Source organism: Paracoccus mangrovi (genome assembly GCF_042648425.1).
Classification (GTDB): domain Bacteria; phylum Pseudomonadota; class Alphaproteobacteria; order Rhodobacterales; family Rhodobacteraceae; genus Paracoccus; species Paracoccus mangrovi.
This window is the reverse complement of sequence record NZ_JBHRXJ010000001.1, coordinates 167197-224602: the sequence shown is the minus strand read 5'-3', so window position 1 is coordinate 224602 and position 57406 is coordinate 167197. Positions and strand designations below refer to the sequence as shown.

The following is a 57406-nucleotide window of genomic DNA, read 5'->3' as shown; positions in this document are numbered from 1 at the left end:
GCGCCGGGGCCGCGCAGCGGCTGGCCGACACAGCGCCATTTCAGCCCCATGATCCAAAGACAGATGCGACAGACGCCCTGGACCCAGGGGCCGGTGACAGGGCGGCGCGGCCCGGCGATCAGCCGCTCGGCCAGCCGCAACGGAACGATAAGAACCACCCCCAATGCCAGAACCGCGACGATCCCACCGCCGCGCAGCGCGATCAGCAACCAGCCCAGCGGACCGGGGCGGGGGATCGCGGGGGGCGGGGTGTCGTCGTCGCGCCACGTCGCGCGGGCGCCACCGCTCATTCAGGCAGCCGGGTCTGATAGAATTTGAGATGCTTTTCCGACATGTTCTTGGTGTCCAGAAGCAGGAAAACATCGGTCGTGTTAAAGGCGTGATCCAGCCAGGCGCCATCGCCGACCGTGCCGCCCACCCGCAGATAAGCCTTGATCAACGGCGGCATGGCCGTCATGGCGGCGCGGCGATCCATCTGGTCGGGCGCCACCAGGTCCATGGGGTGATAGCCACTTTCCAGCGCCCGCGCGCGCAGCGCGTCAGGGGCCAGATGGTTGCGGTGCAACCAGCTCAGCGGCTGGGCCAGCTGTGCGGTATCGGTGCCGTGAAACGAGGCGACGCCGAACAAAAGCTCGATATCGCGCGACAGGACGTAATCGGCCAGCGCGCTCCAGATCAGATAGAGCCCAAGCCCGCCGCGAAAGGCCGGATCGACACAGGACCGGCCCAGTTCCAGAAGCGACCGCCCCGATGCGCGCAGCGGCGCAAGGTCATATTCGGTATCGCAATAAAAGCGCCCGAAACTGGCCGCCCGGTCCCCCGGCAACAGCCGATAGGCGCCCACGACATGATCGAGCGACTCGCGCGAGCGGCGGTTGTCGACCAGCACCAGATGATCGACGACCTTGTCGAATTCATCGCGCTCAAGCCGGTTCACATGATCGACCAACGGGCCGTCACCGCCCAGTTCCTCGACAAAGACGCGATATCTCAGGCGCTGCGCCGCCAGAAGATCGGCCTCATCCGTGGCCAGCCGGGTTTCGAAATAGGAAGCCTCGGGCGTCATCGTCCGGTAGAAACCCCGCCTGTTTGTCTATCGTCTGTGTCTAGGCGGGCTGTCGTGACAATGCAACCTGATCGGGCAAATGGATCGCTTGGCCGCATCCCGCAACCGGCGTGCCGGCACGGATCCGAAGGCAAAAGATTGACTCGCGTAAAAGTTGAAATAAAATATCCGCACCGACCTAGCAGGAGTTGTCATTGACCAGTTCCAGATTGACGCGGCGACCATCGAGCACCTGCTTTCCGGCATGGGTGAAATTGATGGTGATCCGGTCGCCGATGCGTGACTGGACCTGTCCGGTGCCCCATTCGGGTGCGCCGGGATGTCGCACAATCATGCCAGGTTCAAGGATTTCATTCATTTTACGCCCTTTCATACGGCACAAGGCAGGCTAGCTTTCCATGGACGATCTGACAATCTATCGCACCGCTTCGTCACCCGATCCGATCACGCCCGAAAACCTTGCCGCCCTTGTGACGTCGCGGCTGTGCCATGATCTGGTTTCGCCCTTGGGGGCGATCGGCAACGGGCTTGAACTGTTGGAACTTTCTGGTGATTTTCCCGGAATCGGCAAAAGCGGCGAGATGCTTTTGATCGCGGAAAGCGTTGCGGCGGCGCGGGCGCGGGTGCGCTGGTTCCGCATGGCCTTTGGCCAGGCTGCCCCCGACCAGCGGCTGAGCCTGGCCGAGCTGGGCGCGCTTTTGGCCGATGTCGAGAAAAGCGGCCGCATCCGTCTGCGGCTTGAGGCCGAGGGCGATCTGCCGCGCATCGAGGCGCGGCTGATCCTTTTGGGGCTGATGTGTCTTGAAACCGCGCTGCCCTGGGGGGGCGAGGTGCTGGTCTGTCGCGGGGCTAGTGGCTGGCGGCTCGTGGCGCAGGCCAGCCGGACCAAGCCCGACCCGGCGCTTTGGGGCTGGCTCGACATGGCGCATGCGGCCCAGTTGCCGGCGCCCAACTCATCCGATGTGCATTTCCCGCTTCTGGCCGGTTTTGCCCGTGCCGCCGGGCGCAGCATCGGCTGGGAGCTGGACGAAAGCGGGGGCGAAATCTCGTTCTGATGCCGGGCGCGGGTGGGCGGCCCGGCGGGCCTAGAACTTGCGCAGGGCGCGCTCGAGCTGGCGCCGCCAGGTCGGGGGCGGCTCGCCGGGCAGTTCCTCGAACAGCGTCATCAACAGCTCTGCGGCCTCGTCGTCGTCATGATCCAGCAGCGCCATCCCCGCCTCAAAGCGCAGATGCGGCGCCGCGCTTTGCGCAAGCCGCCGCAATTCCTCGATGGCCGGGCGCGGGTGCCGCGCAAGCGCCGCGCGTGCCAGATTCAGCCGATAGCTGCCGGCGCGGCGGCGGTTCGCGCGATGCATCTCGCGGATGGCGGCGGGGTCCAGCCGGTCCTCGACCACCATTTCGGCGATGCCGCCAATGCCGCCGGCCACGCCGATGACGCTGGTCGCGGGATGCCCGCCATAGGGCAGGGCGAGCCGCAGCAGATTGGGAAATGCCTCTGTGATCATGTCGGCATGGATGCGGTCGACCCGGATCGCGGGGTCATAAAGCACAAGGCCCGCGAGGCCCGGATCGCCGCGCGTCTCGGGGCGGGGCATGGGCTGGCCAATGGCCTCGAACTTGCGCCGGCGCCCGGGATCGAAGGGGGCGACGGCCGGGTCGATGCAATATTGCGGCGATACCGCAAGGACCCGCCGCGCATGGCAATCCGCCGAATATAGCAGCACCGCATAGCCGCCCATGGAAAACCCCGTCGCCACCACCTCGGGCCAGGCGCGGGTGTGGTGGCGCAGCGCCTCGGACAGCGCCTGACTGCGGTCCGAGATGTACCAGTCCCGCCGCGCCGTCTGCACGATCAGCGCGTCTATGCCCAGCCGTTGGGCATAGCGCGGAAAGCTGGCCGGCATGAATTCGTCCGCGTCCTTGCGGCCATGTTCGAACCCGACCGCCAGCCGCCGCCCGTCGCCCCGGCCGCGAAACAGCGTGAGGCGATAGCGCTCGTCCTCGTACAGCCGTTCGGGCGACATCAGGGGCGGATCGTACCGTCGCCGGTGACCAGATATTTGAAGCTGGTCAGCTGTTCGGCGCCCACCGGGCCACGGGCATGCATCTTGCCGGTGGCGATGCCGATTTCCGCGCCCATGCCAAACTCGCCGCCATCGGCGAACTGGGTCGAGGCGTTCCGCATCAGGATCGCGCTGTCGAGTTCGTTGAAGAACCGGGCCGCGGTGGCGTCGTTTTCGGTCAGGATCGCCTCGGTATGGCCCGAGCCGTGGCGGCGGATATGTTCGATGGCGCCGCCGACCCCGTCGACCAGCTTTGCGGCGATGATCCTGTCCAGAAATTCCTGTCCGAAATCGCTCGATTCCGCCAGCGTCGCGCCGGGAATTTCGGCCAGATCGCCCTCGGCGCGGATCTCGATGCCGGCATCCATGAGATCCTGAATCAGCACCGCGCCATGCTTGTCGTAAAAGGCGCGGTCGATCAGCAGGCATTCGGCGGCGCCGCAGATGCCGGTGCGCCGGGCCTTGGCGTTCACCACCACGCGGCGGGCCTTGTCCAGATCGGCATCGCCATCGGCATAAACGTGGCAGATGCCTTCGAGATGGGCAAAGACGGGCACCCGGGCCTCGCGCTGGACCAGCCCGACAAGGCCCTTGCCGCCGCGCGGAATGATGACATCGACCAGCCCCTGCGCGCGCAGCAGCGCCGCCACGGCGGCACGGTCGCGCGTCGGCACCAGCTGGACCGAGGCTTCGGGCAGGCCCGCCTGAACCAGCCCCTTGACCAGCGCCCGGTGGATCGCCGCCGAGCTGTGCAGGCTTTCCGAGCCGCCGCGCAGGATCACCGCATTGCCGGCCTTGATCGCAAGGGCTGCGGCATCGGCGGTGACATTGGGGCGGCTTTCATAGATCACCCCGATCACGCCCAGAGGCGTCGCCACCCGGCGGATGTTCAACCCGTTCGGCCGGTCCCATTCGGCCAGAACCCGGCCCACCGGATCGGGCTGTTCGGCGACTGTGCGCAGGCCGTCGGCCATGGCGCGGACGCGGGCGCCATCCAGCCGCAGCCGGTCCAGCATCGCCGGCGAAAGTCCCTTTTGCACGCCAAAGGCCATGTCTTCGGCATTGGCGGCCAGAATGTCGTCGGTGGTGGCCAAAAGCGCCTCGGCCGCGCCGATCAGGGCGGCGTGCTTGCGCTCGGCGCTGGCCTGAGCCAGCGAAACGGTCGCCTCGCGCGCCTTGGCGCCCAGGCTCGCGATCAGCGCGTCGGCATCGTTCTGGGTCAGGTCTTTCATCTTGGATCCCCCTGCTTGGCCTTTCAGATAGGGCAGACAGGCGCCGAAAACCAGAGCAAAGCCACCGGCGCGCCGGTTCGCGCCGATCCGCCGCAGCGTGTCAGCCGCATTCGGAATAGCCGCAATTCGGACAGGTCTGACAGCCCTCGACCATCATCAGGCCGTATTGGCCGCAGGACGGGCAGGCCGGCCCCCGGGGGCGTTCCCGCGCGCGGGCGTCGTCGTCGTCCGCGCCGTTCTGGCCCGCGCTCTTATGGGCCAGAAGCGCCCGCGCCTGCGGGTCGGATTTCAGCCCCATGCCCTCGCCCTGCAAAAAGCCGGTGGCGACCATGTGGCGTTCGATCACGCCGCCGATGGCCGCCAGGATCGAGGGCACATAGCGCCCCTCGATCCACGCCCCGCCGCGCGGGTCGAAGACGGCCTTCAGCTCTTCGACCACGAAGCTCACATCGCCGCCGCGCCGGAAGACGGCCGAAATCATCCGCGTCAGCGCCACGGTCCAGGCGAAATGTTCCATGTTCTTCGAGTTGATGAACACCTCGAAGGGGCGGCGCTGACCGGCCTGAACGATGTCGTTGATGGTGATATAGATCGCATGCTCGCTGCCCGGGAATTTCAGCTTGTAGGTCGCACCCTCAAGCGCGCCGGGGCGGTCCAGCGGTTCGTTCAGATAGACCACCTCGCCACCCTGATCGGGCGTGTGATCGGGCGCATGATCGGGATCGGGGTCCGGCTTGCGCGCGGCCCCGGCCGTGTCGGCGACAGAAAGCACGCTGCCGGTCACGTCATTGGGACGATAGGTGGTGCAGCCCTTGCAGCCCAGATCCCAGGCGGCCAGATAGACATCCTTGAAGTCCTGAAAGCCGATATCTTCCGGCATGTTGATGGTCTTCGAGATCGAGCTGTCGACCCATTCCTGGGCGGCGGCCTGCATGGCAACGTGTTCCATCGGCGCCAGCATCTGCGCATCGACGAAATGATCGGGCAGGGGGGCATCGCCATGCCGCGCGCGCCAGATCGCGACGGCGTAATCGACCACCTCTTCCTCGCGCCGGGTGCCGTCCTTTTCCAGCACCTTGCGGGTATAGGATCGGGCAAAGACCGGCTCGATCCCGGAACTGACATTGCCGGCGTAAAGGCTGATGGTGCCGGTGGGGGCGATACTGGTCAAAAGCGCGTTTCGGATGCCGTGTTCGGCCACCGCCGCGCGCACATCGCCGTCCATCCGCGCCATGAAGCCCGAGGCCAGAAAGGCGTCGGCGTCAAACAACGGGAACGGCCCCTTTTCGCGGGCCAGATCCGCGCTGGCCAGATAGGCGGCGCGGGCGATGGCATGCATCCAGACCCGGGTCTGTTCGACCGCATCGGGCGCGCCATAACGCAGGCCCAGCATCAAAAGCGCATCGGCAAGCCCGGTCACGCCCAGCCCGATGCGGCGCTTGGCCTGCGCTTCAAGCGCCTGCTGGGTCAGGGGAAAACGCGAGGCGTCGACGACATTGTCCATCATGTGCACCGCGACGCGCACCAGATCGTCCAGCGCCGCCATGTCCAGGCGCGCCCCGGGCGTGAACGGCGCCTCGACCAGCCGGGCAAGGTTCACGCTGCCCAGAAGGCAGGCGCCATAGGGCGGCAAGGGCTGTTCGCCGCAAGGGTTGGTCGCGGCGATGGTTTCCGCATAGCGCAGATTGTTCATCCGGTTGATGCGGTCGATAAAGATCACGCCCGGCTCGGCATAGTCATAGGTCGCGCGCATGATCCGGTTCCACAGATCGCGGGCGGGCAGGCTGCGATAGACCCTGCCACCGAATTGCAGATCCCAAGACGCGTCCTCGCGCACCGCCTGCATGAAGGCATCCGTGACCAGCACCGACAGGTTGAACATGCGCAGTCGCGCGCTGTCCTGTTTGGCGGCGATGAAATCCTCGATATCGGGGTGGTCGCAGCGCATGGTGGCCATCATCGCGCCGCGCCGGGCGCCCGCCGACATGATCGTGCGGCACATCGCGTCCCAGACATCCATGAAGGACAAGGGCCCCGAGGCATCGGCCGCCACCCCATGGACCGGCGCGCCGCGCGGGCGGATGGTGCTGAAATCGTAGCCGATGCCGCCGCCCTGCTGCATGGTCAGCGCGGCCTCTTTCAGGGCCTGGAAAATGCCCTCCATGCTGTCGGGGATGGTGCCCATGACGAAACAGTTGAAGAGTGTGACCTCGCGTCCCGTGCCGGCGCCGGCAAGGATGCGGCCGGCGGGCAGGAACCGGAAATCCTCAAGCGCAGCGTAAAAGCGGTCCTCCCACAGGGCCGGATCGGCCTCGGTCCGGGCGAGGTCGCGGGCGACGCGGCGCCAGCTGTCTTCGACCGACAGGTCGACGGGGGTGCCATCGGCCTGTTTCAGCCGGTACTTGCTGTCCCAGATCTGTTCGGCAATGGGGGCGGCAAAGCGGGTCATGATGCATCCTCGGGCGTGGTCCCTGACCGAGGATAACAGATAATCATCCGATCCGGCGACGTGAAGCCCGCGCGGCAAGCCGGTCGCGGAGCAGGAGGGCCGCGGCCGCCAGAATGATCGCGATCTCGGCCAGAACGCTCCAATGCGTGAGAAAGCTCAGCACCCAATGCGAGCGCGTCGCCGGCACGGTCACAAGCGTGATCAGCCGGTCCGAAAACGGCCAGAGCCAGAGGATGCCGCCATTGAACGTATCCAGTACCAGATGCAGCATCACCGCGCCCAGAAAGGCCGCCGCCGGCGCCAGCCAGCGCCGGGCGGTGACCGCGATCAGCGGCAGGACCAGCGCCGCGATCCCGGCCCAGATCATCGGGATATGCGGCCAGAAGCGGTGGTGATGGGTCTGGCCCTGATCGACGAGATGGAACCAGAACATGTCGAAATCCGGTGCCACGCTGCCGATCAGGGCGGCGATCAGCACCGCGCGGTCGCGGCCGCCCGCCGCGCGCCCGAAAAGATAGCCCGAGGGCAGATGCGCAAGGATCATGGCCCGTTCACCTTGCCGTTCACCTGCGCGTCACTGGCCGGTCAGCTCGTCGATGACGTTTTGCCACAAGGCCGCCGGCTGGGCGCCGCTGACCACATGGCTGTCGGCGACGATGAAGGTCGGGACCGAATTGATGCCCCGTTCGCGAGCGTGGATTTCGCGGCGCAGGATTTCATCGCGATCGGCATCCGAGGCCAGAAGGCGGCGGATCATTTCGCCGTCCATCCCGGCCTTTTCGCCGATGGCGACCAGAGTGTCGGGGTTTGCGATATTCTGCCCCTCGCGCCAGAAGGCCCGCATGAGGCCGGACATGACCGGGGTCTGCGCACCCTCGAGCCCGGCCCAGTACAGCAGGCGGTGGGCATTCAGCGTATTGGGCATGCGCTCGATCAGCGAGGGGTTGATCCACAGGCCCAGCCGCTCGGACGCCGCCATCACCGGCTTCATGGCGGCGATGATGCCGGCCTCGTCCTTGAATTTCATCTTCATATAGGCGGGATAGGGCATCCCGGCCGGCGGCATCTGCGGATCAAGGCGGAAGGGTTGCCAGGTGATCTGGAACGGATGGCCGGGGCGGCTTTCCAGCGCGCGGTCCAGCTCGGCCTTGCCGATCATGCACCAGGGACAGACCGGATCTGCAAAGATGTCGAGGCGGATCTGTCCGGCATCCTGAAGGGCGGGCTGATCGGCGGAAACGCCTGTGGGCTGGGTGGTCATCGTGGCGGTCCTTGCGGGTGGGATCGGCAGGGCCTGCGGCCCCTTTCGCCGGTATCATGGCATTATCACGGGGCGGGGTCGAGGCCGGTGCCGAAGCGCGACCGCCATTCCCGTTGCAACGCGTCGGAGGCTGGGCCATCGGTGGAAAGCGCCATGCGCAGGCCCGGCATGCTGCCCCGGTTGGCACCGCAGATCGCGCGCAGCCTGTCCCGCCCCGCCGCGATGATCCCGGCCCCCTGGGCGCGCCGCCAGAAGCGGGATCCGTGCCGGCCCCACCCCGGCGGCGGGGATCAGTGCGGTCGCGCCGAAGGCCAGAACCGGCGGCAGGCCGGTCGGGCATGACGTGGGGTGCTTGCAACAGGATGCGGGTCAGGTTCTTGGCAGCGTTCCGTCGTGGTTCCGGCCGGTTCCGGACGAAACCGAAGCTGGGGGCTTTGCGCCCCCGTCGCGCGGCGCGCGCGACTCCCCCGCAGGATATTTGGGCATGAAAGAGAGCCGAAAGGGCGCGTCATGCGACCTTGGGGCAGGGATGGGTTCGCGTAAAAGTACAACGGCCCGCCGTGAGGCGGGCCGTTGCGAAATTCCATCAGATACGCGGATCAGAGCAGTTTCAGATCCGAGGCCGAAGCGCGGCCATCGCGGCCGGACTGCAGTTCGTATTCGATTTTCTGGTTGTCGTTCAGGCCGGTCAGGCCGGCACGCTCAACTGCCGAAATATGGACGAACACGTCCTTGCCGCCGTCATCGGGGGCAATGAAGCCATAGCCTTTGGTGGCGTTAAACCATTTCACGGTGCCGGTAGCCATTACCGTCTCTCCTTCAAGTCATTCCGGGGCGAGATTGCCCAGGCCGTGCAGCCCTGTTTCCGTTCAAGTCCGGCTGCCCCGTGAAGGGAGCGGTAGAAAGTCGTGCTCACGCCACGTGGAAAATGAATGATTCGTCCGAAAACGCAAGCGGGAATGCGCCAATCAGCTTGACGCAAGGTCAAGATGATTGGCTTTTCGGCGAATTATTGCTGGTCGTTTCGCGTCAGGCGGGGTCAGACGAGGTCGGGCGGGGTCGCTTCGGCGCGAAGTTCGTCGATGGCCTGGGCGAGAGGGCGGCTTTCGCTGCCCTGCCGGTCGAGGCGGCGGATCGAGACCGAGCGTTCCTCGACCTCTTTCATGCCGATGGCCATGATGACGGGCACCTTGCCGACCGAATGTTCCCGGACCTTGTAGTTGATCTTTTCGTTGCGGGTATCGGCCTCGGCGCGCAGGCCGGCGGCGCGCAGGGTTGCCACGATTTCATGGACATAGTCATCGGCGCCCGAGACGATCGAGGCGACCACGATCTGGCGCGGCGCGAGCCAGAGCGGCATCTTGCCGGCATAGTTTTCGATCAGGATGCCGATGAAGCGCTCGAAGCTGCCCAGCACCGCGCGGTGCAGCATCACCGGCATGTGCTTGTGCCCGTCCTCGCCGACATATTCGGCATCGAGGCGCTGGGGCAGGTTGAAATCGCACTGGAAGGTGCCGCATTGCCATTCGCGGCCGATGGCGTCGGTCAGCTTGAAGTCGAGTTTCGGGCCATAGAAGGCGCCGTCGCCGGGATTGACCTCATAGGGCAGGCCGAGATGTTCGATGGCCTTCGCCAGCGCCGATTCGGCCTTGTCCCAGATTTCGTCCGAGCCGACGCGCACGTCGGGGCGTGTCGACAGCTTGATGTCGAATTTCTCGAATCCCAGATCCTTGTAGACCGAGGACAGCAGGCCGATGAAGCCTGCGCATTCGGCCTCGATCTGGTCCTCGGTGCAGAAGATATGGGCATCGTCCTGGACGAAGCCGCGCACGCGCATCAGCCCGTGCATCGAGCCCGAGGGTTCATAGCGGTGGCAGGAGCCGAATTCGGCCAGCCGCAGCGGCAGGTCGCGATAGGATTTGATGCCCTGGTTGTAGACCTGAACGTGGCAGGGGCAGTTCATCGGTTTCAGCGCGTTGATGCGCTTTTCCTTGGCGCCTTCCTCGTCGACCTCGACGATGAACATGTTCTCGCGGTAAGCTTCCCAATGGCCGGATTTTTCCCAGAGCACCCGGTCAACCACTTGCGGCGTCTTGATTTCCTTGTAATCGGCGCGGACGAGGCGGCGGCGCATATAGGCCTCGAGCTCGCGATAGATCGACCAGCCGTTCGGGTGCCAGAAGACCATGCCGGGGGCTTCTTCCTGAAAGTGGAACAGCTCCATCTCGCGGCCAAGCTTGCGGTGGTCGCGTTTCGCGGCCTCTTCCAGCATGGTCAGATGGGCTTTCAGGTCATCGCGATTGCGGAAGGCCACGCCATAGATGCGTTGCAGCATCGGGCGCGAGGCATCGCCCAGCCAATAGGCGCCGGCGACATGGGTCAGCTTGAAGGCGTCGGCGGGGACCTGTCCGGTGTTTTGCAGATGCGGGCCGCGGCAGAGATCCTGCCAGTCGCCATGCCAGTACATGCGGATCGGCTCGTCCCCCGGGATGCGGTCGAGAAGTTCCAGCTTGAAGGGTTCGTTCGCGGCCTCGTAATGGGCGCGGGCGCGGGCGCGGTCCCAGACCTCGGCGCGGACCGGATCGCGGGCGGCGATGATCTGTTTCATGCGTTGTTCGATGGCGCCGAGGTCTTCGGGGGTGAAGGGTTCAGCGCGGTCGAAATCGTAAAACCAGCCATAATCGCGCACCGGGCCGATCGTGACCTTGACGTCGGGCCACAGCTCCTGGACCGCGCGGGCCATGATATGGGCGAGGTCGTGGCGGATCAGTTCCAGCGCCGGTTCGCTGTCCTTGATCGTGTTGATGGCGATCCGGCCCGAGGTGTCGATCGGCCATTGCAGGTCGATATGCGCGCCGTCAAAGCTGGCCGAGATGGCGGCTTTCGCAAGGCTGGGGGCGATGGAGGCCGCGACCTCGGCGGCGGTGATGCCGGCGGGATAGTCGCGCGAATTGCCATCGGGGAATGTGAGGGAGATCTGGGACATATGGTCCTCCTCGTCGGTTTGGCGCCCACGGAACGCCCGGTTGCGGGTTATGTGGCGGCGGGTGTCGCGCGATTGCCGGACAATGTCAATGCGGTTAGGGATGAGGGGGGCTTTGCGCCCCCGCCGCGCGATGCGCGACTCCCCCGCAGGATATTTGGGACATGGATGAATGACGGAATTTCTGGAAGGGCCGCAGGGGCGGCGCATCGCCTATAACCGCGTCGAGGGTGCGGGGCCGGGAGTGCTGTTTCTGGGCGGGTTCAAGTCGGACATGCAGGGCACCAAGGCGGTGTTTCTGGAGGAATGGGCGCGGGCGACGGGGCGGAATTTCCTGCGCTTCGACTATTCGGGGCATGGCGAATCCGACGGCCCCTTTGAAGAGGGCGCCATCGGCGACTGGTTGGCGGATGCGCAGGCGGTGCTTTCGGCGCTGACCGAGGGGCCGCAGATCCTGGTCGGGTCGTCCATGGGCGGCTGGATCAGCCTGTTGCTGGCCCGCGCCATGCCCGAGCGGGTGGCCGGGCTGGTCACCATCGCCGCCGCGCCCGATTTCACCGAGCGCGGGTTCTGGGCCGAGTTTTCCGATCTTGAGCGTGCCAAACTTTTGCGTGAAGGGCGGATCCTGCGGCCCAGCGATTATGGCGAGCCTTATGTGATCACGCGCCGCCTGATCGAGGAGGGGCGCGCGCATCTGGTCATGGAGGCGCCCTTGCCGCTGTCCTTTCCGGTGCGCTTTTTGCAAGGCACGGCGGACCGGGATGTGCCCGCGTCATGGGCGACGGATCTTCTGGGGCATGCGCAGGGGTTGGATATGCGGCTTTTGCTGGTCAAGGGCGCCGATCACCGCTTTTCGACGCCCGAATGCCTTGGGCTCATCGGTGAGGCCGTCGAGGAGCTGTTGGAGCGGATCTGAGATTGGCCGCCAGCCGGACCGTGGCGGAACGATGGCAGGACAAAGGGCGCGGTCCATCCGGCCCGCGCCCTTGTCGTTTCCGTTCCGGTCGTTTCCGGTCAGACCGCGATGCGGCTATCCTCGCCGGGGTTCGGAGAGGGCGAGGTATCGACCGCGCGCGGCCCCTTGCGGCGGCGGCGGACCGGGCTGGCGGGGTTCGCGGCCTCGTCGATGAAGTCCAGAACCAGCGGGCGGATGTTGAGCCGCCAGCTTTTGCCCGCGAAGATGCCGTAATGGCCGGCGCCGGGTTCGAGGTGCTGGGTCTTTTTGCCATGTGGCACGCCGGTGCACAGATCCAGCGCCGCGACGCATTGGCCGGGGGCCGAGATGTCGTCATTGGCGCCTTCGACCGTCATCACCGCGACATTGGTGATCTTGCCGATATCGACCGACTTGCCGTTCACGGTGAAGCGGTTTCGCGCGATGTCGCGTTCCTTGAAGATGCGCTCGACCGTCGAGAGGTAGAATTCGGCGGTCATGTCCATGACGGCCAGGTATTCGTCATAGAAACGGTTGTGCTTGTCGCCTTCGGAGCCTTCGCCGCGGGCCTCGGCGAAGATCTTGTCGAGAAACGCCTTGGCATGGGTGTCCGCATTCATCGCGATGAACGAGGACAGTTGCGCAAGCCCCGGATAGACCATGCGGCCGGCGCCGCGATATTTGAAGCCGACCTGCTGGATCATCAGGTAATCCAGTTCGCCCATGGTCAGGCGGTTGCCGAAATCGGTGACCTCGGTCGCGGCGGCATCGGGGTCGATGGGACCGCCGATCAGGATCAGCGAACGCGGCTGGGCCTCGGGGGTTTCCTCGGCCAGAAGGGCGGTCGCGGCCAACGTCAGCGGCGCCGGCTGGCAGACCGCGATCACATTGGTGTCGGGACCCAGATGGCGGATGAAATCGACCAGATACTGGGTGTAATCCTCGACGTCGAACTTGCCGCAGCTGACGGGAATGTCACGGGCATTGTGCCAATCCGTCACATAAACTTCGCAATCGGGAAGCAATGAGGTCACAGTCGTTCGCAACAGGGTGGCATAATGGCCCGACATCGGCGCAACCAGAAGCACCTTGCGCGGCATGGGATCGCGGCGGGCGACGCGGAAATGCACCAGATCGCCGAAGGGGCGCTTCATCTCGGGTTCGACATAGACGATATGGTCCTGTCCGTCCTCGGAGACGATGGGCGGAATTTCCCAGTCCGGCTTGATGACCATGCGGGCATAGCTGCGTTCCGTCACGCGGCCCCATGCCGACATCAGCTTGAACATCGGATTCGGCGCCAGCGCGAATGCCGGCGAGGACGCGATGGCGCGTGCGGTGGCGCCCATCCACTCGCTGGTGTTACGCACCGTCTCCATTGCATCATAGGAGATGATGCCCTTCAGGCCTTTATACGTTGCCATCGCGATCCAATCTTGAATTGGGCTTGCCGGAGCAGGACACGGCTTTACCTGTGAGATGTGCTGAGCATAATGATTTTACGGTATGGAGAGGATTGTCAATTATGGCTGGCAAAGACGACAAAGGCCGGGAACCACCTGTTGCTGAAACTCCTGCCGGGGCTGGCCGGCGCCGGGCGGGCGCAAAACCCGCGCCGGGCGCTGCGGCGGACAAGGCGGCCCCCCGGCGCGCCGCATCGGATGGCGCTAATACGGCAGGGGAAAAAACCGCCCCGAAAACCCGCGTGAAAGCCGCCGCCAAGGCGGATGGCAAAGCCGCGACCCCGGCCAAGGCCGCGACCAAGACCGCCGCCAAGGCCCCGGCGGCGCAGGCCAAGGCCGCCAAGGCGGGGCCGACATCGCGCGCCGCCGCCGCGCGCGCCCGCACCGCCAGCCGCAGCGACACCCGGACGGGAACCCATCGCAAGACCGCCAAGCCCGCCGTGGAAAAGGCCGCCGAGGCGAGCGCCGGAATGGTTGCCGCCGATGACGCCTTGCGTCCCGCCGGGGCGCCCGCATCGGCCGGCATCAATGCCAAACCTGCGCAAAAACAGGTGGATACCCATGCGACCGCCCCTGAGCCGCAATCCCCGCCCCTTGCGCAGGACCCGAAACTGACCCCCCGCACCGCCGCCTTTGTCGAGGCGGCCTTTGGCACGGGAAGCCATCTGCCCGAACAGCTGGCCCAGAATATCGAGCGGATCGAATCGCTGACCCAGCGCTTGATCAGCGCGCTGTCGCAGCGGCCCCAGCACAGCCCGGGGGTCGAGGCGCCGGGAACTGAGCTTTTCACCACCGCCACCGCCGCCTGGATGAAGCTTTTGGCCGAACAGCCCGAGCGGGTGATCGGCCAGCAGGTCAGCTTTTGGGGCGAGACGCTGCGTCACTTTGCCGAGGCCCAGGCCGCGTTCGCGCGCGGCACGCTGAAGGCGCCGCCGGACGAGTCGCCGCGCGACCGCCGCTTTGCCAACCCGCTTTGGGAATCGCATCCCTTTTTCAACTTCATCCGCCGCCAGTATCAGATCAATTCCCAGGCGCTCGAGGACGCGGCCGGGGCGCTGGACGTGCCGGACATGAGCGACCGCCGCCGCATCACCTGGTTCACCCGCCAGATGATCGACATGATGGCGCCGACGAATTTTCTGGCCACCAATCCCGACGCCCTGGAAAAGGCGATCGCGACCGAGGGCGAAAGCCTGGTCAAGGGGCTGGAAAACCTGGTGCGCGATGTCGAACACAGCGGTGGCGAGCTGATCGTCTCGCTTGCCGATCGCGATGCGTTCCGCGTGGGCGAGAATATCGGCACCACCGAGGGCACGGTCGTCGCCCGCACCCGGCTTTACGAGCTGATCCAGTACAAGCCCACGACCGATTCGGTCCATCAGATCCCGCTGGTGATCTTTCCGCCATGGATCAACAAGTTCTACATCCTTGACCTCAAGCCGCAGAACAGCCTGATCAAATGGATCGTCGATCAGGGCTATACGCTGTTCGTCGTTGCCTGGAAAAACCCCGATCAAAGCTATGCCGATACCGGCATGGCCGAATATGTCCAATCCTATGTCGAGGTGATGGACCGGGTGCTGGACCTGACCGATCAGGAAAAGCTGAACGTGGTCGGCTATTGCATCGCGGGCACCACGCTGGCGCTGACGCTGTCGCTGCTCAAGCAGCGCGGCGACGACCGGGTCAATTCGGCCACCTTCTTCACCACGCTGACCGATTTCTCGGATCAGGGGGAGTTCACCGCCTATCTACAGGACGATTTCGTCTCGGGGATCGAGCAGGAGGTCGACCGGACCGGGCTTTTGAGCGCGCGGCTGATGACGCGCACCTTCAGCTTTCTGCGCGCCAACGACCTGATCTGGGCGCCGGCGATCCGCAGCTATATGCTGGGCGAGGCGCCGCCGGCCTTCGATCTGCTGTTCTGGAACGGCGACGGCACGAATCTGCCCGGGCGGATGGCGGTCGAATATCTGCGCGGCCTGTGCCAGCAGAACGCCTTTGTGAAGGACGAGGGGTTCGAGCTGCTGGGCAAGCGCCTGCGCGTCGGGGATGTCGACGTGCCGATCTGCGCCATCGCCTGCGAGACCGATCACATCGCGCCGGCGCGCGACAGCTGGCGCGGCGTCGCCCGGATGGCGTCGCGTGACAAGACCTTCATCCTGTCGGAATCGGGCCATATCGCCGGCATCATCAACCCGCCCAGCAAAAAGAAATACGGCCATTACACGTCCGATGTCGGCTTTGCCGATGGCTGGGAGGCATGGCGCGAAAAGGCCAGCCATCACGCCGGCAGCTGGTGGGGCCGCTGGGGCGACTGGCTGGCCGAACGCTCGGGCCGCATGGTCCATGCGCGCGACCCCGGCAATGGTCTGGGCGCCGCGCCGGGCGAATATGTACACGAGCGGAACGCGTAAAAATTCTGCACCGCAGCAAAAATCGCTTGCAATGCTGCGGTGCAGAAAGTATATCGGGGACAGTTCAAGTTAACCGGTGCTCAAGCTCGACATGCTTCGCGCCCAATCATTGGAGAGAGCAAATGGCTAAGACCCCCGACTTCACCAAAGCAATCCAGGACGTTCTGGCGAAATTCCCGGTCGACACCTCGTCGTTCCAGGACGCCTTCAAATCGCAGACCGCCCTGGGCGAAAAAATGGCCAAGGTGACCCTGGCCGCTGCCGAGCGTTCGACCGAAATCACCGCTCAGTGGGCCAAAGACACCATCGCCCGCATGGGTGAGCTGACCGCCTCGAAAGAAGAGCCGACCGAATACGCCAAAGCCGTCAGCGATTTCACCACCGCTGCTGCCGAAGCCGCCGCCGAGCACATGGCCGCTTTTGCCGAAGTCGCCAAGAAAGTTCAGATGGACACCGTCGACCTGATGCTGACCGCTGGCAAGGATCTGGCTTCGGACGCGCAGAAAGTCGCGGAAAAAGCCACCCGCGACACCCAGGCCGCGGTGAAGAAAGCTGCCGCCGCCGCGACCGCGGCCCCGGCCAAAGTCTGATCCCGGATCGGATGGAATACGGAAAAGGGGGCGGGTGACCGTCCCCTTTTTCTTTTGTCCTTTGCTGCGGCGCAGCATGGCCGGCTTGTGGTATTTGCGGCGCTTGAGCGGCGATTTTCTTTGCATTTCCGCGGGGCTTTTCCCATCATGCTGCAAATGCATCGCCGGAGGAGCCATGGCCGAGGCCGAAAATACGTCGCCGCTTCTGATCAAGCGTTATGCCAGCCGCCGTCTTTATAACACCGAAACCAGCGATTACGTGACGCTTGACGATATTGCCGGTTTCATCCGCGCCGGCCGTCAGGTGCGTATCGTCGATCTGAAGACGGGCGATGACCTGACGCGGCAATATCTCTTGCAGATCATCGCCGAACACGAGGGCCGGGGCGAAAGCATCCTGCCGATCGAGGTTCTGGTCGATCTGGTGCGCAGCTATACCACGCAGGCGCAATCGGTCGTGCCGCAATTCCTGGCCGCCAGCTTCGAGATGCTGCGCGAGGGGCAATCCAAGATGATGGAGAACCTGTCGACATTCCCCAACCCGATGTCCTCGATGCCCGGTTTCGAGGCTTTGCAGCGTCAGCAACAGGCCTTTCTGCGCGCGATGTATTCGGGCTGGCCCGGCAGCAGCGGCCCGGAAATGGACGAGGATGAAAGCGGCGCGGCCCGGCCCGACACGGGCGCCAAGTCCGAGCCCGAGGACATGACCGAGATCCGCCGCCAGCTGGCCGAACTGCAAAAGCGCATCTCCAAGCTTTGACGCATCTGCGCCTTGCGCAGCGCGGTTTGTCGCGATAGACGATCCGCCACGGACAGTTGGCCGAGTGGTCGAAGGCGCACGCCTGGAAAGTGTGTAGGCGGGGAACCGTCTCGAGGGTTCGAATCCCTCACTGTCCGCCACTTGCATATGGCAATCCCGAATTGAGGTCCCGCGCGGGGCCTTTTTCATTTGTCTCCGGCCCTTTCCGGCAACGGCGCGCGCGTCCGGCCGCTTGCCGGTGCGATGGGATGATCCGGCCCGGATATTGCGGCATGTTCGCGTGGCGGGCCCAAAAGGCGGGCAAAGGTGAAAACCTGTTCATGCCCCCGATGCGCCGCGCCGCGCCGGCCTTGTTCGCGATCTGTTGTGCGAACTGACTGAACGGACAGGACTTCCGGGCTTTGCGCGCTGGGCCGAGTGTGAAATACTTTCCCGAACCACTCCAAGGAAGTCCGATCCAAGGAAGCCTATTCATGTGCCAGATCTTCGCCGGTCAGGATCCAGCCCGCTACAGCTCGACCACCCGCCGCCTGCGGCTGAACGGGCAAAGCACCAGCATCCGGCTGGAAAATGCCTTCTGGAACATCCTCGACCGGATTGCTGACGCGGACGGCGTCTCGACACCGGCCTTTATTTCCAAACTGCATTCCGAAGTCCTGCAAACGCAGGGTGAGCCGGTCAATTTCACCTCGCTTCTGCGCACCGCCTGCCTGATCTTCGAGGCGCAGAACGAGCCGCAGACCCATCACGACGACGTGCTTCCCGTCGCGGCCGAATAGCCTGCCGCCGACAAGAAACGCATGTAGTAAGACCCTACTACCCGGGGCGGTCCGGATGCCGCCATCCTGAAGCGACAATAAAACTGACGTTTCAGGAGATGCCCTTGGCCAAAGCCATCCACAGCATGATTCGCGTTCTCGACGAGAACCGCTCTGTTGATTTCTATCGCCGGGCCTTTGGCCTTGAGATCGCAAGCCGGCTGGATTTCGACGATTTCACGCTGATCTATCTCAGCAATCCCGAAAGCGGCTTCGAGCTTGAGCTGACCGTGAACAAGGGCCGTACCGAGCCCTATCAGCTGGGCGACGGATATGGCCATCTTGCCGTTTCGGTCGCCGATCTCGATGGCGAGCATGCGCGCTTCCAGGCCGAGGGGTTCAATCCCCGCAGGCTGGTGGATTTCGCCCCCGGCGGGACGGTTCTGGCGCGGTTTTTCTTTGTGGCCGACCCGGACGGATACCAGATCGAGGTCCTGCAACGGGGCGGACGCTATCAATAAAACCCAAATCAAGGTGACCTGAATCGCCATCTGTTTCTGAAGGGAGGAGACCTATGAACCAGAGAGCAAGCATGCGGGGCCTGACCCGCCGTCAGCTTCTGTCGCGCGCCAGCGCGGCAGGGGCGACCTTCGTGGTCGGGGCCGGCTTTATTGCCGCGACCGATGCCGCATGGGCGGCCGAGACCAGCCATATCGACGCGCCAGCCTTTGCCACGCTGGTGCAGATGGCGCGCGACATCTATCCCCATGACCGCATCCCGGACGAAAACTATGTCATCGCCGTCAAGGGCTATGACACGGCCGAGGCCGCGCCCGAGATCATGGCCGGCATTGCCGCCCTTGACGCGGCAGCCCAGGGCAGGGGGTTCGCCTCATATCTTGGCGCCGGCTGGGAACGCGACCGCGTCGATATCCTGCGCGGGATCGAGGACAGCCCCTTCTTTCAAAAGATCCGCGGCGGTCTTGTGACCGGGCTTTACAACCAAAAGGCGGTCTGGCCGATCTTTGGCTATGAAGGCGAAAGCTATTCCAAGGGTGGCTATATCGACCGCGGTTTCAACGACATCAACTGGCTCTGAGGCCATAGGAGAGGAGGATAGACTATGGCTGCACCTTTTGATCTGAATGACGCGAGCGTGGTCGTCATCGTCGGGACCGGCGCCGGGGGCGGCGTGCTGGCCAATGAGCTTGCGCAGCGCGGCGTCAGCGTCGTCGCGCTTGAGGCGGGGGGGCGCTATCTGCCCGAGGATTACATCAACGACGAATGGGACAGTTTCGGCCAACTGGCCTGGACCGACCCGCGCACGACCAGCGGCGACTGGCGTGTGGCGCGGGACTTTCCGACGCTGCCTGCCTGGATCGTCAAGGCGGTGGGCGGCACCACCACGCATTGGGCCGGCGCCTCGCTGCGGTTTCAGGAACATGAATGGAAGGCGCGCACGACCTATGGGTCGGTGCAGGGGGCCAATCTTCTGGACTGGCCGATCGACGCGGCCGAAATGGCGCCATGGTATGACAAGGCCGAAACCAAGCTTGGCGTGACCCGCACGGGCGGGCGCGAGGGGCTGCCGGGGAACAGCAATTACCTCGTCTTTGAAAAGGGCGCCAAGGCGCTTGGCTACAAAGAGGTCAGCACCGGCCGGATGGCGATCAATTCGGCCGATTACGACGACCGGATGGCCTGTCAGCAGACCGGTTTTTGCTTTCAGGGCTGCAAATGGGGCGCGAAATGGTCCGCGGCCTATACCGACATTCCGCGCGGCGAGGCGACGGGCAATCTTGAGGTGCGCTCGAACGCCCATGCGGCGCGCATTCTGCATGATGACAGCGGCAAGGTGACCGGCGTCGAATATTTCGACAAGGACGGCAACTTGCAGATGCAAAAGGCGCGTATCGTCTGTGTCGCGGGCAATTCCTATGAATCGCCGCGCCTCTTGCTAAACTCGGCCTCGGCGATGTTCCCCGACGGGCTGGCCAACAGTTCGGGACAGGTCGGGCGCAACTATATGCGGCACATGACCGGATCGGTTTATGGGATCTTTGACAAGCCGGTGCGAATGTGGCGCGGCACGGTGATGGCGGGCATCATCCAGGACGAGGCCCGTCACGACCCGTCGCGCGGCTTTGTCGGCGGATATGAGATGGAGACCCTGTCCTTGGGCATCCCCTTCATGGCGGCCTTCATGGATCCGGGCGGCTGGGGGCGCGAGTTCACCACCGCGCTCGACGCCTATGAAAACATGGCCGGGATGTGGCTTGTGGGCGAGGACATGCCCCAGGAAACCAACCGCGTCACCTTGAACCACGAGGTCAAGGATCGGTGGGGCCTGCCGGTGGCGAATGTGAATTTCGACGATCACCCCAATGACATCGCCATGCGCAAACACGCCTATCAGCAAGGCATCGCCATCTATGAGGCGGTGGGGGCGACGCGCGTCCTGCCGACGCCGCCCTATCCCTCAACCCACAATATGGGCACCAACCGGATGTCGGAAAACCCGCGTGACGGGGTGGTGAACAAGTGGGGGCAAAGCCATGATATTGCCAATCTTTTCGTGTCAGATGGCAGTCAGTTCACCAGTGGCGCGGCGGAAAACCCGACGCTGACCATCGTGGCGCTGGCGATCCGGCAGGCCGATCACATTGCCGGCGAGATGTCGCGCGGCAATCTCTAGCGCTGGCGCATGACATGATGGCCTGTCCGGGCAACCGGGCAGGCCGGTATCCTGACAGCATTTCATGACCTAAACATTTGCATTTCAATTTGTTAAATCTGATTATTCAGGTATTTTCTGAATGCGACCCCTGTGGTTGGCCTGTCCGCTTTGGCCGCCATGCACGCAAAACGCTTGGCCTCGTCCCGCCATGGCATACCCGTCGCGGATGGCGTGCCTGCCCGTTGCGCGTGCATGGCGGCGCAATTCCGCCGGCGCGCAGCCACCAGATGACGGGCCGAACCCTGCATATGCTGGGCCAAATGCCCTTGTGGCGGGGCGTCGCTCACGCGGAAGTCATCTGAACACTTGCGTCCAGCAACCATCGCGCAATATTTGCCCTGCACTTTGATGCTGATTCTGCTTTGCGGCATCAAAACCTGGGAAGCCGCCGGTCTGCCAGCCGGGGCGTAAAATCGGAGCGTATGAGTGCCAAAACGGCTTCTTGCGCAATTGACCATGTCCGGCACGGCTGCCACCCGCCGCCCGGTGGAGTTCATCTGAAATGTCGAATTCGGACTCACCCCTTTTGTCGGGGGCGGATAACGACATATCGCTTTCCGAGGACAGCACCCATGAGGTCAAGCAGGGCCTTGCGGCGCTGACTCTGGGCGCGATCGGCGTTGTTTATGGCGATATCGGCACCAGCCCGCTTTATGCCATGCGCGAGGCGCTGCGCCCGGTTTCGGGCGACGGGCTGGAACGGGCCGAGGTGCTGGGGGTCGTGTCGATCCTGATCTGGACGGTCATCATGATCGTCACCATCAAATATGTCATCTTCTTGCTGCGCGCCGACAACCATGGCGAGGGCGGGATTCTGGCGCTTTACACGCTGGCGCGTCAGGCGATGGGGCGGCGGTCCTTTTGGGTGCTGGGGCTCGGCATTGCCGGCGCCGCGCTGTTCATGGGGGATGCGCTGATCACCCCGGCGGTGTCGGTCCTGTCGGCGGTCGAGGGGATCGAACTGGTCACCCCGCGCTTCAAACCCTATGTGCTGCCGATCACCATCGGCATCCTTTTGGCGCTGTTTCTGGTTCAACGCCACGGCACCCAGGCCATCGCGGTCGCCTTTGGGCCGATCATGGCGCTTTGGTTTCTGACCATGGGCGCGACCGGCGCGGTCCAGCTTTTGCGCGATCCGGGCGTTCTGGCCGCCTTCAACCCGGTTTACGGCATCAGCTTTCTGGCCAGCCACGGGGTTGCGGCCTTTTTCGTCATGGGCGCCATCTTTCTGGCCGTGACCGGGGCCGAGGCGCTTTATGCCGATCTGGGCCATTTCGGCCGTGCGCCGATCCGTGTGGCATGGTTCGCGCTGGTTTTTCCGGCGCTGATCCTGAACTATCTGGGACAGGGGGTGCTGGTGCTGCATGACCCGGCCGCGCTGGTGAACCCGTTCTTTCATCTGGTGCCGGCCTGGGCGCTGCCGGGGCTGGTCGCGCTGGCGACGCTGGCCACCGTCATCGCCAGTCAGGCCGTCATCACCGGCGCCTATTCGATGACCCGCGCCGCGATCCAGCTTGGCCTGTTGCCGCGCCTGTCGATCATCCACACCTCGTCATCCCATAGCGGCCAGATCTATATCCCGGCGGTGAACTGGATGCTGCTGGCAGGTGTGCTGGCCTTTGTGATGAGCTTTCGCACCTCGGAATCGCTGGCCTCGGCTTACGGGATCGCGGTGACGGGGGCGATGCTGGTCGATGCCTGTCTGGCCATCATCTATGCCCATAAGGGCTGGCGCTGGCCGCTGGGGGTCACGCTTTTGGTCGCGCTGCCGTTCCTGACGATGGAGGGCACGTTCTTTCTGTCGAACATGACCAAGTTCTTCGACGGCGGTTTCGTTCCGGTGCTGGTGTCGCTGAGCCTTGCGATCATCATGTTCACATGGTGGCGCGGCACCCAGCACGCGGTCGAGGCCGCGCATCGCCAGATGATCGCGCTGGACGGTTTCGCCGAATCCAAGGTCACCAGCTCGACCTATGCGGTGCCGGGCACGGCCTTCTTTCTGAGTTCGGACCCCGCGGCGGTGCCGCAGGCCTTGCTGCACAACCTCAAGCATAACCGCGTGCTGCATGCCAAGAACGTGGTGCTCACGCTTGAGACGATGCGCGTGCCCCGTGTCCGCCCCGAGGATCGCATCGAATACAAGCCCATCAATGACCGCTTCGCCCGGCTGACCGTGCGCTTTGGTTTCATGGAGACGCCGAATGTCAGCCGCGCCATCGTTCTGGCGCGCAAATCCGGCCTGACCTTCGATGTCATGACGACCTCGTTCTTTCTGGGCCGGCGCAAGCTGGTTCTGGGCACGCGCAACGGTGTCGCGCGGCTTCTGGACCGGCTTTACATCGCGCTGAACCGCTTTGCCGCCGATCCGAGCGAGTTCTATCACCTGCCGCGCGACCGCGTGGTCGAGATCGGGGCCCGTATCTCGCTTTAGCGAAATCTGCGCGGGCGGTGATGCAAAACCATCACCGCCCGCGCGGCATTGCGCATCGCCGCATCCTATTGTGCCGGCCAAGGGTCCAGCACAGGAAAGGGTTTGGCAATGGCGCAGCAGGGAATCGCGGTGATCGGGGCGGGGATGATCGGGGGGGCGCATGCCGCCGCCTATCGCCAGTTCGCGCATCGCCTTGGCGGCGCGGTTCTGCACAGCGTCTGTGACATGAACCCTGCGCAGGCGCGCGATCTGGCCGAGAAATATGGCTTTCAGCGGGTCACCGACGATTGGCGTCAGGTAATCGCCGATCCCGAAATCCATATCCTGTCCGTCTGTCTGCCGAATTTCCTGCATACCGAGGTGACGCTGGCGGCGCTTGCGGCCGGCAAGCATGTGCTCTGTGAAAAGCCGCTGGCGCTGTCGGCGGATCAGGCGCGCCCGGTGCGCGATGCGGCGGACAAGGCCGCCTGCGTGTCGGGGACGGTCTTCAATTATCGCCGCATCCCGGCGCTGGCCGAGATCAGGTCGCGCATGGATGCGGGCGATCTGGGCCGGCCGGTGCAGATTTCGGTCCTGTTTCAATGCGATTACGCCGCCGATCCGATGCTGCCGCATTCATGGCGCTATGAATTCGACAGGGCGGGGCCGGGGGCCTTGTTGGATCTGGGCACCCATGCCGTCGACATGCTGCGCTTTATGTTCGGCGATGTGGCCGAGGTGGTGGGCGCGGTCTCGACCATCTCGATCCCGGCGCGGCATCTGCCCATGGGGGCGGTGACCGGCCACGGCCATGTCGCGCTGTCCGATCAGACGGCTGTCGTGGACAATGACGATGTGATGTCGGGGCTGGTGCGGTTCGCGAATGGCGCGCAAGGTTTCGTCTCGGCCAGCCGGGTCGCGGTCGGGGCCGGGAACCGGCTGGCGGTCGAATTGCACGGCACCAAGGGTACGGCGCGGTTTTCCACCGAGACCCCGTCATTTTACGAATTGGCCCTGTTCGCGCCCGGCCAGCCCTCGAATTTTACGCGCTATCCGAACCGCCCGTCATCGCCGGCGGTCGGCGCGCTGGCGCCGGTGCCGCATGATCTGGTGTCGGTCGGCTATGCCGAGGTGTTCGGTTATATGATCCATGACTTTCTGGCCGCCATCGCCGCCGGGCGGGCGCTGGAAAACGGCTCGATCGAGGACGGCTATCGCGCGGCCCAGGTGCTGGATGCGATCCAGCGGGCCAGCGTGGTCAATGCACCCGTTCCCGTCGCCTGGCAGGATTGACGGGGCCATAAAAACGGAATCGGAAAAAAGGGCGCCGCGCGGCGCCCTTTTGCGGTTCGGACGCGGCGCGGATCAGACCGCCACCCGGGCCTTGCGCGCGACCGATTCCACACAGGCATTGGCCAGCCGCAGCGCCGCCACCCCGTCCGCGCCGGTGACCGAAGGCGCGCGCCCTTCGGCGATACAGGCCACGAATTCGGCGATCTCGGCTGCGTATGAGGCGGTATAGCGCGTCATGAAGAAATTCATCAGCGGCGCCGTATGATATCCATCCGCTAGCCCGATGCTGAGCTGGTTTTCCAGATGGTTGCCGACGCTGGCCACGCCAAGCGCGCCATGCACCTCGATCCGCTGGTCATAGCCATAGCTGGCGCGGCGCGAATTGGTGATCACGGCCTGTTTGCCGCTGGCGGTTTCCAGAATGACGGTGACGCTGTCATGGTCGCCGATCTCGCGCAGCGCCGGTTCCACCAGCACCGAGGCATGGGCCGAGACCGCGACCGGCTCTTCGCCCAGAAGAAAGCGCGCCATATCCAGATCGTGGATCGTCATGTCACGAAAGATCCCGCCCGAACGCGCGGCATAGCCGATATCGGGCGCGCCCGGATCGCGCGAGGTGATGGTGACCATTTCGACCGCGCCGATCCGGCCCTGGTCGATGGCGCGGCGGGCGGCGGCGAAATTCGGATCGAACCGGCGGTTGAAGCCCAGCATCAGCTTGATCCCGGCATCGCCTGCGATGGCCACCACCTGTCGGGCGCGGTCGATGTCCAGATCGACGGGCTTTTCGCAAAAGACATGCTTGCCGGCGCGGGCGAAGGTCTCGATCAGATCGGCATGGGTGTCGGTGGGCGTACAGATCAGCACGCCGTCGATGCCGGGGGCGGCCGCGATATCCGCCGGGGCCATCACGGCCGCGCCGCTGCGCGCGGCCAGCGCCTCGGCGGCCTTGGGCTGGGCGTCGGTCACCGCGACCAGCGTGGCGCCGGGATGGGCGGCGATCGCGCCGGCATGGACATTGGCGATCCGCCCGGCGCCGATCAGGGCAAGTTTGACAGTCATTTCAGGCTCCTTTCACGCTGGCCCAGCCGCCGCTCGCGGCCGAGGCAAAGACCGCATCGCAGACGGCCGCATTGGCGCGGGCATCGGCAAGGTCGAAATAGGGCGCCTCCGCGTCGCCGCGGATCACGCGCGAGAAATTCGTCACCTCTTCCTCGTATTGATCCAGCGCCGGGAATTCCAAGGTGGTGATCCGGGAATTGGCGTGATCGGCGGATGTGTCGATCAGGATCAGGTTCGGCTGGCTGCGCGAGGGCACATAGGCCTGGGGCAGGGTGATGAAGCCGCGTTCGCAGACGATCTGGATCGACTGCGACGACGCCTGGGCCAGCGATACCATGAAGCTGGCTTGCCGGCCGGCGCCGAAATCCATGATGACGGATGTGAACATGTCGATGCCGGCGCCGTTGCGGTCCATCACCGCCAGCACCCGTTGCGGTTCGCCGTCAAAGACATAGCGCGCGGCCATCGCGGTATAGCAGCCCAGATCGTAATAGGCGCCGCCGCCCCATTCCGGCCTTTGCCGGAAATCGCCGTCATTGGTCATCATAAAGGACAAAAGCGACGAAAACGTCATCGGCGCGCCGTAATGCCCCTGGCGCAGGATTTCGCGCAGGCGGATCCAGCGCGGCTGCTGACGGACCATGAAAGCCTCGGATATCCGCAGCGCGGGGTCGATGCCGTCAAGCGCCGTGTAATCGGCGGCCCGCATCGCGCCGGGCTTTTCGATCAGCACATGCTTGCCGGCATCGGCCGCGCGGCGCGCCCATTCGACATGCAGGTGATTGGGCAGCGCGATATAGACCGCCTCGACCTGCGGATCGGCCAGGACCGCGTCATAGCTGTCATAGGCGCGGGCGATGCCGTGGCGGTCGGCCATGTCCTGCGCGCGCGTCAGGTCGCGCGCCCCGATGGCCTGTGCGGTGGCATGGCGGCTTTTCATCATGCCCGGGATGACCGCGCCATCGGCGATCCGGGCCGCGCCCAGAATGCCCCACCTGACCTGACTGAATTCCTGCATGCGCTTTCTCCGATCCCATTGGCCGCCCGGCAAGGGGCGTGGGGCATGTCTGCCATGGGCGGAAGGCGGTCACAGGCCGTTTGCTGATGGAAAACCATCACCCCGGGCGGGCGCGGGGCGTTATCAGATCTCGGGGGTTTCGGGGATGTTTTCGGGGCCGTAGAGCACCGCCTGCAAGGGTTTGGTGTCGTAATGCGGCCCGTCCGGGCCCAGATCGGCAAAGTCCAGATGTTGCAGGATATGATTGACCGCCAGCCGCGCCTGCAATTCGGGGCATTGGTCGATGGTCAAGGACATGATCCCTTCGCGCAGCAGGGCGGCGCTGAAACGGGTCAGCTCATGGCCGATGAATACCGGCCGCTCTGGCAGGATATCGGCGCGGATCGCCGCCGCCACGCCCAGATTGCCGGCGCCGACATTATAGACGGCGACGATATCGCGATTGCTGGCGAAAAGCTGGCGCAGCCGGCTTTCCGAACGGTCGCGGTCGTCACGCCCCTCGACCACGGCACCGATGGAAAACCCGTCCTGAGCGGTCAGACAGGCCTCAAGCCCGCGGATGCGGTCGTCATGGGATTGCAGGCCACGGGTGTTGCACAGCACCGCGACCGGGCCGGGGCGGCGGGACATCCGGGCGATGAAATACCCGGCCGAGCGCCCGGACTGGAAATGATCGGGTCCGGCATAGGCGATCCGCGCCGATTGCGGCACGTCGGAAATCAGCGTGACCACCGGAATGCCGCGCGCCTCAAGCGCCGCCACCGCCTGCCGGGTCAGGGGATCGTCGGGCATATAGACGATCACCGCGTCGCAGCCGGTCCGGCCAAGCGCCTGGGCGATGGTCTCGGGACGCTCGTCGCGCAGGATCGTGCGATGGATGGTGATCGACGGATCCAGAAGCGTCGTCAGCTGCTGAAATTCGTGCCGCATCCGCGCGATCAGCGGCAGTTCCGGGCGCGCCAGCACGACCTCGATGCGGATCATGCGGTGATGGCGCTGGGGCAGAATGCGCCGCAGCCCCAGCTCGCGCGCGGCGCGCAACACCTTGCGGCTGATCTCTTGCGAGACATTGCCGCGCTCGTTGATGACCCGGTCCACCGTGGCCGGGCCGACGCCCGCGCGTTCGGCCACATCCTTCAGCGTGACTTTGCCCGACATCTTTCGCCCCCCGATTCCGCCGCACGACTCCGGTCCTCATGTCCGGCGCCCAATTCCGCCCCCCAAAACGCTGGCCACGAAAACGCTAGCCACGATAGGCAGGCCCCTGATCGAAAGCAATCATCGCGGGCGCTGCCCGCGGCGCCCACCCGGGCTAGATCGGATGGCGGATCGGATCGGGCCATCAAAGGGGGATCATGCGATGAAAATCGGGTTCGTGTCGGACAGCCTTGGCGGGCTGACATTCGACGAAATGCTGGATCAGGCTGCCCGGCTGGGTGTCGAGGGGGTCGAGGTGAATACCTGCGGCTGGTCCACGGGGCCGCATTTCGACATGGCGGCGATGAAATCCAGCGCCTCGGCGCGGCGCGCCTTTGCCGGGGCCGTTGCCGCGCGCGGGCTTGAGATCATCGCGCTGAACGCCAATGGCAACCCCACCCACCCGACCGAGCCGCAGCAGGCCGAGGGGCTGCGCGACACCATCCGCATCGCGGGCGAGCTGGGGCTGAAAACCGTCTGCACCATGTCCGGCCTGCCGGCGGGGCGGCCGGGCGACCTGATGCCCAATTGGGTCGTTTCCAGCTGGCCGCCCGAAACCCGCGCCATTCTGGATTATCAATGGAACGAGGTGCTGATCCCGTTCTGGGCCGGAATCGCGGATCTTGCGCGGGCCTCGGGTGTCGAACGCATCGCGTTGGAGCTGCATGGCAATCAATGCGTCTATAATGTGCCGACGCTGATGCGGTTGCGCGCCGCCATCGGGCCGATGATCGGGGCCAATCTGGACCCCAGCCACCTGTTCTGGATGGGGGCCGATCCGCTGATGGCGGCCGATGCGCTGGCGGGTGCGGTCCATCACGTCCATGCCAAGGACACGCTTTTGAACACGCCGGTTCAGGCTACGACCGGCCTTTTGGAAAATGGCGGGCTGACCGATATTCCGGCCCGGGCCTGGTCCTATATCACGCTGGGGATCGGGCATGACGAAACCTGGTGGCGACAGTTCTGTTACCGGCTCAAGATGGGCGGCTATGACGGCTGGCTGTCGATCGAGCACGAGGACATCGTGTTGAATTCGCTTGAGGGGCTGGAACGCTCGGTCCGGCTTTTGCAGCAGGTGGCGCCGGTCGCACCCTCGGATTTCAGATTGCAGGCGATCTGAACGCGGGCTGATGGAATCCGATCACCGCGCGTCTGTGCCCGGCCCCCCGATGCCGGGCATGCTGGCCAGGTTCCGGTCACCCAGGGGGCGGTCGTGCCGGACGACCAAAAAAGGGAGGAAAGACCATGTCATTCGTGAAAACCTGTCTGAAATCGCTGCCGCTGGCGGCCGCGCTGGCCCTGTCCGCCGGCGGCGTTCTGGCCGCCGATATCGCGGTCATCGCCGGATCGGCCAATGATGAATTCTTCAACCGGATCAAGAAGGGCGTCGATCAGGCGACGCTGGTGATCGAGGCGAATGGCGGCAAGGTGAATTACCTGCCGACCCAGAATTACGACAATTTCGGTCCCGATCTGGTCGGGCTGATCAATACCGCCGTCGGGCTGGGCGTCGACGGCATCGCCACCCCGATCTGGGTCCCCGAGGCCCAGATCCCCGCCCTGCAACAGGCCGCGTCCCAGGGCATCAAGATCATGATCTATAATTCCGGGTCCGAACATCAGGATGCGGTTCAGGGCATCAACTATTTCGGCGCCGATGATCGGGTGGCCGGGGTCGCGGGCGGCGAATACATGGCAAAGAACGGCGCCAAAAAGATCCTGTGCCACATCCATGTGCCCGGCGCGGTCAATCTGGAAAGCCGCTGCGACGGCGTGACCGAGGGGGCCAAGGCCAATGGCGCCGAGGTCCTGCGCCTGCCGACGCCCGCCAATATCGATTCCGACGCCACCGCCACATCCGAGGCGATCAAGGCCGAACTGCTCAAGGATCCGTCCATCGACGCGGTGATCACCGGGGCGGCATGGGCATCAGATGCGGCGGCCATCGCGGTCCAGCAGGCCGGGCGGCCGGTGATGCTGGGAACATTCGACCTTAGCCCGTCGGTGCTGTCGCGGATCAAGGATGGCAGCCAGAAGATGGCCATCGACCAACAGCCCTATCTGCAATCCTTTCTGGCCGCGACCATGCTGGCCGCAGAGATCGACTTTGGCACCCGGCTGGCGACCGAACCGGTCCTGACCGGCCCGGCCATCGTCGATGCCAGCAATGTCGAGGTGACGATGCAGGGTGTCGAAAAGGGCGCACGCTAGCGCCTCCCGATACGGCCTCCGATCCGCGCGGATGGTGCGGATCGGTCCCCGGACCACCCATCGGTGACGGGCGGAACCAGCAAAACAAGAAACAGGGATCTTGTGATGAACAATCTTTCTTTCGGCAACCTTTTGCGCCGCCCCGAGGCGGGGGCGCTTCTGGGCCTGCTGGCTGTCCTGGTCTTTTTCGTCATTTTTGGCGGGATCGATTTTCTGAAACCGGCGGGCACGGCCAGCTGGCTGAACGTGGCCGCCAATCTGGGGATCGTCGCGCTGCCCATCGGGCTTTTGATGATCGCGGGGGAACTCGACATCTCGATCGGGGCGATGATCCCGGCGGGGTCGATGACGGTGGCGATCCTGTCGGGGCATTACGACCTGCCGCTTTGGGTCGGGGTTCTGGGATCGCTTGCCGTGGGGGTCGTGGTCGGGCTGGTCAACGGCATCCTTGTCGTGCGCACGGCGGTGCCGTCGCTGATCGTCACGCTTGGCATGCTGTTTGCGGTGCAGGGGCTGACGCTGGGCTTTTCGGTCCTCATGACCGGGACCACCTCGGTCGCGCTGAACGCGGCGCCATGGGGCAAGTTCCTGTTTGGCCATTTCATCGCCAATTCGTTTCAGGTCATCATCCTGTGGTGGTTGGCGATCACCGCGATCTATATCTTTTTCGTGCATTATTCGCCCTTTGGGAACTGGCTCTTCGCCATGGGCGGCGACAAGGTCAGCGCGCGCAACGCCGGCATCCCGACCGACCGGCTGACCATCATCCTGTTCGTGCTGTCGGCGACAAGCGCGTCCTTTGTGGGCATGTGCCAGGCGATCCTGTTCAACTCGGCCCAGGTGTCGGGGGGGATGATCTTTATCTTCAACTGCATCATTTCGGTGGTGGTTGGGGGGGTGCTGCTGACCGGGGGGTTCGGTTCGGTCATCGGCATCTTTTTCGGCACCATCACCTTTGCGATCGTCAATCAGGGCATCTATTTCACCGATTTCGACCGCAACTGGTCGTCGCTGATTATCGGGATCATGCTGTTGCTGGCCGTGTTGATGAACAACACCTTCCGGCAGATGGCGCTCAGCTACACCCCCAAGAAGAAATGAGGGAGGAAACCACCATGTCGACCCCCATTCTGGAACTGGAAAACGTCTGCAAATCCTTTGGCCCCATCGACGTGCTGCATGGCATCAACCTGCGCGTCCATCCGGGCGAGGTTCTGTGCCTGCTGGGCGATAATGGCGCCGGCAAGTCGACGCTGATCAAGACGCTGGCCGGTGTTTATAGGCCCAGCTCGGGCACGGTGAAATTCGATGGCCGGCCCATCGAATTCGCCAATCCCAAACAGGCGCAGGACATGGGCATCGCCACCGTCCACCAGTTCGGCGGCACCTTCCCGTTGATGTCGATCGGGCGCAGCTTTTTCGTGGGCGTCGAGCCGACACGGGGCTGGGGCATCTTCAAACGCTATGACCGCAAAAAGGCCAATGAAATCGCGGTCAAGGCGGTCCAGGATTTCGGCATCACCCGCATTGACGATGGCGACCGGCTGATCGGTGGGCTGTCGGGCGGCGAAAGGCAATCGCTGGCCATTGCGCGCGCGGTCCATTTCGGTGCGCGGGTGCTGATCCTCGATGAACCCACCGCCGCGCTGGGCGTCAAACAGGCCAGCCATGTGCTGCGCATCGTGCTTGAGGCCAAGCGGCGCGGTCTGGCGGTGATCTTTATCACCCATCAGGTCATGCATGCGATGACGGTTGGCGATCATTTCGGCGTGCTGATCAAGGGTGCGCTGGCCGCCGATTTCCGCAAGGGCGAACGCTCGCGCGAGGAAATCACCGATCTGATGGCCGGGGGTGAGGCGATGGCCGATCTTGAGGCGATGATCGACGATTACGCGGCCAGCCATGACGGGCACGCGCCGCCCCTGTCGCCGGGCTGAGACCGGGGGCGGTCGCGCATCCGCCCCCTGAACCACATCCCCGAACCATATCCCTGAACCAGATGTCCGAGCCGCCGCCTGCGGCGCCATGATAGGTGTCTTTCCGATGTATAACGGCGGACACAGGATTGCGCGGCCCCTGCGCCGGGGCATGGTTGGCGGCGGCTTCGCCGGTCTGGTCGGCTTCGTGGCCCGATCAGCTGTTTTATCGGGTGCGGGGTGGGCCGGGGCGATGCCGGGTTTCTGCGAAGCCACCGCTCTCCCGATATCCGCGCCGGCACCGAAGGCGTGTGTTTGACCGAAAGGGCGGTGCCGGTCCGTCGGCGCGCCCGATCTTCACCGCATCAGAAAGACAGCATCATGAAGCTTTCCATTTGCACCGATGTCATGGGCGATCTGGCCTTTGCCGAGATGCTCGACAGATGTGTCGAACTTGGCGTCGAGGGGGTCGAGATGACCGGTGGCGGCTGGTCGCGGGCGCCGCATTTCCGCGCCGATGAGCTTTTGTCCGACAGGGGGCTGCTCAAACGCAAGCTCAGGGAAATCGAGGCGCGGGGGCTGGGCATCGCGGCGCTGAACTGTTCGGCCAATCCGCTTGATCCGGGGCCGATGGGCCAACGCCATCTGGCCGAGATGCGCGACACCATCCGGCTGGCGGGCGAGATCGGGGTGACAAAGATCGTCACCATGTCCGGTCTGCCCGAGGCCGCGCCCGGTGACATGGTCCCGAACTGGCTGGTCTATACCAAAAGCTGGCCCGACGAGATGCCCGAACGCGACCGTTACCAATGGGATGACCGGGCCTTTCCGCTATGGCACGATCTGGTGCGGCTGGCGCGCGAGGTGGGGGTTGAAAAATACGCGCTCGAGAATTTTTCGGCCATGCTGGTCTGGAACCCCGAAACCCTGTTCCGGCTGCGGCGCGAGGTTGGCCCGATGGTGGGCATGAACCTTGATCCCAGCCACCTGATCTGGATGGGCGCCGATCCGATCCATTCGGCCCGCGCGCTGGGCGATGCGATCCATCATTGCCATGGCAAGGACACGCGCATCGAACGCGGCCGCGCCGATGTGGACGGTCTTTGGGAACTGCGCGAGGTGACGGATGTGGCCAACCGGACCTGGAACTATGTCGCGGTCGGCGCCGGCAAGGATCTGGTCTGGTGGAAAGAGTTTTTCTCAGTCGTCAGGATGATGGGCTATGACGATTGGGTCAGCCTTGAGATGGAGGATTTCACCATGTCGACCGAGGCGGGCATCCGTTCATCGATCGCAGCCTTGCAGATGACCATCAGCCGTTAGGGGCAGGGGCGTGGCACAGGGGGCCGGCGATCAGCGCGAGAGATAGAAATCGGCGACGCTTTTCACGCGCAGCTCGATCTCGGGGGCGGCGCCGGCCATGACATCCAGTTCGGCATAGGCCGACAGGTCAAGGCCGCTCTCGTCTGCGATGGCGCTGACCGGCACCTGACTGTCCTGAAAATCGCCAAAGACAAAGCGCCCGTCCGCCACGCGGGGCAGAAAATCCATCTGCGACCGGCGATAGCCAATGGTCGTCAACTCGCCCGTGGCGGCATGGACAAAGGCCAGAACCTTCCAGAAGGCGGTGGGAATGCGGCGGTTGTAATAGACCGGATCATCCTGCGACAGCACCGGCCCGGTGATGACCGTCACCCGCAGATTGGCGCGGTCGGCATTGTCCAGCACATAGTTTTCCAGATCCAGCCAGATGCCGCCGTTAAAACCCTGACGCTGGGGGGCGACATTGGTGATGTGAAAGGTGTCGGCATCGGCCGTGCGCGCGGTGTCAGGCTCGCCCCAGTTCGGATCCTCGCGCCGGGTCATGTGGCCGCGGCTGAACAGGCCTTGATTGGCATTGCCATAGCCTTCGCGCAGGTTCTGGACCTCGGCCGGGATGCGCGGGTCGCGCCGCCATATATCGGTGCGATCCACGTCGCGATCCGATTGGCTGCCGTCGATATTGCAGGCGCTGAACAGCGGCAGGGCGCGCGATTGCGACATGACGACCGAGAAATGCGTATAGCGCAGCTCGGTCCGATCCCGGTCCCCGTTCTGGCCCATGCGCCGGGCCTCGGGCAAAAGCGTGACCAGATCCCCGGCCCAGCGGCCGGCACCCGGCAAGGGCAGCGGCCGGTCGGACAGAATGAAGCCGGGGTCATAGCCCCGGCGGTCGGCATAATCGGCAAGCGGCAGCATGGTCTCGGACACGCGCAGGGGCTCGGCGCGTGTCGACGGGCCAAAGCCGCGCGCCATCAGCGCAGCTGTGCCTTATGCGGGGGATTGAGGGTAAAGATCTTTTCCTGCGCAAGCTTCCACTGGTCCAGCTGACCGATATACTTGCGCACCTCGCTGAGCGTGCCCTTGACCCGGATCGTGCCGGGCACGATTTCCTCGGGACGCAGGGGGCGCAGATGATCCAGCGCCTCGGCCGTTTCCTCGCGCGAGGGGTCGCGGTCGTCGGAATAGACGAGCATGCAGCTTGCGGTATCCTTGCGTTGCACCTTCATTGCCATCACCTCTGGTCGATCAGGCCGGCGCCTTCGTATTCGGGGCCGAAACCGATCGGAACGGCGTCATCGTTCGCCATGCGTATAATGTCGTCGGACCGTTGTTGGTTCCGTTCCGCCGACAGGATTTCGGGGCTTCGCGACAGCAACCGGGCAAACAGCCCCGCCACGGCGGGACAGGCCATCGAGGTGCCATCCATCACCCCCTTCGAGTCCTTGCTGACCCAAGATATAATACCAACACCCGGTCCGATAAAGTCCACTTCCGGCCCGATATTGCTGAATCTGGCGAAAAAGCGGTCTTTCACCGGGGCCGGATCCTCGGCCACGTTGCGCGGGGTCATCACCCCTTCGGGCCATGCGTTCAGCACGCCGCCGGCCGAAACCGCGACCACCACGCCCGACCGCGCCGGATATGACACCGGGGCCATATAGTCGTTCCCGGTCGCCGCGATGCAGACCACGCCAAGCGCCCGCGCGCGCCGCACCTCGCGCGAGATCGAGACCGGTTCCGAGGATTGGCCAAGGCTCATGTTGATGATGTCGCAGCCATCCTCGACCGCCTGACGGATGGCGCGGGCGATGGCGAATTCGCTGGCCCCGCCGTCGCCCTTTTCAAAGACGCGATAGGAATGCAGCACCGCGCCGGGCGCCAGCCGGGCGACGATGCCGGCGACATGGGTGCCGTGACCGGTGCCGTTGTCATACCATTCATCCGCCGGTTCGGTCCCGGTGGTGTTCAGCCCGCGTTCGAGGTTCAGCCCCTTGGCGGGGTCGACGCCGGTATCGATGATGGCGACCTTGACCCCGCGCCCGTCGGCGGCCTTGGCCGGGGTCAGCATGAGGTCCAGCCCGTCCTGAAAATCATCCGCGATGGGCACCAGTTCCAGCACCAGCTCGGTGGTGCCATCGGCATTGACGGGGATGTCGCTGGCCCCGCCCGGCCAATAGCCGGCAAGCGGCTGACAGATCACGGCGTCGATCCGGGTCTGACCGGCCGGCAGGGGCGTGCGATAGGTGCCGTCCTTGTCGGTTTGTGCGTCCGAAATCCCGAAGCCCCGCCGCCGGTCCAGCACGACCACGACCGAGGCCCCCGCGACCGGCTTGCCGGTCGTCTGATCGATGCAGCGCAGCGCAAGTTCCTTGGCCGAGCGAAAGGCCGAGGGCTTGGCCTGTTTGCGGATGATGTTGGTCTGTCCAAAGCGCAGCGGATAAAGCCGCAATTCGCGCCGCACGCGCAGCCCCGGATAGGCCATCTGCAATTCCCGCGCCTGTGCGGGGGTCATGCTGACCAGCGACGCCTCGTTCTCGCCGATGGAATCGATCAGCCGGATACGCCCGGCGTCGGTTTCCATAAGCCGCAGCCGGGGCCGGGTCGCGGGCCGGGTGCCCTTGCCCGCGCCATCGGCCATGCTGCTGGTCAGGGCGGTGCCGGATTTTCGGAACAATCGCCGGTGCATGGCGCGAAACAGCTGAAAGCTGGTGGTTTCCATGGTGTCGTTGAAGACATTGTCTTCGGGAACGATCACATAGCGGGCGGACTTCTGGGACATGCGCATCGGCTCCTTCCTGCAATCGCAAGGCTACACCATTGCGCCCGATTCACCAGAGGCGGACGGGGGCCGCGCCCCCCGCTTCGGCAAGGAACCGCCCCCGGGGACGCGCGGCCAGCGGCAAAAGGGCGCGCACGCGCCACCGGCCCCGGTCAGATGATGGGAAAATCGTGGCGGCGCAGGAAGTCCCAGATGTCGCGGTTCAGCGCCGACATGCGCGCAAGCTCGCGGTCCAGCTCTGCCAGCTCGTCCCCGTCCAGATTCTGTTTGCGCCCCATATGGATGCGGTCGCGCCGGTCGGCGATCCGCATCAGGATCGTCGCCACCGAGCCGTCATCCTGAAACGACCAGATGCTGTGATTATAGCGGTGACGCACCGTCGACAGCTTGGCGAAACGCGCCGTCAGCGCCAGCAATTCGCGTTGCTGCGCGCCCGGCACCAGTTGCAGCTTGGCCAGCCGCTCGACCAGTTCGATCCGGCCGCGGGTCGCCGGGACAGACAGGAACACGACCACCGCCGCGTTCTGCGTCATGCCCGTCAATCCCGCCATAAGGTGGATCAGCAGGCTTTCGGTATTGCTCCAGGCATAGTTGAGCCGGCCGACGCGCAAGAGCACGGCGTCCAGTTCCGCCTCGGGAAGGGGGGTCTCCGTCACGGGGGGCGCGGGATGCGCGGTGGACGGGGACTGCGCGGGGGATGGTGGGGGTGCGGGGGATGGGGGCGCGGTCACGTCCGTGCCTCGCGATAGCGCATCGCGGCCTCGGTCCGGTTATGCGCCCCCAGCCGCAGATTGGCGTTGCGCAGGTGCAGCTTGACGGTATGCACCGACAGGCCCAGATCGGCCGCGATCTGTTTGTTCGAGCGGCCATCGGCAACCAGCCGCATCACGTCATGCTGGCGCCGGGTCAAGCCGCCATCCCCATCCCCGGCAAGCGCGATGGCCGGGGGCGCGGTGATCGCCGGCATGATGATGTCGGGACAGATGTAATTGCCGCCATGCGCGACGATCCTGATCACCGACAACCAGACATCCAGCCGCAGGTTCAGCGGAAAGATGCTGACCGCGCGCCGCCGCAATTCGGTATCGCCGTAACAGGCCGCGCCAAAGCCCGCGCTGCAAAAGGCGATGGCCAGCGCGATATCCTCAAGCGCCAGCAGAAAGGCGCGGTCGTCGCCGGTAAGGTTGCGCAGGGTCGGCTCGTCCAGCACCACCAGCGCCGGCCGCTCATCCGCGAATTCGATGAGGTCGCGCAGCCCGCGAAACGAGGGCGCAAGCGCGACCGTGATATCGGCCAGTTCCCGGTTCGTGACCGAAATCAGGCTATGCGAGAAATTGCATTGCGTGCCGACGAAAAGGATCGCCGCCGTTTCACGGGATAATCGAAAAGGCAGGGCGTCGCGGGCGTCGTCGCCCGACACGCCATCGCAGGAAATGATGTTCATGACATTCCACTCACTTGCGCATGGTGCCCCCTGAGCAAGGGCGACCAGATGTTCCCGCGCCACAATCCGCTTCCCCACCAGCCGACCGCGAGATCAGCCTAGCAAATTTTTGCCCATTTCTCAAAGAGCAAGGTGAAACAAAAGTTCAAAAATCAAGGAAATATAGTTGTTTAGTTTCGCAATGGCACAATCCTGACGGGTGCGGCGGCCCGAAAGACGCCTGCGCGCGGCCATCCTGACCAAAGGGATTAAGCCGATGGGGCAGTGATGCGGACGATCCGGGACTAAGGTCTATACCCCTGCGTCTATGGGGCGGCCAATCGGGTATGGGCGGGGCTAATCTCATTGTGCGGCTAGGCCGAATCGCTGTGGGGCGCGAAGCTTTTCGAATGATCGGCCGGGGATTTTCCGGCGCCGGTCAGGCGGGGCGCGTGCGAAAGGTGGCGCCGTGTTCCGCATCCTCCGCAAGACCGGGACGGTCGCGCCGTCGTGACGGTGAGCATTAGCTCGGCGATCGGAACCGGCTTGTCGTTTCCCACCGGAATCCGGCGGTTCGGCGCGCTTGCGAATGATCCGGCTGCGCCCCGCCATCTCGTACAAAGGGAGATACGACCATGGTTGCAAGCCGTAACATGAATCTTTTCGCCTGGCCGGTCGACAGCCAAAGCCAGGACCAGGATCAGGGCCAAGGACAGGATCAGGGCCAAGGCCAAGGCCAAGGGCAGGGTCAGGAGCAACTGAACCTGCAAGGCCAGGCTCAGGGGCAAGGTCAGGGCCAAGGTCAGGGCCAGGATCAGGCCCAGAGCCAAAGCAATGAGAATGCCAATTCCAACGAGAACAGCAACGCCTCGGAAAGCAGCAGCTATACAGAGGCGGCCAATGCGGCCCGGAACGGTGCCGAGAATGCGGCCCAGAATGCCGCCGGCAACGAGGCCGTCAATGAGGCCGCGAACGCGGCTTCCAATGACGCCGAGAACACCGCCAGCAATGATGCAAGCAACGATGCCGACAATGATGCCAGCAATTATGCCGAGAACACGGCCTATAACGACACCGATGTCGACACCGATGTCAGCACCAATGTGTCGACGGTGGTGGATGTCGGGCTGAACCTCGATGGCTGGACGCCGACGGATAATGATTTCGCCGATATCGATCTGGACAATGCCGCCGGCACGATGGGCGATCTGTTCGTCAATCGCGACGGCAATATCAGCGTCGGCACCAATGACATCAATATCTCGAACGTGCTGAACAATTCGCTGAACGGTCCGGGCAACGACAATTCCTTCATCATTCCGCAATCGGCGACGATGGAGGATCAGGACGAACTGCATAATCCCAGCGTCTCGAACAATGCCGATTTCAACCAGAATGGCAGTGCCTATGGCGGCACGGCCGATGCGGCGGATGGCATTGACGCCGGCGGTCAGGGCGGCGACGGCGGTGCCACGGGCACGTCGGATGGCGGCGACGGCGAGACCTATGCCTATAGCGGCGACGCGGGGGCATCGGGCGGCGCGGCCGGCGGCGGCGATGGCGGCGGCGCGGGCGCAACCGGCGGTGATGGTGCCGGCGGCAGCGCGCTGGGCGTCGGTCTGGGCGTCGGTCAGGGCGGCAGCGCCGATGGCGGCGATGCGGGCGGACTTGCGGCCGGGGTCGGTGCCGGTCTCAGCGGCGACGCCACGGGCGGCGACGCGGGCGCAGGCAGCCTTGCCGGGGCGCTTGGCCTTGGGGCCGGTGGCCCGGGCGGCGATGGCGGCAGCGGCGGCGCGGGCGGCAATGGCGGTTCCGCCGATGCCGGACCCACGGGCGCGCTTGGCCTTGGCCTGGTCGGTGTCGGTGTCAACAATGACAGCGGCAATGGCGGCACGGCCGGCGATGGCGGTGCGGGTGGCGCGGGCGCGGATGGCGGCGCGGGCGGCACGGGTGCCGGGATCGGCACCGCGCTTTCGGGGGCTGCGGCGCTTGCCGGCGATGCCGCCTCGGGCGATGCGGGCGGCCTTGGCCTGGGCGCGGTGATTGCGGGCGGCGGCGCCGGCGGCAGTGCCGATGGCTTTGGCGCGGGCTTTGGCGGCGCCACGGCCGGCGCGGGCATGGGTGGCGCGGCCAATGGCACCACCGGCGGCGCGGGCGGTGCGGGGCTTGCCACCGGCGGCTTTGCCATGTCGGGCGAGGCTGGCAACTGGGACAGCGGCAATGGCGGCGATGGCGGCCAGATCCTGTCCGGCGACGGCGGCTATGCCCATGCCGGCACCTGGGGGTCGAACAATGGCGATGACGGCTTTGTCACCGGTACTTCGACGGCCTCGGCGGATGCGGTGCTGGACACCACGGCCTTCAATCAAAGCATCGTCATGGGCGCCAATGTTCTGGGCAATACCGTCGACATGACCGTGGTCGGCGGCAATCTCAGCTCGACCGTGATCGGTGACGACGATCTTGGCTGATCCGTCCGGTATCTGAACAGGTCCTGCGCGATCCGTTTCGCGCAGGACATCGCGTAAGTGGTTCTGCCTTGGCCCTGCGCCGCAATCGCATCAGTTGGGAAGGCATTGGACATGTTGACCATTCATGCCGTGGACGAGGCGATCTGGCATTTCATCGGCGTCTTTCACCTTGCCGAGGAACGGGGCCGGATGCGGATCGATTACGACCGCTTCAAGCCGGTCAAGACCGATCCCGATCCGGGCGCGATCCAGCCGCTCGACCAAGGCGCGGCCCATCCCTATGATCCCTTGGATCACCTGCCGGAAATTCCCTATATCCCGCCGGTTCCGGCCATGGGTCCCCTGTTGGCCGAGGCTGCGGCCTCTTATGGCGGGCCGGACCTGTGGGTGGCGATGCCGGGGCGGGGTGACGATGGGATCGGTCCCGTCCATCCGCCCACCATCCCCGCGTCAAGCGCATCGCCGGGCCTGCCCCATCCGCCCCATATCGTCCCCGAGGCGCCGCCGGTCCCGGTCTGGATCGTGCCGCCGCCCGGATCCAATGTCGTCATTGCCGTCCAGCACGCGCGGCTGGCCGATGACGACCGGATCGATGCCGGGGACATGCAGGGCGGCACCGTCGCCCCCGATCAGATCATGGCGCGGATGGAGGCGCTGGTGGCGCAGGCGGCGGATCACGGGGTCGCGCTTTCCGTGGCGCTGCCGGCCGATGAAATGGCTTTCCGGCTGATCGCGCAGGAATTTCAGAATGCCGAAGCGCCGGCCAATCCCGCAATCGGCCCCACAAATGGTCCCGCAGCGGATGCCCATATCGGCGTCCTGACCGGGGACGATGTCGCGGGGCTTTATCAGGACGGTCAGGCCATTGCCGCGCGCCCGGATCTGGACGCATTGCTGCCCCGCTATCAGCGCGCCGAGGCGGCCGAGGCCGCCCGCATCGCGCGCGAGGCCGCGGCCGACGATGCCGAGGATACCGCCCAGGATGGCCCCGGTCACGAATCCGGTCACGTCGCGACCGAACCGGATGCGGGCGGCCTTGGTCACGAGCTGATCCACGGCGCGAATACGCTGGTCAATCAGGCGGTGATCGTTTCGGCGGCGATTGCCGCGCCAGTCGTCGCGGTGGCGGCGGGGGTCTATAGCTATAACATCATCAGCCAGACCAATATCTGGAGCGATATCGACAGCCTGACCGGCATTGCCGGCGGCGCGGAGGATGCTGCGACACAGGGCTTGAACCTTGCCAGCTATACCAGTTTTTCGAACCCGATCCCCGACAGCGCCGGGCCGGGCGATGCGCCCCAATATTGGGCCACCGTCACGCTTGAAGGCAGTTTGATCAGCTGCAACTGGATCGAACAGTTCAACCTGATGTCCGATAACGATGTCACCGCGATCACCCTTCAGGCCGATCAGAGCCTGTTTCTGATGGGGGGGAACGGCGCGCTGAACCAGATCTCGCTGAGCGAGCTGGGATCGAGCTATGACCTGATCATCGTCGGCGGCCAGATGATAAATCTGAACGCCATCCTGCAAACCAATGTGCTTTTGGATGACGACCGCATCATGGTCGGCGGCGGCGGGCAGGGCGCGCAGATCAGTTCGGGCGACAACCTGCTGGTCAACGATGCCGCCATCACCCAGATCGGCCACGACAATATCACCCAGACCACCGCCCAGATCGATGCCATGCTGGCCGATGCGGCGGAGGGGCGGGTAAGCTTGCCGCAATCGGTGCTCGATGATCCGGCATTTCGCGACCTTGCCGTGGTGCGGGTCCTGCAAATCGAGGGCGATCTGGTATCGCTCAACTTCCTGCGACAGACCAATATCCTGGGCGATGCCGATCAGATCGAGCTTTATCGCGACGGGTTGACGGCCGCCGGGGGGGCGGTCGAGGTGGTGGCCGGCTCGAATATGCTGGTCAACGCCGCGTCGATCACCGAATTCGGGGTCGATGCCGATATCTATTCCGGGGGCGGGATTTATTCCGACGCATTGCTGTATCAGGCCGAGCTGGTCTCGACCGACGATCCGCTGATGCCCGATCCCGGATCGGGACTGGCCAGCGAGGCGGTGCTCTTCCTGGCCGAGGGTATGCTCGGCGATGACGGCGAGAATGTCGAATTCCGGCCCATCGGCACGGATCACGCCATTTCCGCCGATGCCATGGAAACCGTGCTGACATGACCGCATCCGACACGACGACCGAACGCCTGCGTCTGGGCCCCGAAATGAGCGTGGACTGGCAGGGGCAGGGGGGCGCGTCCCCGCCGGCCACAGAGGGGAACCGGGGCACCGGCCCCACCATCGAGCGACAGGCGGGGCGGCTGCCCGATGAGGCGACCCCCGCCGGCCCCGCGCCGGGGCCTGTCGCCGCGTCGCGGGGCGGCGACGGCTTTCACAAGCGGGTTTCCGAACCCGAGATCGCGGGCGCGCTGGCCACGGCCATCCGCCGCATCCGGGTCAATATCCTTGGGGTGGTGCTGTTCAGCGGCATCGCCAACCTGCTGGTGCTGGCGATCCCGGTCTATCTGTTCCAGATTTCGGACCGCGTGCTGACCAGCCGTTCGGTCGACACGCTGGTCATGCTGACGGTGGTGATCATCGGCGCGGTGCTGTTGCAGGTGACATTCGACGCGATCCGGCGCGGCATGCTTTTGCGCAGTTCGGTCGATATCTCGGCCCGGCTGGGCGCGCCGATCCTTGCCGCCGCCGCGCGCGCCTCGTTGCAAAGCAACGGTCAGGAATATCAGACGCTGGGCGATTTGCAGCAGATGCGCAGCTTTCTGGTGTCGGGCACGCTTTTGTCGCTTCTGGATCTGCCTTTTGCGCCGGTCTTCATTCTGGCGATCTTTCTGGTGCATCCGCATCTTGGGCTGATCGTGCTGGCCACGGCGCTGGCGCTTTTGCTGATCGCGCTGATCAACCAGCGCGCCACGGCCGAGCCCTTTGCCCAGGCCAACCGCCATCTCAGCCGCGCCAATCTGCATCTGGATTCGATGGCCCGCAATTCGCAGATCATCAACGCGCTGGCCATGATCCCCGAGGCGGTGACGATCTGGGGTCGTGACGCCGCCGCCTCGATGCAGTCGCAGGTGCGCGCACAGGACCGTAACATCGTCTTTGCCGGGCTGTCGCGCGGGGTGCGGCTTTTGACGCAGGTCGGGCTTCTGGGCTGGGGCGCCTATCTGGCGCTGCGGGGGGAAATCACCGGCGGCATGGTCATCGCGGCCTCGATCATCGCCGGCCGCGCGCTGGCCCCGATCGAGGGCGCGATCGAGGGCTGGAACAGCGTGCTTTTGTCGCGCAACGCCTATGGCCGGATTTCCGCGCTGCTCAGATCCTCGCCGTTAAACACCCGGCGGCTGCATCTGCCGCATCCCGAGGGGCGGCTGGATGTGGAACGCCTGCTCTATGTGCCCGCCGGAACCAAGCGGGTGGTGCTGAACGCGCTGACCTTTTCGCTGCGCCCCGGGGCCTCGCTTGCGGTGGTCGGCAAGTCTGGGGCGGGCAAGACGACGCTGGGCAAGATGCTGGTCGGATCGATCCTGCCCACCTCGGGCAGTGTGCGGCTGGATCTGATGGATCTTCGCAACTGGGATCAGCGCCAGCTGGGCCAGTGCATCGGCTATCTGCCCCAGGACGTGCAGCTGTTTCCCGGCACGATCAAGGACAATATCGCCCGCATGCGCCCCGATGCGCGGGACGAGGATATCTATCAGGCGGCGGTGCTGGCCGATGTCCATGACATGATCGCCAAGCTGCCCGAAGGCTATGAAACCGTGGTCGCCGCCGATGGCGCGCCATTGTCGGGCGGTCAGAAACAGCGCATCGGCCTTGCGCGCGCGTTCTTTGGCAATCCGCGTCTGGTGGTGCTGGACGAGCCGAATTCCAACCTCGACACGGCCGGCGATCAGGCGCTGTCGCGTGCCATGGCGCTTGCCAAAAAGGACGGCATGACCGTGATCGTGGTCACGCAGAAATACCAGCTTTTGCAGGATGTGGACAATATCATGCTGTTGGCCGACGGACAGATCGGGGCCTTCGGGTCGCGCGACCAGATGCTGGAACGGCTGACCGGGCGCAAGCCGGGGGCGCCGGCCGCGACCGAGGTGGGCCATGTCTAGGACAAGCGATCCCGACGGGCTTTATGACCGGGTGCCGCGTTCGGTCCGGGGGCATCTGATCTTTGGGCTGGTGCTGCTGGTGCTGTCCTTTGGCGGCTTTGGCGCCTGGGCGTTCCGGGCCGAGCTGTCGGCGGCGGTGATGGCGCCGGGCAGCTTTGTCGCCACCGGCCGCAACAAGATCGTCCAGCATCTGGAAGGCGGCATCATCCGCGAATTGCCGGTGGCCGAGGGCGACAGCGTCAGCGCCGGTCAGGTGCTGGTCCGTCTGGACCAGACCGCCGCCATCGCCAACCAGCGCGAGCTTGAGCTGCGCCGCGCCCGGCTTGAGGCGATCAGCGCCCGGCTGCGGGCCGAATATAGCGGGGCCGGGACATTGGTCTTTGCCGGCTTTCTGCTGGACCATGACAATGAGCCGGCATTCGCCGCCATCATGGCCGAACAATCCGCGGCCTTTCGGGCCGCCCGCGCCCGGCTGGATGGCGAGGTCGTCCTGTTGCAAAGCAATATCGCCGCCAGCGAATCCCGGATCCTGGGCTATCGGGACCAGCTGACGGCGGTCGAGACCCAGCTTGCGCTTTTGCGCGACGATCACCTGGCCCGCGATACGCTGTTGCAGCGCGGTCTGGTCCGGCGCAGCGAGGTGAACGCGCTCGCGCGCGCCATCGCCGATGCCGAGGGCGAGGCGGGCCGTCTGAAATCCCTCATCGCCGAGACAGAAGAGGCGATCCAGAAGGCCAGAAGCGAAATCGAACAGGCGCTGAACCGCCATGCCCAGACCGCGCTGGACGAAAGCCAGGGCATCGAGGCCGAATTGGACAGCGTGCGCGAACAGTCGCTGAAGGCGCAGGACATCGTGGCGCGGGCGCAGATCACCTCGCCGGTTTCGGGCACCATCGTGCGGATGTATTATCATACCGCCGGCGGCGTGATCGAGCCAGGCAAGCCGATCATGGAAATCCTGCCCCGCGACGCGCCGTTGATCGTCGAGACGCAAATCTCGCGCAGCGATATCGACGCGGTCGAGATCGGCCAGAAGGCGGCGGTGCGGCTTTCGTCGCTGAACCAGCGCACCACCCCGGTGCTCGAGGGGACGCTGGTCTATGTCTCGGCCGATGCGCTGACCACGCAGTCGAACGGCACCGCACAGGAAATCTATATCGCCCGGATCGATCTGGCGCCGGCCGAGCTGCGCCGGATCAGGGGGTTCAACCCGACGCCGGGCATGCCGGCCGAGGTGATGATCGAAACCTCGGCCCGGACATTCGCGCAATATCTGATCAAGCCGATCGAAGACAGCCTGTCGCGCGCCTTCCGCGAGGATTAGACCCGGCGCAGGGCGCGCGCCCATGTCGTTCGGGCGGCGTATCCCGGTTTTGCCCCGCGCAGGGACCGCGATGCCGGCAATCCGGCATCGATCGGGATCCGATCCGACGGATGCCGGCGGCCGGCACCCCCTGAACGGGATCAGAGGTCCAGCGCGGCCATCATGCGGACCGCCTGCGCGGCCTCTGCGCCCTTTTTCACGAAATGGGCATGAAAGAAGGCGTGATGTTCGCCGCTCGGCTGAAAGTTGTGGGGGGTGAGGCTGACGGAATAGGTGGGCACGCCCGTTTCCATCTGCGCCTGCATCAGGCCCGAGACCACCGCCTGCGCCACGAAATCATGCCGGTAAATGCCGCCATCCACCACCAGCGCGGCCGCGACGATGGCGTCGAATTTCCCGCTTTGCCCAAGCTTTTTCGCCAAAAGCGGCATTTCGAATGCGCCGGGCACGTCAAAGGACGCGATCCCGACATCCTGCCCGGATGCCGCCATGTCGCGTTCGAAACCGACAAGCGCCTGATCGACGATATCGGCATGCCAGCGGGCCTTGATAAAGGCGATGTTCAGTTTTTCAGTCATGAGGAACCTCCTGTGTCCAGAACGGTCCCAAGGCGATAGCGGCCGCGGCCGGCACAATGCGCCGGCCCGTCCATTCTCTTTCATCCGGACTATACCGTCGGCCCCGGAGTTTCACCGGATCTGCTGACCCTGCGGATTGCAGGCGCTCGCGGGCTGTAACCGCCGGTGGGGAATTTCACCCCGCCCCGAGAACATGCGCTATATCGCGGTCATCGCGGCCGGATACAAGGGCCTGTCCGGGCCGCGCCCGCATGCCTAGAGGATCGACTGGCCGGTGGCGGCCCAGTCCTTGCTGAACTGTTCAAGCCCCTTGTCGGTCAGTACATGCTGCGCCAGCGTCTTGATGACGGCCGGCGGGATCGTCGCCACATCGGCCCCGGCAAGGGCTGCTTCGCGCACATGATTGGCCGACCGGATCGAGGCCGCCAGAATTTGCGTCCCGAACCCGTAATTGTCATAGATCTGGCGGATGTCGCGGATCAGATCCATCCCGTCGATATTGATGTCATCCAGCCGCCCGACAAAGGGGCTGATATAGGTCGCGCCGGCCTTGGCCGCCAAAAGCGCCTGATTGGCGGAAAAGCAAAGCGTCACATTGGTGCGGATGCCATGGGCGCTGAAATGCCGGCAGGCCTTCAACCCCTCAAGCGTCAGCGGCAGTTTCACCACCACATTGGGCGCGATACCCGCCAGATGCGTGCCCTCGGCGATCATGCCGGGGGCATCCAGCGCCGCCACCTCGGCCGAAACCGGCCCCTCGACCAGGGCACAGATCTCGGCGATGACGTCCTTGAAGTCGCGGCCGGATTTGGCGATCAGCGAGGGGTTGGTGGTGACGCCGTCCAGAAGGCCGTAATCGTTGAGTTCGCGGATATCCGCGATGACGGCGGTGTCGACAAAGAATTGCATCGCAAGGTTCCTTATTTGGCGGCCAGCGTTTTCGCCCGGGCGACGATGGCCTCTTTGGTGATGCCGAATTCGCGATAGAGCCGGTCGATCGGTGCCGAGGCGCCAAAGCCGGTCATACCGATCACGTCATCCTCGGTCGCGACATAGCGGGTCCAGCCGAACTTGCCCGCCGCCTCGATGGCGATGCGCGGCGCCTCGCCCAGAACCGCCTTGCGGTAAGCCTCGGGCTGGGCGTCGAACAGCTCCCACGAGGGCATCGAGACCACGGCGACCGACAGGCCATCGGCATGCAGCGCCTGCGCCGCCTCGACGGCGATGGCGACCTCGGTGCCGGTGGCGATCAGCGTCACCTCGCGGCCCCCGGCATCGCCGCCGCCGAACTGGCGCAGCACATAGGCGCCCCTGGCGGTCAGGTTCTCGGCCCCCGCCTCCAGCCGCAGTTGCGGCACATCCTGCCGCGACAGGGCCAGCAGCGACGGGATATGGCGGTTGCGGATCGCGATGTCCCAGGCCTCAAGCGTTTCGACCGCATCGGCCGGGCGCAGCACCGTCAGATTGGGGATGGCGCGCAGCGAGGCCAGATGCTCGACCGGCTGGTGGGTCGGCCCGTCCTCGCCCAGACCGATGCTGTCATGGGTCATGACATAGATCGTGCCGACCCCCATCAGCGCCGAAAGCCGGATCGCGTTGCGGGCATAGTCGGAAAACACAAGGAAGGTGCCGCCATAAGCGATGAAACCGCCATGCAGGTTGATCCCGTTCATCGCCGCGGCCATGCCGAATTCGCGCACGCCATAGCCGATGTAACGGCCCGGCGCCTGCCGCGTATATTGACTGTCCACCGCCTTGACGCGGGTCAGGTTCGAGCCGGTCAGATCGGCCGAGCCGCCGATCATCGCCGGCACCGCCGGGGTCAGCGCCTCAAGCGCCATCTGGCTGGCCTTGCGGGTCGCGGCCTTGACCGGATTGGCGAAGAGCCGCGCGCGGGCGTCGCGCAGCGCCGGTTCGTAATCCGGGGGCAGGGTGCCCGCCTGACGCTGCTCGAACGCGTCGCGGGTTGCGGCGGGCCTGGCGGCAAGGCGCGCCTCCCATGCCGCGCGGGCCGTGGCGCCGCGCGCGCCGATCTCGCGCCATTGCCGCAAGAGGTCATCGGGGATCACAAAGGGGTCGGCGCCCCAGCCGATGGCCGCGCGGGTCAGCGCGGTCTCGTCCTTGCCCAGCGGCGCCCCGTGGACGGCATAGCTGCCGGCCTTGTTGGGCGAGCCAAAGCCGATCACCGTCTTCATCGCGATCAGCGAGGGCTTCGCGGTCTCGGCCCGGGCCGCCGTGATCGCGGCATCCAGCGCGCCGCCGTCATGGCCGTCGCAGGACAGCACATGCCAGCCCAGTGCCTCGAACCGCGCCGGGATATTTTCCGAAAAGCTGACCGAGGTCGGCCCGTCGATGGTGATGGCATTGTCATCGTAAAGCACGATCAGCTTGCCAAGGCCCAGATGACCGGCAAGGCTTGCCGCCTCCTGGCCGACGCCTTCTTGCAGGCAGCCGTCACCCAGCATGACATAGGTGCGGTGATCGACCAGATCGTCGCCGAATTCGGCGGCCAGCCGGCGTTCCGCCAACGCCATCCCGACCGCCGTCGCCAACCCCTGACCCAGCGGGCCGGTCGTGGTCTCGATCCCCTTGGCATGGCCATATTCCGGGTGGCCGGCGGTGATCGCGCCCCATTGCCGGAAATTGCGGATCTGTTCGATGGTCATGTCCTCATAGCCGGTCAGGTGCAGCACGCTGTAAAGCAGCATCGAGGCATGGCCGTTCGACAGCACGAAACGGTCGCGATCCGGCCAGTCGGGGTGCGCGGCGTCGAATTTCAGATGCTTGCCGAACAGCACGGCGGCGGCATCGGCCATGCCCATCGGCGCGCCGGGATGGCCGGAATTGGCGGCATTCACCGCATCCATGCTTAGCGCGCGGATGCAATTCGCCAGCGCGAAATTCTGCGGGTCCAGTGCCGCCTTGGCGGCGATCTCGGGCGACATGGTCATCGCATTCTCCATCTTGGAAAGCGGCGGGGCGCGCGGGGCCCCGGCTCGGGATCGGTGCGGGTTTCAGGCGGACAGGGCCGGGATGATCGGCCCGAAATCCACCGCCTTCGGGGACGCGCCGCCCATCGGCGCGCCATCGTCATCGGCCAAGGGCGCGCGGTTCAACCCGCGCAGCCCCGGTTGCCGGCGGATCCCGGAACCGGGCTTTCCCCGGCCCGCCGGCTTACCAACAGCAGAAACCGCCATCGACCAGCAGATCGACCCCGGTCACAAAGCTGGCCGCACTGGACAGCAAAAAGACGGCGGGGCCGACCATTTCATCGACGCCGGCCATGCGCTGCATGGGCGTCTGTTCCTCGAAGAGCTTGGTTTGATGCACCATTTCGGGGCGGGTGTTCATCGGGGTTGCCGTATAGCCGGGGCTGATCGTGTTGACGCGGATGCCGCGTTCGACCCATTCCATCGCCATGGATTTCGACATGTGGATGACGCCGGCCTTTGACGCATTGTAATGGCATTGCATCAGCCCGCGATTGACGATCACGCCCGACATCGAGGCGATGTTCACGATCGAGCCGCGACCATGTTTCAGCATCGCCCGCGCCTCTGCCTGACAGGACAGGAAGACCCCCTTGAGGTTGATGTCCATCATGGTCTGGAACTGGGCTTCCTCCATCTCCTCGGCCGGGTTGGCATTGGCGATCCCGGCCGAATTGACGGCCAGCGACAGCGCGCCCAGTTCCGCCTCGGTCCGGGCGACGGCATCATTCAGCGCGGCGGACTGGGTCACATCGGCGGCGATCTGGATGCTGCGGCGACCGGTCCGGGCGATGAAATCGGCCGTCTGCGCAAGCCCGTCATCGGTCCGCCGGTCGAGCAGCGCCACATCGGCGCCGCATTGCGCCAGACCCATGGCGATGCGCTGGCCGATCCCGCTGCCGGCGCCCGTCACAAGGGCGGTATTGCCGGACAGATCGAACAGTTTTGGCGCATTGAGCGTGATGTCGGACATATCGGTTTTCCTTTTTCAGATGGTCGCCAGTTCCATGATCGAGACGTCATTGGCCGCGTCGCGATCAAGGATACCGGCCTGTTTGCCTTGCGCCATCACCATGATCCGGCTTGAGACGCCAAGCACCTCTTCCAGATCGGAACTGACGACGATCACGGTGACGCCTTCGCGCGCCAGATCCATGATCAGCTCATAGATCGAGGACCGCGCGCCCACATCGATGCCGCGCGTGGGTTCGTCCAGAACCACCACCTGCGGCTTGCGGGCCAGCCATTTGGCCAGCACCACCTTTTGCTGATTGCCGCCCGAAAGCTCGCCCGCGTTCTGTTGGCCCCGGCCCTTGACCCCGAACCGGGCGATATATTCATCGGCAAAGCTGTTCAGACGCCGCGCGTTCAGCCAGCCGTTCCGGGCGATTTCCCTGAGGTTGGGATAGCCGATATTTTCGGCGATGGAATGGTCAAGGATGACGCCTTGCAGCTTGCGATCCTCGGGCACCAGAACGATGCCGTTGCGGATCGCGTCGATGGGCGAGCGGGGGGTGATGGTCTTGCCGTGCAGCCGCACCTCGCCGCCCGAAATGGGATCGGCCCCGGTGATGGCGCGCACCAGTTCGGTCCGGCCCGCCCCGACAAGGCCCGCGATCCCGAAAACCTCGCCCTTTTTGACGGCAAAGTTGATGTCGCGAAAGCTTCCGGCGGCAGAGGTAAGACCGCGCACCTCAAGCGTCACCTGATCCGTTGCCTCGGGGATGGTCGGGAACATGCGTTCCAAGGAACGGCCGACCATGGCCTCGACGATGGTGCGGATGGGGACATCGCCACGGTCGAATTCCTGAACCTTGGCGCCGTCGCGCATGACCACGATGCGGTCGCTGACCTGACGGATTTCTTCGAGCCGGTGCGAGATATAGATGATGCCGACGCCTTCGGCTTTCAGCCGCTCGATCTGGCGGAACAGAAGCTGCGTCTCTTCGCCGCCAAGGGCGGCCGTCGGCTCGTCAAGGATCAGCAGCTTCGCGTTCAGCGTGAGCGCCTTGGCGATCTCGATCAGCTGCTGGTTGGCGGTGGACAGGCCCTCGACCAGCCGGCGGGGCGAGATTTCAAGCCCAAGGCGGCGCAGGCCGGCATGGGCGCGTTCCTCCATCGCGGGGCGGTCGATGCGGCCGCCTTTCATCAGATAGCGGCCGACAAAGACGTTTTCGGCGATGGACAGCTGCGGCAGCAGTTTCAGTTCCTGATGGATCATGCCGACGCCGGCATCCATCGCGGCGCGGGGACTGGCAGGGGAATAGGGCGCCCCCTGCCAGGTCATTTCGCCCGAACTTGGCTGAACGGTGCCCGAAATGATGTTCGAGAGGGTGGATTTCCCGGCACCGTTTTCACCAAGCAGCGCCACGACCTCGCCGGCATAAACGTCGAGATCGACACCATGCAGCACCTCCAGAGGTCCATAGGACTTTCGGATCTGGCGCAGGGAGAGGATAGGAGTTCGTTCCGTTGTGGTCATGACGCGCTCTTTCGGCCTGGATCAGGGATGCTCGGCGACGTATTGCGCCGCGTTTTCGGGCGTGGTCAGAAAGCCCGGCAGCAGCTGTTCGGCGGGCAGCGTCTCGCCCGCGGCCAGCTTGATGGCGCTGTCGACGGCCAGACGGCCGATGCCGCGCACCTGCTGGGTCGCGGTGGCGGCAAAGCCACCCTCGGCCAGGATCGGCAGCGCGGTGGTGTCGCCGTCAAAGCCGCCGACGATCACGCCCTCGGCGCCCGAAACCTTGACCGCCTGTGCCGCACCCAGGGCCAGACCATCGGCCTGAGCAAAGATGATCTTCACATCGGGATGGGCTTGCAGCAGGTTCTGGGTGATGTTCAGGCCCTCGGCCTGCGACCACTGCTCGCTCCACTGTTCGGCGACCAGTTCGACGCCCGGATTTTCGCCGATCGCCTTCATGCAGCCCTTGGTGCGCTCGACCTCGGGGGTGGTGCCTTTCTGGCCATGGACCATCAGCATCTGGCCCTTACCCTCGGCCTTGCCGATGATGTATTTGCAGACCTCATAGGCCGAGGTGGCGTTGTCGGTGGCGATGAAGGTGTCGCCCGGCGCGCCATCGGCGTTGCGGTCGACGTTCACGACCGGAATGCCGGCATCCTTGGCCAGACGGGTCGGCACGGCGGCGGCGGCGGCCCCGGCGGGGATATAGATGAAGGCGTCGATGTCCTGGGTCAGCAGATCCTGCACCTGGCTGACCTGGGTGGCGCTGTCATTCTTGGCGTCGACGGTGATGACCTCGATGCCCTTTTCCTTGGCATAGGCTTCGACGCCCAGCTTGATCTGGTTGAAATAGTCGGCTTGCAGGTTCGACACGGCAAGGCCGATCTTCTTGACCTCGCCGGCGGAAACGCCAAGCGGGCTGAGGGCGGTGGTTGCCAGTGCGACGGCAGCCCAGATAGCGGTCTTGATCTGCATGTAAGTTTCCTCCGTTGATAGTGGCCGCCTTGCTGGCGGACCTGAAAGCGTCACGGCCGGGCGACCTGTCCGAACGTGGCCGCATTGCACCTCCCGCGCCCCGAAAGGGGGCGGGCGGGGTTACTTGTTCTGCTTGAAGGCCTCGGCCGCGACGGCAAGCGCGATGACCACGCCGATGACGACCGCCTGCATAAAGGGCGACACCCCCAGGAGATTGAGACCGTTGCGCAGCACGCCGATGATCAGCACGCCGATGATGGTGCCAAAGATGCCGCCCTTGCCGCCCGTCAGGCTGGTGCCGCCGATGACCACGGCCGCGATGGTGTCCAGCTCATAGGTGACGCCGGCCGTCGGCTGCACCGAGTCGAGCCGCATCGCCAGCACGATGCCGGCAAGGCCGGCCAGAAAGCCCGAAACCACATAGACGCCGATGGTGTAAAGATTGACATTGATCCCGGCCAGGCGCGCGACCTCGGGGTTGCCGCCGATGGCGTAAAGCGAACGCCCGCCCGCGCTGTAACGCAGATAGGCCCAGCCGATGACAAAGACGATCAGCATGACCGCGACCGTGAATGTCAGGAAACCACCGATGCGGTAATAGGCCAGCGCGCTGAACCAGGTCGGGAAGCCGACGATCTGTTGGCCATCGGTGATCATGTTGGCCAGACCGCGCGCCACCGACATCATGGCCAGCGTGGCGATAAAGGCCGGAACGCGGAACACGGTGATCAGAAGCCCCGAGACCGCGCCGGTGAATGCGGCGACACATAGCGCAATCAGGATCGCCGGGATCAGCGGCAGGCCCAGCTGGTTTGCCAGATAGCCCATCACCATCATCGCCAGCGCCAGCACCGAACCCACCGCAAGGTCGATCCCGCCGATCAGGATCACCAGCGTCATCCCGACCGCCATGATGCCCAGGACGCTGATCTGATCGAAGATGTTCAGCAGGTTTCGAACGGACATGAACTTGTCCGTCTCGAATGACAGGAATACGCAGAGCAGGATCAGGCCGATCAGAGGTCCCGTCGCCCCCTTGAGCGTCGAGAACAGCTTCGCCCCCGCACCACCATCCCTGTCTTTCAATGACGCAAGCATAAGGCCCTCCCTCTCACGCACATCGTGGTAGCTTTATGGATGGAATAAATATTCCAATATGCTTGTTAATGCATATGCTGGCGGCAAGATTCGTGTCAACAGATTTCGTAAAGGAATGCGGGCATGGGGGATCGTCATCCCCCTTGACTTGCGGGCTTCTGTGCAAATATATTTTGATCAGCATAAATATTCACGCAGGAGGAATCATGCAGCCGAACGATCTTGAAGGCATCGCCCGGCAGATTCGGCGCCGTGACGTGCAAGCGGTGTTCGAAGCCGGCGCCGGCCATATCGGCGGGGAAATGTCGGCCACCGACATTCTGACCGCGCTTTATTTCCGCGTCTTGCGCATTTCGCCCGATGAACCCAAGCGCCCCGACCGCGACCGCTTCGTGCTGTCCAAAGGGCATGTCGCGCTGGCGCTTTATGTGACGCTGGCCAAGCGCGGCTTTATCCCCGAGGACGAGATTTCCACTTTTCTGAAGCCGCATTCCCGGCTGAACGGGCATCCGAATTGCAACAAGGTTCCGGGCGTCGAGACGAATACCGGCCCTCTGGGCCACGGGCTTCCGGTCGCCGTGGGCATGGCCAAGGCCGCCAAGCTGACCGGCGCCGGCTATCACACCTATGTCATGACCGGCGACGGCGAGATGCAGGAAGGCTCGAACTGGGAGGCGATCTCGGCCGCCGCGCAATTCGGCCTGAACAACCTGACGCTGATCATCGACCATAACCGCTTCCAGCAGGGCGCATCCTTGGCCGATACCAACAATCTGGCCCCCTTTGGCCCCAAGCTGACGGCCTTTGGCTGGGACGTGACCGAGATCGACGGCAACAACATGGCCGAGATCGTTCCCGCGCTGGAACGGCGCGGCGACCGCCCGCATTGCATCGTCGCCCATACGAACAAGGGGCACGGCATTTCCTTCATGCAGGACCGGGTTGACTGGCATCACAAGGTGCCGAACGAGGAACAGTATAAAATCGCTCTTGCCGAGCTTTCGGAGGTCAACTGATGAATGCCGTGACCAATCCCCCCAAGCTGCATGACTGCCGCGATGCCTTTGTCGCGGTGCTGGAACGTCTTGGCGCCGAGAACCCCAAGGTGGTCGCGGTCTGCAACGATTCGGTCGGCTCGTCCAAGCTGGGCGGTTTCAAATCGAAATGGCCCGAGCGGCTGGTGAATGTGGGCATTGCCGAACAGAACCTGGTCGGCGTCGGGGCAGGGCTGGCCAATGGCGGGCTGTTGCCTTTCGTTTGTGGCGCGTCCTGTTTTCTGACCGGCCGTTCGCTGGAACAGATCAAGGCCGACATCGCCTATTCCAATGCCAATGTGAAGCTGATCGGCATTTCGTCGGGCATGGCTTATGGCGAGCTTGGCCCGACGCATCACTCGATCGAGGATTTCGCCTGGACCCGCGTGCTGCCGAACCTGCCGGTGATCGCGCCCTGCGATTCGATTGAAACCGCCGCCGCCGTCGAATGGGCCGCGGGCTATGAGGGGCCGGTTTTCCTGCGCCTGTCGCGTGTGGGCGTGCCGGACCTGCTGCCCGCCGGGCATAAATTCGTGCCGGGCAAGGCGAACCTTCTGCGCGACGGCGATGCCGTCACCCTGATCGCCAATGGCACGCTGACCCATCGCATGATGAAGGCCGCCGATATTCTGGCCAGCCGGGGGATCGAGGCGCGGGTTCTGAACATGGCCACCGTCCGCCCCATCGATGTCGAGGCCGTGGTCGCCGCCGCCCGCGATACCGGCGCGATCCTGACCGCCGAGGAACATTCGATCTATGGCGGCCTTGGTTCGGCAATTGCCGAGGTCGTGGTGGCGGAATCGCCGGTGCCGATGAAGATACTCGGCGTGCCGGGCATTTTCGCGCCGACCGGCTCGGCCGAGTTCCTGCTGGACGAATTCGGCATGTCGCCGATTGCCGTCGCAGATGCTGCGGTCGAGCTGATTGCACGGAAAGCCGCAAGGGCCTGATCGGCCCGGGCGGGACCCCCGTGCGGGGCGCGACGGATCCTCCCTCTGTCGCGCCCGTCTTTCCACCCCATTCGCCGGAGCGCTCATGACCACCGCCATTCTTGCAATCGATCAGGGCACCACCAATTCCAAGGCGGTGCTGGTCTCGACCGCGGGCGAGATCCTGTCGCGCGGCTCGTCGCCGGTGGGCATCGAGCACCCCCAGCCCGGATGGGTCGAACAGTCGCCGCTGCGGATCTGGGCATCCGTGCAAGAGGCGATCGCGGCCTGTCTGGCACAGATGCCGACGGTGCAGATCCTCGGCATCGCCATTTCGAACCAGCGCGAGTCGGTGACGATCTGGGATGCGGATGACGGCCAGCCGCTGGGCCCCGTGGTCAGCTGGCAATGCCGGCGCAGCGCGCCCGCCTGTGCCGAACTGATCGCGGCGGGGCACGAGCCACGGGTGCGGGCGCTGACCGGGCTGCCCATCGACCCGATGTTTCCCGGACCCAAGATGAAATGGCTGCTGGACCGTGCGCCCTCGGGCCACAGGGTCCGGCTGGGCACCATCGACGCCTGGCTGATCCATTGCCTGACCGGCGGGGCGGTCCATGCCTGCGACGCGGCCAATGCCGCCCGCAGCCAGCTGCTTGATCTTGGCCGCATGGAATGGAGCGACGAGCTTTGTGCGCTCTTCGGTATTCCGAAAGCCGCGCTGCCCGAGCTGCGCGACAGCGCCGCCCGCTTTGGCGAGACAAGGGGCGTTGCGGGCCTGCCCGATGGCATTCCGATCTGCGCGGCCATCGGCGACAGCCACGCGGCGCTTTTCGGGCACCGGGCGTTCCATTCCGGCGATGGCAAGGTGACCTTCGGGACCGGCTCGTCGATCATGATGGCGCTGCCGGATTTCATCGCGCCGCAACAGGGGATCACCACCACCATCGCCTGGTCGATCAACGGCCGGCCGACCTATGCCTTTGAAGGCAATATCCTTGTTTCGGCCGCGTCCCTTCCCTGGATGGCGGAACTGATGGGGCTGCCGGATGTGCAGGCGCTGACCGATCTGGCGATGACGGCCGAACCCGGCGGGCCGGGCTTTGTGCCGGCCTTTGTCGGTCTGGGCGCGCCCTATTGGCAGGCCGATGCCCGCGCGCTGTTTTCGGGTGTCACCTTCAACACCACGCGTGCCCAGATGGCGCGTGCGGTGACGGATTCCATGGCCTTTCAGGTTCATGACGTGCTGGCCGCGATGATGGCGCAGTCGCCTGCACCGCTTGGCAGGCTTTACGCCGATGGCGGGCCCAGCAAGAACCTGTTTCTGATGCAAAGCGTCGCCGACATGATCGAGCACCCGCTGATCCAATGCGACGCGCCCGAAGCATCTGCCCTTGGCGCCGCCTGTCTGGCCGGGCTGACGCTTGGTGTCTGGCCCGATCTGGCGGCGCTTTCCGCGCTGCCTCAGGGGGGGCGGACCCTGCACCCCCGGGCGTCGGACAGGGCTGGCCGGCTGGCCGTCTGGCGGGACGCGATCTATCGCTCGACGGTTTCGGCTCCGCCAGTTAAGGGTGAATAAAAATTCACCCGCGGAGGAGCCCATGGGCCGGATCAACGAATTGCGACTGATTGCCAGGGTGGCGCAGATGTATCACGTCGAGGGCAAGCGCCAGGCCGATATTGCCAGCACGATGCATATGTCGCAGGCGACCGTCTCGCGCATGCTGAAACGTGCCGCGCAGGAAAACATCGTGCGCACCTCGGTCATTCCGCCGCCGGGCACGTTTTCCGATCTCGAAACCGCGCTGCGCGACCGCTATGGGCTGACCGAGGCCATCGTCATCGACTGTTCCGAGGATCGCGACGGCGCCATCATGGCCCGCATCGGCGAGGCGGCGGCGCATTTCGTCGAGGTGACCTTGCAGCAGGACGAGATCGTCGGCGTCTCAAGCTGGAGCCAGACCATCCTGCGCATGGTCGACAATATCCATCCGCTGAGGAATACCAAGGCCCGCTATATCGTGCAGATGCTGGGCGGGATGGGCGATGCCTCGGTCCAGACCCATGCCAC

At 64.8% G+C, this 57406-nt stretch carries 51 protein-coding genes, 1 tRNA gene and 1 riboswitch (2 of these 53 running past the window's edge); of the genes, 25 read left to right on the top strand and 27 right to left on the bottom strand.

The features are described 5' to 3' along the window. The 3 genes from ACFOMH_RS01065 to ACFOMH_RS01055 all read right to left on the bottom strand — a co-directional run. Positions 1-290 carry the 5' portion of a lysophospholipid acyltransferase family protein gene (locus tag ACFOMH_RS01065; RefSeq protein ID WP_374424779.1) on the bottom strand. The gene continues 547 nt to the left of window position 1, outside the view, so the window shows 290 of its 837 coding nt (coding positions 1-290); its start codon is at positions 288-290; its stop codon lies off the left edge, out of view. Then, a complete protein-coding gene (locus ACFOMH_RS01060) occupies positions 287-1066 on the bottom strand; it encodes a GNAT family N-acetyltransferase (protein WP_374424781.1) in 780 nt (259 codons plus the stop codon). Before ACFOMH_RS01060 ends, ACFOMH_RS01065 begins: the two co-directional genes overlap by 4 nt. Positions 1067-1244: 178 nt before the next feature. Further along, a complete protein-coding gene (locus ACFOMH_RS01055) occupies positions 1245-1424 on the bottom strand; it encodes a DUF3553 domain-containing protein (protein ID WP_374424783.1) in 180 nt (59 codons plus the stop codon). Between the two features lie 40 nt (positions 1425-1464). Between ACFOMH_RS01055 and ACFOMH_RS01050 the strand changes: the two genes are divergently transcribed. Continuing rightward, on the top strand, positions 1465-2121 hold the full coding sequence (locus ACFOMH_RS01050; RefSeq protein ID WP_374424785.1) for a histidine phosphotransferase family protein: 657 nt from the start codon (positions 1465-1467) through the stop codon (positions 2119-2121). A 30-nt stretch (positions 2122-2151) separates the two neighbouring features. On the opposite strand, the gene ACFOMH_RS01045 is transcribed toward ACFOMH_RS01050, so the two are convergent. The 7 genes from ACFOMH_RS01045 to thrS all read right to left on the bottom strand — a co-directional run bounded on the left by ACFOMH_RS01045 (position 2152) and on the right by thrS (position 11057). Then, positions 2152-3090, bottom strand: a complete 939-nt coding sequence (locus tag ACFOMH_RS01045; protein ID WP_377742057.1) for a HEAT repeat domain-containing protein — start codon at positions 3088-3090, stop codon at positions 2152-2154. After that, complete coding sequence (locus ACFOMH_RS01040; protein WP_377742055.1) at positions 3090-4361, bottom strand: glutamate-5-semialdehyde dehydrogenase; 1272 nt, start codon at positions 4359-4361, stop codon at positions 3090-3092. The genes ACFOMH_RS01045 and ACFOMH_RS01040 overlap by 1 nt, the downstream gene beginning before the upstream one ends. A 100-nt stretch (positions 4362-4461) precedes the next feature. After that, a complete protein-coding gene (locus ACFOMH_RS01035; protein ID WP_377742053.1) occupies positions 4462-6810 on the bottom strand; it encodes an adenosylcobalamin-dependent ribonucleoside-diphosphate reductase in 2349 nt (782 codons plus the stop codon). A 43-nt stretch (positions 6811-6853) separates the two neighbouring features. Next, on the bottom strand, positions 6854-7354 hold the full coding sequence (locus ACFOMH_RS01030) for a metal-dependent hydrolase (protein WP_377742051.1): 501 nt from the start codon (positions 7352-7354) through the stop codon (positions 6854-6856). Between the two features lie 30 nt (positions 7355-7384). Continuing rightward, positions 7385-8071, bottom strand: a complete 687-nt coding sequence (locus ACFOMH_RS01025; protein ID WP_377742049.1) for a DsbA family oxidoreductase — start codon at positions 8069-8071, stop codon at positions 7385-7387. A gap of 599 nt (positions 8072-8670) precedes the next feature. After that, positions 8671-8877 carry a cold-shock protein gene (locus tag ACFOMH_RS01020; RefSeq protein ID WP_036715999.1) on the bottom strand — a complete coding sequence of 69 codons (207 nt, stop codon included), beginning with the start codon at positions 8875-8877 and terminating at the stop codon, positions 8671-8673. Positions 8878-9110: 233 nt separating this feature from the next. Next, positions 9111-11057 (bottom strand): threonine--tRNA ligase, encoded by a 1947-nt coding sequence (gene thrS / locus ACFOMH_RS01015; RefSeq protein ID WP_377742047.1) that lies wholly within the window; start codon positions 11055-11057, stop codon positions 9111-9113. Between the two features lie 169 nt (positions 11058-11226). On the opposite strand from thrS, the gene ACFOMH_RS01010 reads away from it, so the two are divergent. Next, positions 11227-11970, top strand: a complete 744-nt coding sequence (locus tag ACFOMH_RS01010) for an alpha/beta fold hydrolase (protein WP_377742045.1) — start codon at positions 11227-11229, stop codon at positions 11968-11970. Between the two features lie 98 nt (positions 11971-12068). On the opposite strand, the gene phaZ is transcribed toward ACFOMH_RS01010, so the two are convergent. Continuing rightward, entirely contained in the window at positions 12069-13412 is a 1344-nt protein-coding gene (phaZ, locus tag ACFOMH_RS01005; RefSeq protein WP_377742043.1) for a polyhydroxyalkanoate depolymerase, read from the bottom strand. Positions 13413-13693: 281 nt separating this feature from the next. Here phaZ and phaC point away from each other — a divergent pair, with 281 nt between their 5' ends. The 8 genes from phaC (at position 13694) to ACFOMH_RS00965 (ending at position 20671) form a co-directional block, all read left to right on the top strand. Further along, the gene (gene phaC, locus ACFOMH_RS01000) at positions 13694-15868 is read left to right on the top strand and encodes a class I poly(R)-hydroxyalkanoic acid synthase (protein ID WP_374424803.1); all 2175 of its coding nucleotides are present in this window, start codon (positions 13694-13696) and stop codon (positions 15866-15868) included. Between the two features lie 122 nt (positions 15869-15990). Further along, a complete protein-coding gene (locus tag ACFOMH_RS00995) occupies positions 15991-16458 on the top strand; it encodes a phasin family protein (RefSeq protein WP_374424804.1) in 468 nt (155 codons plus the stop codon). Positions 16459-16633: 175 nt separating this feature from the next. Then, a complete protein-coding gene (gene phaR / locus ACFOMH_RS00990; RefSeq protein ID WP_374424805.1) occupies positions 16634-17218 on the top strand; it encodes a polyhydroxyalkanoate synthesis repressor PhaR in 585 nt (194 codons plus the stop codon). A gap of 50 nt (positions 17219-17268) precedes the next feature. Further along, positions 17269-17358, top strand: a tRNA-Ser gene (locus ACFOMH_RS00985). A 333-nt stretch (positions 17359-17691) separates the two neighbouring features. Beyond that, positions 17692-17997: a ribbon-helix-helix domain-containing protein gene (locus tag ACFOMH_RS00980; protein WP_377742040.1), complete on the top strand. Its 306-nt coding sequence runs from the start codon at positions 17692-17694 to the stop codon at positions 17995-17997. A 104-nt stretch (positions 17998-18101) separates the two neighbouring features. Beyond that, positions 18102-18497 (top strand): VOC family protein, encoded by a 396-nt coding sequence (locus ACFOMH_RS00975; RefSeq protein ID WP_377742038.1) that lies wholly within the window; start codon positions 18102-18104, stop codon positions 18495-18497. A 53-nt stretch (positions 18498-18550) separates the two neighbouring features. Next, positions 18551-19075: a Twin-arginine translocation pathway signal gene (locus ACFOMH_RS00970; protein ID WP_374424809.1), complete on the top strand. Its 525-nt coding sequence runs from the start codon at positions 18551-18553 to the stop codon at positions 19073-19075. Positions 19076-19099: 24 nt separating this feature from the next. Then, positions 19100-20671: a GMC family oxidoreductase gene (locus ACFOMH_RS00965; protein WP_377742036.1), complete on the top strand. Its 1572-nt coding sequence runs from the start codon at positions 19100-19102 to the stop codon at positions 20669-20671. Positions 20672-20763: 92 nt separating this feature from the next. On the opposite strand, the gene ACFOMH_RS00960 is transcribed toward ACFOMH_RS00965, so the two are convergent. Beyond that, a complete protein-coding gene (locus ACFOMH_RS00960) occupies positions 20764-21210 on the bottom strand; it encodes a hypothetical protein (RefSeq protein WP_377742034.1) in 447 nt (148 codons plus the stop codon). A gap of 5 nt (positions 21211-21215) precedes the next feature. On the opposite strand from ACFOMH_RS00960, the gene ACFOMH_RS00955 reads away from it, so the two are divergent. Further along, entirely contained in the window at positions 21216-23144 is a 1929-nt protein-coding gene (locus tag ACFOMH_RS00955) for a potassium transporter Kup (RefSeq protein WP_377742032.1), read from the top strand. A gap of 108 nt (positions 23145-23252) precedes the next feature. Then, positions 23253-24416, top strand: coding sequence for a Gfo/Idh/MocA family protein (locus tag ACFOMH_RS00950; protein WP_377742030.1), 1164 nt, complete (start codon positions 23253-23255; stop codon positions 24414-24416). 72 nt (positions 24417-24488) lie between these two features. Here ACFOMH_RS00950 and iolG read toward each other — a convergent pair whose 3' ends face one another. The 3 genes from iolG to ACFOMH_RS00935 form a co-directional block, all read right to left on the bottom strand. Next, on the bottom strand, positions 24489-25478 hold the full coding sequence (gene iolG, locus ACFOMH_RS00945; protein WP_377742028.1) for an inositol 2-dehydrogenase: 990 nt from the start codon (positions 25476-25478) through the stop codon (positions 24489-24491). A gap of 1 nt (position 25479) precedes the next feature. Then, positions 25480-26496 (bottom strand): Gfo/Idh/MocA family protein, encoded by a 1017-nt coding sequence (locus ACFOMH_RS00940; protein ID WP_377742026.1) that lies wholly within the window; start codon positions 26494-26496, stop codon positions 25480-25482. A gap of 123 nt (positions 26497-26619) precedes the next feature. Then, positions 26620-27654 carry a LacI family DNA-binding transcriptional regulator gene (locus ACFOMH_RS00935; RefSeq protein ID WP_377742024.1) on the bottom strand — a complete coding sequence of 345 codons (1035 nt, stop codon included), beginning with the start codon at positions 27652-27654 and terminating at the stop codon, positions 26620-26622. Between the two features lie 202 nt (positions 27655-27856). Between ACFOMH_RS00935 and ACFOMH_RS00930 the strand changes: the two genes are divergently transcribed. The 5 genes from ACFOMH_RS00930 to ACFOMH_RS00910 all read left to right on the top strand — a co-directional run bounded on the left by ACFOMH_RS00930 (position 27857) and on the right by ACFOMH_RS00910 (position 33146). After that, entirely contained in the window at positions 27857-28816 is a 960-nt protein-coding gene (locus ACFOMH_RS00930) for a sugar phosphate isomerase/epimerase family protein (RefSeq protein ID WP_377742022.1), read from the top strand. A gap of 125 nt (positions 28817-28941) precedes the next feature. Further along, a complete protein-coding gene (locus ACFOMH_RS00925; protein WP_374424824.1) occupies positions 28942-29907 on the top strand; it encodes a substrate-binding domain-containing protein in 966 nt (321 codons plus the stop codon). A 105-nt stretch (positions 29908-30012) separates the two neighbouring features. Then, on the top strand, positions 30013-31008 hold the full coding sequence (locus ACFOMH_RS00920) for an ABC transporter permease (RefSeq protein WP_377742020.1): 996 nt from the start codon (positions 30013-30015) through the stop codon (positions 31006-31008). Positions 31009-31022: 14 nt separating this feature from the next. Continuing rightward, positions 31023-31844 carry an ATP-binding cassette domain-containing protein gene (locus tag ACFOMH_RS00915; RefSeq protein ID WP_377742018.1) on the top strand — a complete coding sequence of 274 codons (822 nt, stop codon included), beginning with the start codon at positions 31023-31025 and terminating at the stop codon, positions 31842-31844. A gap of 360 nt (positions 31845-32204) precedes the next feature. Beyond that, positions 32205-33146: a sugar phosphate isomerase/epimerase family protein gene (locus ACFOMH_RS00910; protein ID WP_377742016.1), complete on the top strand. Its 942-nt coding sequence runs from the start codon at positions 32205-32207 to the stop codon at positions 33144-33146. Between the two features lie 30 nt (positions 33147-33176). Here ACFOMH_RS00910 and ACFOMH_RS00905 read toward each other — a convergent pair whose 3' ends face one another. The 5 genes from ACFOMH_RS00905 to ACFOMH_RS00885 all read right to left on the bottom strand — a co-directional run bounded on the left by ACFOMH_RS00905 (position 33177) and on the right by ACFOMH_RS00885 (position 37369). Continuing rightward, positions 33177-34118, bottom strand: coding sequence for a DNA/RNA non-specific endonuclease (locus tag ACFOMH_RS00905; RefSeq protein WP_377742014.1), 942 nt, complete (start codon positions 34116-34118; stop codon positions 33177-33179). Next, a complete protein-coding gene (locus ACFOMH_RS00900; protein WP_374425960.1) occupies positions 34118-34372 on the bottom strand; it encodes a hypothetical protein in 255 nt (84 codons plus the stop codon). Before ACFOMH_RS00900 ends, ACFOMH_RS00905 begins: the two co-directional genes overlap by 1 nt. 5 nt (positions 34373-34377) lie before the next feature. Next, positions 34378-35925, bottom strand: coding sequence for a S8 family serine peptidase (locus ACFOMH_RS00895; RefSeq protein WP_377742012.1), 1548 nt, complete (start codon positions 35923-35925; stop codon positions 34378-34380). A 152-nt stretch (positions 35926-36077) separates the two neighbouring features. Then, entirely contained in the window at positions 36078-36581 is a 504-nt protein-coding gene (locus tag ACFOMH_RS00890) for a hypothetical protein (RefSeq protein WP_377742010.1), read from the bottom strand. A 71-nt stretch (positions 36582-36652) separates the two neighbouring features. After that, a complete protein-coding gene (locus ACFOMH_RS00885) occupies positions 36653-37369 on the bottom strand; it encodes a helix-turn-helix transcriptional regulator (RefSeq protein ID WP_377742008.1) in 717 nt (238 codons plus the stop codon). A gap of 632 nt (positions 37370-38001) precedes the next feature. Between ACFOMH_RS00885 and ACFOMH_RS00880 the strand changes: the two genes are divergently transcribed. From ACFOMH_RS00880 to ACFOMH_RS00865, 4 genes are all read left to right on the top strand, one after another. Next, positions 38002-39819 (top strand): hypothetical protein, encoded by a 1818-nt coding sequence (locus ACFOMH_RS00880; protein ID WP_377742006.1) that lies wholly within the window; start codon positions 38002-38004, stop codon positions 39817-39819. A gap of 111 nt (positions 39820-39930) precedes the next feature. Then, a complete protein-coding gene (locus ACFOMH_RS00875; protein ID WP_377742004.1) occupies positions 39931-42009 on the top strand; it encodes a hypothetical protein in 2079 nt (692 codons plus the stop codon). Continuing rightward, complete coding sequence (locus ACFOMH_RS00870; protein WP_377742003.1) at positions 42006-43949, top strand: type I secretion system permease/ATPase; 1944 nt, start codon at positions 42006-42008, stop codon at positions 43947-43949. The genes ACFOMH_RS00875 and ACFOMH_RS00870 overlap by 4 nt, the downstream gene beginning before the upstream one ends. Beyond that, positions 43942-45273 carry an HlyD family type I secretion periplasmic adaptor subunit gene (locus tag ACFOMH_RS00865; protein ID WP_377742001.1) on the top strand — a complete coding sequence of 444 codons (1332 nt, stop codon included), beginning with the start codon at positions 43942-43944 and terminating at the stop codon, positions 45271-45273. Before ACFOMH_RS00870 ends, ACFOMH_RS00865 begins: the two co-directional genes overlap by 8 nt. A 140-nt stretch (positions 45274-45413) precedes the next feature. On the opposite strand, the gene ACFOMH_RS00860 is transcribed toward ACFOMH_RS00865, so the two are convergent. From ACFOMH_RS00860 to ACFOMH_RS00830, 7 genes are all read right to left on the bottom strand, one after another. Continuing rightward, positions 45414-45851 carry a 6,7-dimethyl-8-ribityllumazine synthase gene (locus ACFOMH_RS00860; protein WP_377741999.1) on the bottom strand — a complete coding sequence of 146 codons (438 nt, stop codon included), beginning with the start codon at positions 45849-45851 and terminating at the stop codon, positions 45414-45416. 68 nt (positions 45852-45919) lie between these two features. Then, positions 45920-46048: riboswitch (FMN riboswitch) on the bottom strand. Positions 46049-46106: 58 nt separating this feature from the next. Further along, positions 46107-46760 (bottom strand): fructose-6-phosphate aldolase, encoded by a 654-nt coding sequence (gene fsa / locus ACFOMH_RS00855; RefSeq protein ID WP_377741997.1) that lies wholly within the window; start codon positions 46758-46760, stop codon positions 46107-46109. An 11-nt stretch (positions 46761-46771) separates the two neighbouring features. Further along, positions 46772-48802, bottom strand: a complete 2031-nt coding sequence (gene tkt / locus ACFOMH_RS00850; protein ID WP_377741995.1) for a transketolase — start codon at positions 48800-48802, stop codon at positions 46772-46774. Between the two features lie 223 nt (positions 48803-49025). Then, positions 49026-49814: an SDR family oxidoreductase gene (locus ACFOMH_RS00845; protein WP_377741993.1), complete on the bottom strand. Its 789-nt coding sequence runs from the start codon at positions 49812-49814 to the stop codon at positions 49026-49028. 15 nt (positions 49815-49829) lie between these two features. Continuing rightward, positions 49830-51323: a sugar ABC transporter ATP-binding protein gene (locus tag ACFOMH_RS00840; protein WP_377741991.1), complete on the bottom strand. Its 1494-nt coding sequence runs from the start codon at positions 51321-51323 to the stop codon at positions 49830-49832. Positions 51324-51344: 21 nt separating this feature from the next. Then, the gene (locus tag ACFOMH_RS00835) at positions 51345-52277 is read right to left on the bottom strand and encodes a substrate-binding domain-containing protein (protein WP_377741989.1); all 933 of its coding nucleotides are present in this window, start codon (positions 52275-52277) and stop codon (positions 51345-51347) included. Positions 52278-52397: 120 nt separating this feature from the next. Beyond that, on the bottom strand, positions 52398-53363 hold the full coding sequence (locus ACFOMH_RS00830) for an ABC transporter permease (protein ID WP_377741988.1): 966 nt from the start codon (positions 53361-53363) through the stop codon (positions 52398-52400). Positions 53364-53581: 218 nt separating this feature from the next. Here ACFOMH_RS00830 and ACFOMH_RS00825 point away from each other — a divergent pair, with 218 nt between their 5' ends. From ACFOMH_RS00825 to ACFOMH_RS00810, 4 genes are all read left to right on the top strand, one after another. Further along, complete coding sequence (locus ACFOMH_RS00825; RefSeq protein ID WP_377741986.1) at positions 53582-54391, top strand: transketolase; 810 nt, start codon at positions 53582-53584, stop codon at positions 54389-54391. After that, positions 54391-55359, top strand: coding sequence for a transketolase family protein (locus tag ACFOMH_RS00820; protein ID WP_377741984.1), 969 nt, complete (start codon positions 54391-54393; stop codon positions 55357-55359). Before ACFOMH_RS00825 ends, ACFOMH_RS00820 begins: the two co-directional genes overlap by 1 nt. Positions 55360-55444: 85 nt before the next feature. Continuing rightward, entirely contained in the window at positions 55445-56914 is a 1470-nt protein-coding gene (locus ACFOMH_RS00815; RefSeq protein ID WP_377741982.1) for an FGGY family carbohydrate kinase, read from the top strand. Positions 56915-56936: 22 nt separating this feature from the next. Then, positions 56937-57406, top strand: the beginning of a protein-coding gene (locus ACFOMH_RS00810; RefSeq protein ID WP_377741981.1) for a sugar-binding transcriptional regulator. It continues 481 nt past the right edge of the window; only the first 470 of its 951 coding nucleotides appear in the window; the start codon lies at positions 56937-56939; its stop codon lies beyond the right edge, outside the window.

Coding starts and splice junctions, on each gene's coding strand:
- ACFOMH_RS01060 (WP_374424781.1), bottom strand. CDS start 1,066: ATGACGCCCGAGGCTTCCTATTTCGAAACCCGGCTGGCCACGGATGAG.
- ACFOMH_RS01055 (WP_374424783.1), bottom strand. CDS start 1,424: ATGAATGAAATCCTTGAACCTGGCATGATTGTGCGACATCCCGGCGCA.
- ACFOMH_RS01050 (WP_374424785.1), top strand. CDS start 1,465: ATGGACGATCTGACAATCTATCGCACCGCTTCGTCACCCGATCCGATC.
- ACFOMH_RS01045 (WP_377742057.1), bottom strand. CDS start 3,090: ATGTCGCCCGAACGGCTGTACGAGGACGAGCGCTATCGCCTCACGCTG.
- ACFOMH_RS01040 (WP_377742055.1), bottom strand. CDS start 4,361: ATGAAAGACCTGACCCAGAACGATGCCGACGCGCTGATCGCGAGCCTG.
- ACFOMH_RS01035 (WP_377742053.1), bottom strand. CDS start 6,810: ATGACCCGCTTTGCCGCCCCCATTGCCGAACAGATCTGGGACAGCAAG.
- ACFOMH_RS01030 (WP_377742051.1), bottom strand. CDS start 7,354: ATGATCCTTGCGCATCTGCCCTCGGGCTATCTTTTCGGGCGCGCGGCG.
- ACFOMH_RS01025 (WP_377742049.1), bottom strand. CDS start 8,071: ATGACCACCCAGCCCACAGGCGTTTCCGCCGATCAGCCCGCCCTTCAG.
- ACFOMH_RS01020 (WP_036715999.1), bottom strand. CDS start 8,877: ATGGCTACCGGCACCGTGAAATGGTTTAACGCCACCAAAGGCTATGGC.
- thrS (WP_377742047.1), bottom strand. CDS start 11,057: ATGTCCCAGATCTCCCTCACATTCCCCGATGGCAATTCGCGCGACTAT.
- ACFOMH_RS01010 (WP_377742045.1), top strand. CDS start 11,227: ATGACGGAATTTCTGGAAGGGCCGCAGGGGCGGCGCATCGCCTATAAC.
- phaZ (WP_377742043.1), bottom strand. CDS start 13,412: ATGGCAACGTATAAAGGCCTGAAGGGCATCATCTCCTATGATGCAATG.
- ACFOMH_RS00995 (WP_374424804.1), top strand. CDS start 15,991: ATGGCTAAGACCCCCGACTTCACCAAAGCAATCCAGGACGTTCTGGCG.
- phaR (WP_374424805.1), top strand. CDS start 16,634: ATGGCCGAGGCCGAAAATACGTCGCCGCTTCTGATCAAGCGTTATGCC.
- ACFOMH_RS00980 (WP_377742040.1), top strand. CDS start 17,692: ATGTGCCAGATCTTCGCCGGTCAGGATCCAGCCCGCTACAGCTCGACC.
- ACFOMH_RS00970 (WP_374424809.1), top strand. CDS start 18,551: ATGAACCAGAGAGCAAGCATGCGGGGCCTGACCCGCCGTCAGCTTCTG.
- ACFOMH_RS00965 (WP_377742036.1), top strand. CDS start 19,100: ATGGCTGCACCTTTTGATCTGAATGACGCGAGCGTGGTCGTCATCGTC.
- ACFOMH_RS00960 (WP_377742034.1), bottom strand. CDS start 21,210: ATGAACTCCACCGGGCGGCGGGTGGCAGCCGTGCCGGACATGGTCAAT.
- ACFOMH_RS00955 (WP_377742032.1), top strand. CDS start 21,216: ATGTCGAATTCGGACTCACCCCTTTTGTCGGGGGCGGATAACGACATA.
- ACFOMH_RS00950 (WP_377742030.1), top strand. CDS start 23,253: ATGGCGCAGCAGGGAATCGCGGTGATCGGGGCGGGGATGATCGGGGGG.
- iolG (WP_377742028.1), bottom strand. CDS start 25,478: ATGACTGTCAAACTTGCCCTGATCGGCGCCGGGCGGATCGCCAATGTC.
- ACFOMH_RS00940 (WP_377742026.1), bottom strand. CDS start 26,496: ATGCAGGAATTCAGTCAGGTCAGGTGGGGCATTCTGGGCGCGGCCCGG.
- ACFOMH_RS00935 (WP_377742024.1), bottom strand. CDS start 27,654: ATGTCGGGCAAAGTCACGCTGAAGGATGTGGCCGAACGCGCGGGCGTC.
- ACFOMH_RS00930 (WP_377742022.1), top strand. CDS start 27,857: ATGAAAATCGGGTTCGTGTCGGACAGCCTTGGCGGGCTGACATTCGAC.
- ACFOMH_RS00925 (WP_374424824.1), top strand. CDS start 28,942: ATGTCATTCGTGAAAACCTGTCTGAAATCGCTGCCGCTGGCGGCCGCG.
- ACFOMH_RS00920 (WP_377742020.1), top strand. CDS start 30,013: ATGAACAATCTTTCTTTCGGCAACCTTTTGCGCCGCCCCGAGGCGGGG.
- ACFOMH_RS00915 (WP_377742018.1), top strand. CDS start 31,023: ATGTCGACCCCCATTCTGGAACTGGAAAACGTCTGCAAATCCTTTGGC.
- ACFOMH_RS00910 (WP_377742016.1), top strand. CDS start 32,205: ATGAAGCTTTCCATTTGCACCGATGTCATGGGCGATCTGGCCTTTGCC.
- ACFOMH_RS00905 (WP_377742014.1), bottom strand. CDS start 34,118: ATGGCGCGCGGCTTTGGCCCGTCGACACGCGCCGAGCCCCTGCGCGTG.
- ACFOMH_RS00900 (WP_374425960.1), bottom strand. CDS start 34,372: ATGAAGGTGCAACGCAAGGATACCGCAAGCTGCATGCTCGTCTATTCC.
- ACFOMH_RS00895 (WP_377742012.1), bottom strand. CDS start 35,925: ATGTCCCAGAAGTCCGCCCGCTATGTGATCGTTCCCGAAGACAATGTC.
- ACFOMH_RS00885 (WP_377742008.1), bottom strand. CDS start 37,369: ATGAACATCATTTCCTGCGATGGCGTGTCGGGCGACGACGCCCGCGAC.
- ACFOMH_RS00880 (WP_377742006.1), top strand. CDS start 38,002: ATGAATCTTTTCGCCTGGCCGGTCGACAGCCAAAGCCAGGACCAGGAT.
- ACFOMH_RS00875 (WP_377742004.1), top strand. CDS start 39,931: ATGTTGACCATTCATGCCGTGGACGAGGCGATCTGGCATTTCATCGGC.
- ACFOMH_RS00870 (WP_377742003.1), top strand. CDS start 42,006: ATGACCGCATCCGACACGACGACCGAACGCCTGCGTCTGGGCCCCGAA.
- ACFOMH_RS00865 (WP_377742001.1), top strand. CDS start 43,942: ATGTCTAGGACAAGCGATCCCGACGGGCTTTATGACCGGGTGCCGCGT.
- ACFOMH_RS00860 (WP_377741999.1), bottom strand. CDS start 45,851: ATGACTGAAAAACTGAACATCGCCTTTATCAAGGCCCGCTGGCATGCC.
- fsa (WP_377741997.1), bottom strand. CDS start 46,760: ATGCAATTCTTTGTCGACACCGCCGTCATCGCGGATATCCGCGAACTC.
- tkt (WP_377741995.1), bottom strand. CDS start 48,802: ATGACCATGTCGCCCGAGATCGCCGCCAAGGCGGCACTGGACCCGCAG.
- ACFOMH_RS00845 (WP_377741993.1), bottom strand. CDS start 49,814: ATGTCCGACATCACGCTCAATGCGCCAAAACTGTTCGATCTGTCCGGC.
- ACFOMH_RS00840 (WP_377741991.1), bottom strand. CDS start 51,323: ATGACCACAACGGAACGAACTCCTATCCTCTCCCTGCGCCAGATCCGA.
- ACFOMH_RS00835 (WP_377741989.1), bottom strand. CDS start 52,277: ATGCAGATCAAGACCGCTATCTGGGCTGCCGTCGCACTGGCAACCACC.
- ACFOMH_RS00825 (WP_377741986.1), top strand. CDS start 53,582: ATGCAGCCGAACGATCTTGAAGGCATCGCCCGGCAGATTCGGCGCCGT.
- ACFOMH_RS00820 (WP_377741984.1), top strand. CDS start 54,391: ATGAATGCCGTGACCAATCCCCCCAAGCTGCATGACTGCCGCGATGCC.
- ACFOMH_RS00815 (WP_377741982.1), top strand. CDS start 55,445: ATGACCACCGCCATTCTTGCAATCGATCAGGGCACCACCAATTCCAAG.